Origin of the sequence: Pseudomonas sp. BR20 (assembly GCF_050780135.1) — a bacterium.
In the GTDB taxonomy this organism is placed as follows: domain Bacteria; phylum Pseudomonadota; class Gammaproteobacteria; order Pseudomonadales; family Pseudomonadaceae; genus Aquipseudomonas.
The window spans coordinates 4,424,413-4,480,443 of record NZ_CP172012.1 but is presented as its reverse complement, the minus strand read 5'-3'; the positions used below and the strand labels follow the sequence as shown (position 1 = coordinate 4,480,443).

The 56,031-nt window shown below is 62.5% G+C and carries 48 protein-coding genes and 3 pseudogenes (2 of these 51 cut by a window edge); 37 read left to right on the top strand and 14 right to left on the bottom strand.

Going from position 1 to position 56,031, the window contains the following annotated elements:
- The 3 genes in view from ACHPFG_RS20390 to ACHPFG_RS20380 are tightly spaced (at most 4 nt apart) and all read left to right on the top strand, a layout consistent with a single transcriptional unit that may run on beyond the window.
- Positions 1-269, top strand: partial view of a hypothetical protein gene (locus tag ACHPFG_RS20390; protein WP_431700290.1) — the 3' portion only. The gene continues 91 nt to the left of window position 1, outside the view; the window shows 269 of its 360 coding nt (coding positions 92-360); the start codon falls outside the window, past its left edge; its stop codon occupies positions 267-269.
- Between the two features lie 4 nt (positions 270-273).
- Positions 274-420 (top strand): hypothetical protein, encoded by a 147-nt coding sequence (locus ACHPFG_RS20385; protein WP_431700289.1) that lies wholly within the window; start codon positions 274-276, stop codon positions 418-420.
- Positions 417-569 carry a hypothetical protein gene (locus ACHPFG_RS20380; RefSeq protein WP_431700288.1) on the top strand — a complete coding sequence of 51 codons (153 nt, stop codon included), beginning with the start codon at positions 417-419 and terminating at the stop codon, positions 567-569. The genes ACHPFG_RS20385 and ACHPFG_RS20380 overlap by 4 nt, the downstream gene beginning before the upstream one ends.
- A 220-nt stretch (positions 570-789) precedes the next feature.
- Here the strand turns inward: ACHPFG_RS20380 and ACHPFG_RS20375 are convergent, their stop codons facing one another.
- Positions 790-1,062, bottom strand: coding sequence for a hypothetical protein (locus ACHPFG_RS20375; RefSeq protein ID WP_431700287.1), 273 nt, complete (start codon positions 1,060-1,062; stop codon positions 790-792).
- 358 nt (positions 1,063-1,420) lie between these two features.
- On the opposite strand from ACHPFG_RS20375, the pseudogene ACHPFG_RS20370 reads away from it, so the two are divergent.
- Positions 1,421-1,975, top strand: a pseudogene (locus ACHPFG_RS20370) (Tar ligand binding domain-containing protein); the annotation flags it as partial.
- A 459-nt stretch (positions 1,976-2,434) separates the two neighbouring features.
- Positions 2,435-3,079, top strand: a pseudogene (locus ACHPFG_RS20365) (methyl-accepting chemotaxis protein); the annotation flags it as partial.
- 95 nt (positions 3,080-3,174) lie between these two features.
- On the opposite strand, the gene ACHPFG_RS20360 reads toward ACHPFG_RS20365, so the two are convergent.
- Positions 3,175-4,731 (bottom strand): methyl-accepting chemotaxis protein, encoded by a 1,557-nt coding sequence (locus ACHPFG_RS20360; RefSeq protein WP_431700286.1) that lies wholly within the window; start codon positions 4,729-4,731, stop codon positions 3,175-3,177.
- Between the two features lie 893 nt (positions 4,732-5,624).
- On the opposite strand from ACHPFG_RS20360, the pseudogene ACHPFG_RS20355 reads away from it, so the two are divergent.
- A pseudogene (locus tag ACHPFG_RS20355) lies at positions 5,625-5,735 on the top strand (hypothetical protein); the annotation flags it as partial.
- 385 nt (positions 5,736-6,120) lie between these two features.
- Here the strand turns inward: ACHPFG_RS20355 and ACHPFG_RS20350 are convergent.
- Positions 6,121-6,978: a lipopolysaccharide biosynthesis protein gene (locus ACHPFG_RS20350; RefSeq protein WP_431700285.1), complete on the bottom strand. Its 858-nt coding sequence runs from the start codon at positions 6,976-6,978 to the stop codon at positions 6,121-6,123.
- Positions 6,979-7,425: 447 nt separating this feature from the next.
- On the opposite strand from ACHPFG_RS20350, the gene ACHPFG_RS20345 reads away from it, so the two are divergent.
- Positions 7,426-9,831 carry a TonB-dependent siderophore receptor gene (locus ACHPFG_RS20345; RefSeq protein ID WP_431700284.1) on the top strand — a complete coding sequence of 802 codons (2,406 nt, stop codon included), beginning with the start codon at positions 7,426-7,428 and terminating at the stop codon, positions 9,829-9,831.
- A 111-nt stretch (positions 9,832-9,942) separates the two neighbouring features.
- On the opposite strand, the gene ACHPFG_RS20340 is transcribed toward ACHPFG_RS20345, so the two are convergent.
- Genes ACHPFG_RS20340 through ACHPFG_RS20330 form a run of 3 tightly spaced genes read right to left on the bottom strand, consistent with a single transcriptional unit; the run spans position 9,943 to position 14,388 of the window.
- A complete protein-coding gene (locus ACHPFG_RS20340; RefSeq protein WP_431700283.1) occupies positions 9,943-10,875 on the bottom strand; it encodes a sulfonate ABC transporter substrate-binding protein in 933 nt (310 codons plus the stop codon).
- Positions 10,872-12,203: an LLM class flavin-dependent oxidoreductase gene (locus ACHPFG_RS20335; protein WP_431700282.1), complete on the bottom strand. Its 1,332-nt coding sequence runs from the start codon at positions 12,201-12,203 to the stop codon at positions 10,872-10,874. Before ACHPFG_RS20335 ends, ACHPFG_RS20340 begins: the two co-directional genes overlap by 4 nt.
- 1 nt (position 12,204) lies before the next feature.
- Positions 12,205-14,388: a TonB-dependent receptor gene (locus ACHPFG_RS20330; RefSeq protein ID WP_431700281.1), complete on the bottom strand. Its 2,184-nt coding sequence runs from the start codon at positions 14,386-14,388 to the stop codon at positions 12,205-12,207.
- A gap of 209 nt (positions 14,389-14,597) precedes the next feature.
- Here ACHPFG_RS20330 and ACHPFG_RS20325 point away from each other — a divergent pair, with 209 nt between their 5' ends.
- The gene (locus ACHPFG_RS20325) at positions 14,598-15,638 is read left to right on the top strand and encodes a LacI family DNA-binding transcriptional regulator (RefSeq protein ID WP_431700280.1); all 1,041 of its coding nucleotides are present in this window, start codon (positions 14,598-14,600) and stop codon (positions 15,636-15,638) included.
- A gap of 62 nt (positions 15,639-15,700) precedes the next feature.
- Positions 15,701-16,315, top strand: coding sequence for a TetR/AcrR family transcriptional regulator (locus ACHPFG_RS20320; RefSeq protein WP_431700279.1), 615 nt, complete (start codon positions 15,701-15,703; stop codon positions 16,313-16,315).
- A 49-nt stretch (positions 16,316-16,364) separates the two neighbouring features.
- Here the strand turns inward: ACHPFG_RS20320 and ACHPFG_RS20315 are convergent, their stop codons facing one another.
- Complete coding sequence (locus ACHPFG_RS20315; RefSeq protein ID WP_431700278.1) at positions 16,365-19,115, bottom strand: glycoside hydrolase family 3 C-terminal domain-containing protein; 2,751 nt, start codon at positions 19,113-19,115, stop codon at positions 16,365-16,367.
- Positions 19,116-19,621: 506 nt separating this feature from the next.
- Here ACHPFG_RS20315 and ACHPFG_RS20310 point away from each other — a divergent pair.
- The 12 genes from ACHPFG_RS20310 to gspD all read left to right on the top strand — a co-directional run bounded on the left by ACHPFG_RS20310 (position 19,622) and on the right by gspD (position 29,835).
- Positions 19,622-19,846, top strand: coding sequence for a hypothetical protein (locus tag ACHPFG_RS20310; protein ID WP_431700277.1), 225 nt, complete (start codon positions 19,622-19,624; stop codon positions 19,844-19,846).
- 93 nt (positions 19,847-19,939) lie between these two features.
- Complete coding sequence (gene gspE, locus ACHPFG_RS20305) at positions 19,940-21,670, top strand: type II secretion system ATPase GspE (RefSeq protein WP_184743040.1); 1,731 nt, start codon at positions 19,940-19,942, stop codon at positions 21,668-21,670.
- A complete protein-coding gene (gene gspF, locus ACHPFG_RS20300) occupies positions 21,667-22,869 on the top strand; it encodes a type II secretion system inner membrane protein GspF (protein WP_431700276.1) in 1,203 nt (400 codons plus the stop codon). Before gspE ends, gspF begins: the two co-directional genes overlap by 4 nt.
- Before the next feature lie 20 nt (positions 22,870-22,889).
- Entirely contained in the window at positions 22,890-23,315 is a 426-nt protein-coding gene (gene gspG, locus ACHPFG_RS20295; RefSeq protein WP_024076412.1) for a type II secretion system major pseudopilin GspG, read from the top strand.
- A 9-nt stretch (positions 23,316-23,324) separates the two neighbouring features.
- Positions 23,325-23,756 (top strand): pilus assembly FimT family protein, encoded by a 432-nt coding sequence (locus tag ACHPFG_RS20290; protein ID WP_431700275.1) that lies wholly within the window; start codon positions 23,325-23,327, stop codon positions 23,754-23,756.
- Positions 23,753-24,121, top strand: coding sequence for a type II secretion system protein (locus ACHPFG_RS20285; RefSeq protein ID WP_131698251.1), 369 nt, complete (start codon positions 23,753-23,755; stop codon positions 24,119-24,121). The genes ACHPFG_RS20290 and ACHPFG_RS20285 overlap by 4 nt, the downstream gene beginning before the upstream one ends.
- Positions 24,118-24,747 carry a prepilin-type N-terminal cleavage/methylation domain-containing protein gene (locus tag ACHPFG_RS20280; protein ID WP_131698250.1) on the top strand — a complete coding sequence of 210 codons (630 nt, stop codon included), beginning with the start codon at positions 24,118-24,120 and terminating at the stop codon, positions 24,745-24,747. The genes ACHPFG_RS20285 and ACHPFG_RS20280 overlap by 4 nt, the downstream gene beginning before the upstream one ends.
- A complete protein-coding gene (locus ACHPFG_RS20275) occupies positions 24,744-25,469 on the top strand; it encodes a general secretion pathway protein GspK (RefSeq protein WP_145336247.1) in 726 nt (241 codons plus the stop codon). The genes ACHPFG_RS20280 and ACHPFG_RS20275 overlap by 4 nt, the downstream gene beginning before the upstream one ends.
- On the top strand, positions 25,466-26,509 hold the full coding sequence (locus tag ACHPFG_RS20270) for a PilN domain-containing protein (RefSeq protein WP_281114078.1): 1,044 nt from the start codon (positions 25,466-25,468) through the stop codon (positions 26,507-26,509). Before ACHPFG_RS20275 ends, ACHPFG_RS20270 begins: the two co-directional genes overlap by 4 nt.
- On the top strand, positions 26,484-27,095 hold the full coding sequence (gene gspM / locus ACHPFG_RS20265; protein WP_431700274.1) for a type II secretion system protein GspM: 612 nt from the start codon (positions 26,484-26,486) through the stop codon (positions 27,093-27,095). Before ACHPFG_RS20270 ends, gspM begins: the two co-directional genes overlap by 26 nt.
- Positions 27,092-27,616 carry a general secretion pathway protein GspN gene (locus tag ACHPFG_RS20260; protein ID WP_167656339.1) on the top strand — a complete coding sequence of 175 codons (525 nt, stop codon included), beginning with the start codon at positions 27,092-27,094 and terminating at the stop codon, positions 27,614-27,616. The genes gspM and ACHPFG_RS20260 overlap by 4 nt, the downstream gene beginning before the upstream one ends.
- Entirely contained in the window at positions 27,613-29,835 is a 2,223-nt protein-coding gene (gspD, locus tag ACHPFG_RS20255; RefSeq protein ID WP_431700273.1) for a type II secretion system secretin GspD, read from the top strand. The genes ACHPFG_RS20260 and gspD overlap by 4 nt, the downstream gene beginning before the upstream one ends.
- A 287-nt stretch (positions 29,836-30,122) precedes the next feature.
- Here the strand turns inward: gspD and ACHPFG_RS20250 are convergent, their stop codons facing one another.
- The 4 genes from ACHPFG_RS20250 to ACHPFG_RS20235 all read right to left on the bottom strand — a co-directional run bounded on the left by ACHPFG_RS20250 (position 30,123) and on the right by ACHPFG_RS20235 (position 34,432).
- Positions 30,123-31,586 (bottom strand): aldehyde dehydrogenase family protein, encoded by a 1,464-nt coding sequence (locus ACHPFG_RS20250; protein WP_431700272.1) that lies wholly within the window; start codon positions 31,584-31,586, stop codon positions 30,123-30,125.
- A gap of 143 nt (positions 31,587-31,729) precedes the next feature.
- A complete protein-coding gene (locus tag ACHPFG_RS20245; RefSeq protein WP_431700271.1) occupies positions 31,730-32,902 on the bottom strand; it encodes an NAD(P)/FAD-dependent oxidoreductase in 1,173 nt (390 codons plus the stop codon).
- Complete coding sequence (locus ACHPFG_RS20240; protein WP_431700270.1) at positions 32,899-33,306, bottom strand: RidA family protein; 408 nt, start codon at positions 33,304-33,306, stop codon at positions 32,899-32,901. The genes ACHPFG_RS20245 and ACHPFG_RS20240 overlap by 4 nt, the downstream gene beginning before the upstream one ends.
- Positions 33,296-34,432: a DSD1 family PLP-dependent enzyme gene (locus tag ACHPFG_RS20235; protein WP_431700269.1), complete on the bottom strand. Its 1,137-nt coding sequence runs from the start codon at positions 34,430-34,432 to the stop codon at positions 33,296-33,298. The genes ACHPFG_RS20240 and ACHPFG_RS20235 overlap by 11 nt, the downstream gene beginning before the upstream one ends.
- 95 nt (positions 34,433-34,527) lie before the next feature.
- Between ACHPFG_RS20235 and ACHPFG_RS20230 the strand changes: the two genes are divergently transcribed.
- Positions 34,528-35,412 (top strand): LysR family transcriptional regulator, encoded by an 885-nt coding sequence (locus ACHPFG_RS20230; protein WP_339543197.1) that lies wholly within the window; start codon positions 34,528-34,530, stop codon positions 35,410-35,412.
- Position 35,413: 1 nt separating this feature from the next.
- On the opposite strand, the gene ACHPFG_RS20225 is transcribed toward ACHPFG_RS20230, so the two are convergent.
- The gene (locus ACHPFG_RS20225) at positions 35,414-36,127 is read right to left on the bottom strand and encodes a cupin domain-containing protein (RefSeq protein ID WP_431700268.1); all 714 of its coding nucleotides are present in this window, start codon (positions 36,125-36,127) and stop codon (positions 35,414-35,416) included.
- 22 nt (positions 36,128-36,149) lie between these two features.
- Positions 36,150-37,001, bottom strand: a complete 852-nt coding sequence (locus ACHPFG_RS20220; protein WP_431700267.1) for a GNAT family N-acetyltransferase — start codon at positions 36,999-37,001, stop codon at positions 36,150-36,152.
- A gap of 1,381 nt (positions 37,002-38,382) precedes the next feature.
- Here ACHPFG_RS20220 and ACHPFG_RS20215 point away from each other — a divergent pair.
- The 12 genes from ACHPFG_RS20215 (at position 38,383) to ACHPFG_RS20160 (ending at position 52,428) form a co-directional block, all read left to right on the top strand.
- The gene (locus ACHPFG_RS20215; RefSeq protein WP_065924408.1) at positions 38,383-39,051 is read left to right on the top strand and encodes a haloacid dehalogenase type II; all 669 of its coding nucleotides are present in this window, start codon (positions 38,383-38,385) and stop codon (positions 39,049-39,051) included.
- A gap of 23 nt (positions 39,052-39,074) precedes the next feature.
- Positions 39,075-40,349 (top strand): NAD(P)/FAD-dependent oxidoreductase, encoded by a 1,275-nt coding sequence (locus tag ACHPFG_RS20210; protein ID WP_431700266.1) that lies wholly within the window; start codon positions 39,075-39,077, stop codon positions 40,347-40,349.
- A gap of 95 nt (positions 40,350-40,444) precedes the next feature.
- Positions 40,445-42,082, top strand: a complete 1,638-nt coding sequence (locus ACHPFG_RS20205; RefSeq protein ID WP_131698236.1) for an ABC transporter substrate-binding protein — start codon at positions 40,445-40,447, stop codon at positions 42,080-42,082.
- Positions 42,083-42,095: 13 nt separating this feature from the next.
- Positions 42,096-43,052, top strand: coding sequence for an ABC transporter permease (locus ACHPFG_RS20200; protein ID WP_431700265.1), 957 nt, complete (start codon positions 42,096-42,098; stop codon positions 43,050-43,052).
- Entirely contained in the window at positions 43,049-43,924 is an 876-nt protein-coding gene (locus ACHPFG_RS20195) for an ABC transporter permease (RefSeq protein ID WP_431700264.1), read from the top strand. The genes ACHPFG_RS20200 and ACHPFG_RS20195 overlap by 4 nt, the downstream gene beginning before the upstream one ends.
- A gap of 1 nt (position 43,925) precedes the next feature.
- Complete coding sequence (locus ACHPFG_RS20190) at positions 43,926-45,767, top strand: ABC transporter ATP-binding protein (protein ID WP_431700263.1); 1,842 nt, start codon at positions 43,926-43,928, stop codon at positions 45,765-45,767.
- Positions 45,764-46,072, top strand: coding sequence for a (2Fe-2S)-binding protein (locus ACHPFG_RS20185; RefSeq protein WP_090406226.1), 309 nt, complete (start codon positions 45,764-45,766; stop codon positions 46,070-46,072). Before ACHPFG_RS20190 ends, ACHPFG_RS20185 begins: the two co-directional genes overlap by 4 nt.
- Complete coding sequence (locus ACHPFG_RS20180) at positions 46,054-47,433, top strand: FAD-dependent oxidoreductase (RefSeq protein ID WP_431700262.1); 1,380 nt, start codon at positions 46,054-46,056, stop codon at positions 47,431-47,433. The genes ACHPFG_RS20185 and ACHPFG_RS20180 overlap by 19 nt, the downstream gene beginning before the upstream one ends.
- Positions 47,430-48,584, top strand: coding sequence for an NAD(P)/FAD-dependent oxidoreductase (locus ACHPFG_RS20175; protein ID WP_259245033.1), 1,155 nt, complete (start codon positions 47,430-47,432; stop codon positions 48,582-48,584). The genes ACHPFG_RS20180 and ACHPFG_RS20175 overlap by 4 nt, the downstream gene beginning before the upstream one ends.
- A complete protein-coding gene (argE, locus tag ACHPFG_RS20170) occupies positions 48,581-49,738 on the top strand; it encodes an acetylornithine deacetylase (protein ID WP_431700261.1) in 1,158 nt (385 codons plus the stop codon). Before ACHPFG_RS20175 ends, argE begins: the two co-directional genes overlap by 4 nt.
- Before the next feature lie 117 nt (positions 49,739-49,855).
- A complete protein-coding gene (locus ACHPFG_RS20165; RefSeq protein WP_431700260.1) occupies positions 49,856-51,316 on the top strand; it encodes an NAD-dependent succinate-semialdehyde dehydrogenase in 1,461 nt (486 codons plus the stop codon).
- A 20-nt stretch (positions 51,317-51,336) separates the two neighbouring features.
- Positions 51,337-52,428: a tartrate dehydrogenase gene (locus tag ACHPFG_RS20160; protein WP_431700259.1), complete on the top strand. Its 1,092-nt coding sequence runs from the start codon at positions 51,337-51,339 to the stop codon at positions 52,426-52,428.
- A gap of 226 nt (positions 52,429-52,654) precedes the next feature.
- On the opposite strand, the gene ACHPFG_RS20155 is transcribed toward ACHPFG_RS20160, so the two are convergent.
- Positions 52,655-53,581, bottom strand: a complete 927-nt coding sequence (locus ACHPFG_RS20155; RefSeq protein WP_431703504.1) for a 2-hydroxyacid dehydrogenase — start codon at positions 53,579-53,581, stop codon at positions 52,655-52,657.
- Positions 53,582-53,774: 193 nt separating this feature from the next.
- Between ACHPFG_RS20155 and gabT the strand changes: the two genes are divergently transcribed.
- The 3 genes in view from gabT to ACHPFG_RS20140 are tightly spaced (at most 48 nt apart) and all read left to right on the top strand, a layout consistent with a single transcriptional unit that may run on beyond the window.
- Positions 53,775-55,067 carry a 4-aminobutyrate--2-oxoglutarate transaminase gene (gene gabT / locus ACHPFG_RS20150; RefSeq protein WP_431700258.1) on the top strand — a complete coding sequence of 431 codons (1,293 nt, stop codon included), beginning with the start codon at positions 53,775-53,777 and terminating at the stop codon, positions 55,065-55,067.
- Positions 55,068-55,115: 48 nt separating this feature from the next.
- Positions 55,116-55,760, top strand: a complete 645-nt coding sequence (locus ACHPFG_RS20145; RefSeq protein WP_131698227.1) for a 2-haloalkanoic acid dehalogenase — start codon at positions 55,116-55,118, stop codon at positions 55,758-55,760.
- A 45-nt stretch (positions 55,761-55,805) separates the two neighbouring features.
- A protein-coding gene (locus tag ACHPFG_RS20140) for an Lrp/AsnC family transcriptional regulator (RefSeq protein WP_010449292.1) crosses the window boundary here: on the top strand, positions 55,806-56,031 show its beginning. It continues 263 nt past the right edge of the window; the window shows 226 of its 489 coding nt (coding positions 1-226); the start codon lies at positions 55,806-55,808; the stop codon falls past the right edge of the window.

The following is a 56,031-nucleotide window of genomic DNA, read 5'->3' as shown; positions in this document are numbered from 1 at the left end:
CCGCCCGCGACGCAGACTGGGTTGTGTGCAACAGCGCCTTACATACCGCTGTGGCCCAGGCAGTCAGCGGCCGTGATGTCGACGTGCAGGCGCTATTCGATTTGGAATCCCCCGGCAAAGCGGCGGGTGCCATGGAGCACGTGAAGCGTCCACTGGCGCGGCGTATTGATCCAGAGGGCCAGGCCGACAGCCAGCGCGTGGACAGTGCGCCCAAGGCCCAACCGCAGGACGACTTTGAAGCCACCCGCCAGCAATTCGACGAGGGCTAAGGAAATGCTCGACCAACTCCCGGAGCAGGACCGGGCCGACGTGCTGGCCGCCCGCCGTGACGAAGCCGACGCCGCCCAGGCCGGCCGCGCCGAACAATACTCAAAGGCATACCGCGCCGCCGCCGTATGCGACATAAGAAACGGACAATGACGCCTTGCATCGACGCTGTACGGGCTGCCGCTGGCAATCTTGAAGACAGAGAAATTGCCGAGATCTTCGAACTGTTGCGTGGGAGGGCCAAGGACATGATGGCCAGGAAGGGCGCCTTGGGCATGGAGCAGGCCACGTTGCTTGGTTAACGTAAATTAGTTTAGGACCCCGGTTAGTGTTTATCGCTGCGCATATTCGTTCCGTCGTCCACCTCGTCCGAATAAATCAGTAATTTAACTTCCGCGTCATGGTACTTTAACGCTGTCATCATAAGCGCCTTCGCGCAAATCACATCTCTGTGTGTAAGACGGGCATCAGTTGTTCTGAAGGAGTCGATACCGAACCATAAGAAGGGGGGCTCTCTAAGGCTTAGATGAAGCTCCTGTCAGGGTATATAGGTTGTGTACTTATCACGTCTCGTAGCTCGGCTACAGCGATCTTTAGCTTTTCTGCCTGGAGCAAAATAGCCTCTCCTAGGCTTTCAAGACCGTTCTCTTTTAACACCCGACCTTTAAGGATCAAGCTTTCAGCCGCCTGTTCGAGTTTTCTTGCATATAATTCGACTTGGAAATCCGCTGAATGCCCCATGTCCGCTTCCCTCCAAGTAAGGTCATTTGGAACCGTGTGGTCCTGTTCAAGCATTGAATCTAAAGCTTCATTTGCTGTACTGCAATAACCTCTCTTTTCACGCGCTGCTGAAAGCTGATGTGCTCAACTTTTAAAGTGCGTTGTTTGGGTGGGCGCCCAAAGTTGGTGCGTTTTTCGTCTGGCCGATCTAAGTTTTCCCCTGAAATATTCATTTTCCTCTATAGCTGTATGCATCATAAAAGGTGCAGAATAGGAGTTTTTCCAAGTTGACATGTGGTTTTCCCATTCAGCCTATATTGCTAATATGGTTGTTTTTGGGCTAAAGATAGCTCATCGTTCGTCGACATAAGAGGTGTCACGTCTTCAGCGTGAAACGCTCCATTATCTAATGATGCTTCGCTAGGAGAAGGTCATGACCAACAGCATTCATCTGGTTCGTTCCGGCTTGACAGTTAAGTGGCGGTTGATGCTCTCCACTTTCGTTATCATTGCCGCGTTCTTTGGTTTGTCGGCTTATCTTATTTATCAGATAAAAGTGGCAACTGATAATACAGGGGCGTTGTTTAATCAGGACTTTGCTAATATGGAAAAAGTAGACGGTATTGATGGGTTGCTCACTAGGGCGGATATCAATATTCTACGAATGATTGCAATAGGTGATCCCATACAGATTCCTGAATGGAAAAAACAGAACGAAAGTTCATTTCTTCAGATTGATGGACTGGTTTCTTCTCTGGCAGCACGACCATCTGGCGCATCCTCAAATAATAATGATGCTGAAAAACTTCAAAGTGATTATGAAAAGATGCGTAACGGTATGCGCCATCAAACTGCTGTTATTGAGTCAGGCGATATTTCTGGTGCTGCGAAGGTTAACCGTGAGGAAGTCAAACCTTTTGCGGAGCGGGTTTTCCAGACGCTTCAAGCGATGCGCGAACTGGGTAAAAAACAAGCGGGTCAGAGGTATAAGGAGCAATTGGAAAGCGCTGATTTTACTCGCACAATGGCCTTGGCTACGACGCTGTTAATCGTGGTGCTTAGCGTTATTGTCACACTGTTGACCACTCGCAGTATTATTGGCTCAATCGGGGGTGAGCCTAGTATGGTCGCTGATTTCACTCGCAATATCGCTCAAGGGGATCTCACCAAATCAATCACAGTTTCAAAAGGTGATGAAACCAGTGTCGTATTTGCAGTGGGCGAAATGCAGCAACAGCTAAGACAAACGCTACAGCAAATCTTTAATTCGTCGGCACAACTCTCTGAAGCTGCCGAAAAATTGACGACTGTTACTGAAGTTAGTGCTAGCAGCATGAGGCGGCAAAATGATGAATTGGATATGGCTGCAACAGCTGTGAATGAAATGACCAGTGCCGTCGAAGAGGTTGCGCGTAACGCTGAGCATACTGCTCGTTCCTCGGGAAGCGCTACCGGCGCAGCAGAGGAGGGTATGGCACTAGTTAGGCAAACCTCCATTTCAGTTGACAATGTGGGAGGCGATATCGCGAAGACATCCAATTTGTTAGGGGACTTGGCGGAGCAGTCTCGTGATATAGGCAAGGTTCTAGATGTCATTCGGGGCCTTGCAGAACAAACAAATCTGCTGGCATTAAACGCTGCGATCGAAGCGGCGCGAGCGGGGGAAGCAGGCCGAGGCTTCGCGGTGGTAGCAGATGAGGTCCGCGCTCTTGCCCATCGCACACAACAGTCAACTACTGAGATAGAGCGCTTGGTAACTAATGTTCAGAATGGTACAGAGCTTGCTGTAGGTTCTATGCTCAGTAACACTGAACTTGTAACAAAAACGCTTGGTATTGCAGAAGGCGCCAACGAAGCACTGGGTAGAATTAACTCAGCTGTAAACGAAATCAACGATCTTAACCTTGTTATTGCCAGTGCATCGCAAGAGCAGGCGCATGTAGCACGAGAGGTCGATCGCAATTTGGTAAATATCCGCGATCTGTCCGCTCAATCAGCTCAAGGTGCTGCTCACACGACGGTAGCAAGTCAAGAACTATCGCGTTTGGCTACAGATCTTAGTGCAATTGTTAGCCGGTTCCGACTGAGTTAACCAGTTAGAAGGATTTATGGGGTTGCTCGTTGGAGACTATTCTTAAAGCTAATGGGTGAACGGCTACCGCAAACCGGCAGCCGCCCTTGCGCCCCTTAAACCTTAAACCGCTCCACCAACCGCTCCAATTCATGCCCCAACCGCGCCAGCTCGTTACTCGACGCTGCGGTTTCTTCGCAGGTGTTGGCCGTCTGGTCGGAGATGTTGCGAACGTTGATCACGCTGCGATTGATCTCCTCGGTGACGGCGCTTTGCTGTTCCGCTGCCGTGGCAATCTGCTGATTCATTGACTGAATGATTGAGACCTTGCCCGTGATGTTCTCCAGCGCACTGACCGCCCGATGGGTGCATTCCACGCTGCTTTCGCTCAGTACCCGGCTGCTTTCCATGGCTGAGGCCACGGCGTGGGTGCCGCTCTGTACCCCGGCGACCAGGCTTTCAATTTCTTCAGTGGAGCGCTGGGTACGCAGGGCGAGGCTGCGGACTTCATCTGCCACCACTGCGAAGCCACGGCCAGCCTCTCCGGCGCGGGCCGCTTCGATGGCCGCGTTCAGCGCCAGCAGGTTGGTTTGCTGGGCGACGGCTTTGATCACATCCAGTACGCCGCCGATCTTGTCACTTTGTTCCTGGAGATGGCGCACCGCTTCGGCCGACTGGTTGAGTTCTGCCGCCAGGCGTTGGATCTGCGCAATCGCCTCACCCACGATTTGCTCCCCCTCGCAGGCTTGTTGATCCGCGCTGGACGCGGCCGCAGAGGCTTCTTCGGCATTGCGTGCGACGTTATGAACGGTGGTGGTCATCTCGTTCATCGCGGTGGCCACATGATCCGTTTCGGCTTTTTGATTGCTGATGCCGGAATTCGTGTGCTCGGTGACTGCCGACAACTGCTCGGCCGCGCTGGCCACCTGGATAACACCGGAGCGAATACCGTCAATCAGTTCATGGAGGTTGTGCATCATCTGCGCAAGGCCTGATTGCAGTTGGCCCAACTCGTCACGCCGGTCGACCTTTACAGGCTCGGTCAAATCACCCTGGGCAATGCGGTTCACTGCCTGGAGCGTGTGTTGCAGTGGGTTCACGATTTGGCGGGTGATGACCCAGGCGGCGAGTGTACCCAGCAACAGTGCCAGGGCCGCGACGAGTCCCAGCAGCGTCTTGGCAGAGGCGGCATCGGCATCGCGTTTGGTATTTTGCGATTGAATGAGGGTTTGCGTGGTGTCGAGCAACAGGTCACCCAACTGCCCCATCCGTTTAAATAGCGCCGCCTGGTCAATGTCAGGCGTGGACAGGTCGTGCAGGCGTTTCCCGTACTCGTTGACCGCATCTTGCTGCTGCTGGATCAGGTCTTCATCCATCGGCTCGATAAACAGTCCCCGGATACTGTGCAGATGGGCTGCAAGTTGATCCAGGGTTTGTTGCAAGGGTTGATAGGCATCCGCTGGAGCGTTGGTACCGATGCGCAAACGGATGATTCGCAAGTCTTTGGTGTAGTTGCTGATCTGAGCAATTTTTTCAACCTTAAGCCCGCGCTCGGTCAGTGTCACAACGGCGTACCAGCCGGTCGCGGCCAGCAAGAGCGCAAGCCCCAGCACCAGGCCGAACCCCCAACTTAATTTAGCACTGACTCGGATATTACTGATCCAGCCAAACATACAGACTCCCGAAAATAACGCAGGTTGATTATTGATCCCCTGAGTGTCGACCAAGACCTCCAGTGCTTTAATTTTCAGCATGTTCCACACCTCAACTTGGACCTTGCGTGGAAAAATATCGCCAGGTGGTGTTCATGGGCTGTAGTGTTACTGAAAGGATACAGCCTTATGTTTTTCAGGCGTTGACGGGGATGGCGATTAGTAAACTAAGTTGGTTTTCTGAGACCCACAATGTTGTCTTGTGCTTTAGTCGAATATCCAGAAGGACCGAGTTCTGGCTGGCCAGAATGTTTGCAGCTAACTACCGAAAGGCAGGAGGCCGTCACCCGGTATTTAAAGGTTTATGGTTTTTTTTAGGTAGGAAAACAAATGGTCCTGGCAGGCCCTGTATTGGTTTTCCAGGTTCTCGACTTCCCACATGCGCGCGAGCCAGACGTCATCACAGGCTGCTTCCAAATGGTTGACGGTTGTCATCCAGGCCGTTTGGGCGTTAGCGGTTGCTTGTATTAAATGCAATAGCTCCTCATTAATCACAAGTGCATTCGGTGTGGGGGGCTTGAGGGACATTAAAAATACTCAAAACTATTTCAATAGGGGGGGGTAGGCGCCGCACTATAAGGCCCTGCTCGCGGGAGGCAGTATTCGACTAATGGCTAACGCGGTGAAACAGTAAGGTTCACAGCTTTTTTGTGCGGGTATTCACCCTGCTTATAATGTCGCGCACGAGTTGTAGTGTATTTCACGGATTAAATAGATGATTCGGTTCAGCCGATCAATTGAGTCTTAATTAAATCTGCGTTCAATAACCTGCCGCTGCGTTAGTACGGTCTTAGCTGTAAGTTAGATCAACGGCAGCGGCATTTTTCCAGTGCAGTATCAAACCACAGGCTGCCGCCGATCAGCAGACCCCGGAACCGGTGCCTTGCGACGGGGTCAGCGTTGGTGAAATCTTCATGCGCGGCAACACAGTAATGAAGGGCTACCTGAAGAATCCCGAAGCCACTCGTTGCCGAAAACCTCGACGGGCAAGATCCAGAAGTTCGTGCTGCGCGGCTGGGCCAAGGCGCTTTGAAAGGAGCCTGTTTGACCGATGAAACGTCTGTACGTCATCAAGGGTGTCGCCGTCATACAAACGTCATTTGGAGGCTCGGCACTGACCTGGTTTCACACGATTAAATCCCAGGCAAAGAAAAGCCCGCGATGGGGAGTGCGGGCTTAAAGGGATGTTCACCAGGAGCTGGGTTAACCCTAGACGCTCGACTGTGAAAGGTATGTGAAAGGGCGCCAGTCGCTAACGGCTCGCGTCAACCGTGGATAATTGACTGTAGCAATGTCGAGTTCGATTCCGGCGATACTCAAGGCAGCTCCTAATCATCAACCTCCCTTGCTTCATGGCTTTTGGAGCATCGCTTCCACTTGCGCAACGGTTACACGCGCAATGACGCTGTCCGGAATTTTCGAAATATCGGATAAGTTGTAAACCATGAAGTCATCCCCCATGACTTTCTTGGACATCAACTCAAACGACGGAAGTATGCGGGTGTCATAGTGCTGGTCGAGCCCGCAGGGAGAGTTTATGGAGTCTTTCGTTTCGTAAAACCTTCCCGAGTTTTCGTTCAGGTCGACTCCAACCAGAAAAACCTTGGAGAACCCGACGTGGAATGCCAGCTGTATCGCCAGGTAGGCCACGGTTCGAGCATCAAAAAAGCCCTGGCTCATGTCCTTGCTGAACCCGATCGGCCGTTTCCGAAAGGTGATCAAGGAGTGATCGGTTACCAACTCTTTTTGTCTCCCGAGCGCCACATCGAGCCACGACGGTTTTGTAGCCTTGGATAACGGGTAGAACTCCCCGGTTGGAGGAACGTGGGATGATCGCGCATGGTCTTCCCATAGCGCGACCCTTTGGCTGACCGCCATGGCGTAGTTGAATAAATCCGGCTGTTGTGTGGAAAAGCTTTTGTCCGTGCAGGCGTAAAAACTCGGTTTGATGTCGGTATTCATAAACATCGAAATCGCCCCATTCATGGTAATCATGGGGACGTGTGCAAATTTTTCGAGGGGAAATGATTTGGCTGACGGGCCGGAAGCAATAATAAAAACCGCACCTGACTCGGCATTCCGACAGGCAGCAAAATCGTGCAGGGTCAGTGAGGGTACGCTTGAACGCCACGGCGCTGACACGGGGGCAAACACAGCCAGCTTTTTGTCGGCAACAGGCTTGGCCTCGACGAAGGGCGTCTGTTTCATCCGATCTATCCGCGTAGTGAAAGGAAAATACATACATCAGCCGACCAAGGCTCGACAGCAGAGTTCCTTTATAAAAAAGAATACATAAACGCAGCTTCACCAGACGTCCGGTATTTGTGTAGGGCCTTTCCCAGAAGGGGGAAACGCATCAACACGACTCAACCTTCAAAACGTCTGCCCCCTGGAGAACTGAAACACTTGCTTGTCCGCGTTCTCCGGTGGTCGGCGAAAACAGCGCGCAAACCTTCATCTATTCGGCCGAGCCGTAACGGCGCAGTGGGCGCGCACCTTGAAAGACTGGAAAGCCTGTATCGCGGTATGGTGACCGGAGCAGGGCATGGCGCCGCCATTACCCCGCCATTTTGAAAAAAGTTGGTCGAAGCCTGTCCCCTTTTTTCACCTCGCCTGTCATTCCAGGCAAGTGAACAAAATCGAGAGCTTCTTCCAATGCCCGCAGTCCAACCCTTGCGCTTGCGCCCGTTGCTCAAACTGAGCCTGATGCTGAGCCTCAGCGCCAGCCCGTTGTTCGTCCCCGTCAGCTATGCCGAAGACAGCGCCGCGCGCCGCAGCTACCAAGTACCTGCCGGTAGCCTGAGTGCGGCGTTGACCCGTTTTGCCGGGCTATCGGGGGTCAACCTGTCGGTGGACCCGGCGCTGGTCAGCGGGCGAAGCAGCAGCGGTTTATCCGGCGAATACGGCGTGGAAGAGGGCTTTGCCCGCCTGTTGCAAGGCTCCGGCCTGCAGTTGCAGCCCATGGGGGAGCAGGCTTACATGCTGGTACCGGTGCCGGAGGGCGGCAGCCTGGAGCTGGCGCCCACGTCCATCCTCGGCACCACTGGTCTGTACGACGGCGACACCTACGCCGGTGGCCAGGTGGCGCGACGTGGTTCGCAAGGCCTGCTGGGCACCCGTGACTTCATGGAAACGCCGTTCAGCATGACCACCTACACCCAGGACGCGGTGAAAAACCAGCAGGCGCGCACCCTCGGCGACCTGATCGCCAGCGACCCGTCGGTACGCGCCACCAACCCGGCCGGCGGGCGTTATGAACAGTTCACCATTCGCGGTTTCAGCCTGTTCAACAGTGATGTGTCTTACAACGGCCTGTACGGCGTGCTGCCGACCTACACCATCGACATGGAAATGGCCGACCGCGTCGATATCTTCAAAGGTCCCACCCAGTTGATCAACGGCATCTCGCCGCGCGGCAGCGTGGGCGGCGGGATCAACGTGGTGCCCAAGCGTGCCACCGACAAGGACATCACCTCGTTCACTGGCACCTGGGCCTCCGACAGCCAGGCCGGTGGCGCGGTGGATGTGGGTCGGCGCTTTGGTGAGGACAACAAGTTCGGCCTGCGCTTCAACGGCGTGAAGCAGTCCGGCGATACCGAATGGGACCACCAGAGCGTCGACCGTGAGATGGCCGTGCTGGGCCTGGATTTTCGTGGCGAGCGCCTGCGCCTTTCCACCGATATCGGCCGCACCGAGCGCGACACCGATGCGCCGCAGGAGCGTGTGCAAGTCGCCGCTGCCGCGCCGGTGCCCAGCGCCAACGATGTACGCCGCAACTATGCGCAGTCCTGGAGCAAGGCCCGCACCAAGGACACCTTCGGTACGGTGAATGCCGAATATGACCTCAGCGATTCGGTGATGCTCTACGGCGGTGTCGGCGCGCGCAAAAGCAACCACGAGTTCCTGCGCCATGCTGTTTCGGTGACCAATGCGGCCGGTGATTTCATCGTGCAGCCACGGGATTTCACTCGGGATGAAAATGTACGCACCTACACCGCCGGTGTGCGCAACTGGTTCCATACCGGCCCGGTGAGCCATGAGGTCAACCTGGCCGCCAGTTACTTCTATATGGACTTCACCAACGGCGGTGCGCGTTATGCCAACGCATCGAGCAATCTCTATAACCCGGTGCAAACCCCGACGCCGTCTGTGGTCACGCGCCAGGATGCGAAGGTCTACACCGAGAATAAGTTCAGCGGCGTGGCCTTGTCCGACACCCTGGGCTTCTTCGATGACCGCCTGCTGTTGACCCTCGGCGCGCGTTGGCAGCGGGTCAAGGTGGACGACTGGAACAATGGGGTCAAAGGCCGCACCGGCTACGACGAAGAAAAGATCTCGCCTTCGGGTGGCCTGCTGTTCAAAGCCACCGACAAACTGTCGCTGTACGCCAACTACATGGAAGGGTTGAGCCAGGGCAAGATCGCACCGTCCACGTCGCGCAACGAAGACCAGATCTTCCCGCCGTTTATCAGCCGCCAGGTGGAAGTGGGCGCCAAGTACGATGCCGGTGCCTTCGCCGTCACCGCCGCGGTGTTCCGCATCAAGCAACCGGCCTACGAGACCAACGCCACGTCGCGGCTGTTCGGCCCCAATGGCAAGCGCCAGAACACCGGTGCGGAGCTGAGCGTGTTCGGCGAACCGCTCAAGGGCGTGCGTTTGCTCGGCGGTGTGATGTACATCGACAGCAAATTGAAGGACACCACCAATGGCGCCTGGGACGGCAACCGCGCGCCGGCCACGCCCAAGTACAACGTCAATCTCGGGGCCGAGTGGGATGTACCGACCCTCGAAGGCCTGACCCTGACCAGCCGAGGCATCCACTCCAGTTCCCAATACCTGGACCAGTCCAACGTCAAGGAAATCGACGCCTGGAACCGCATCGACGTGGGCGCCCGCTACGCCTTCAAGGTCGATGACAAGCACATCACCCTGCGGGCGAACGTGGAGAACGTCGCCGACAAGCGCTACTGGAGTTCGGCCGGCGCGTCGGATGACAGCGAGCCGGGGCTGACCCTGTCGACCCCTCGCACCTACCTGCTGTCTGCCACCGTCGACTTCTAGACGCGGATTAAAAATGTGGGAGGGGGCTTGCCCCCGATTGCGGCGGTTCAGTTGGAGCATCCTTGACTGACACACCGCTATCGGGAGCAAGCCCCCTCCCACATTAGGATCTCAGTTGGCTTCAGATTTCCACGCAGCCTTCTTGACCTCAATGGCCTTGGGCAACAACCGGTTCTGGAAAAACAGGTCCGCCGTCGCCTGCTGCGCCTGAATGATCCCCTCGTCAATCGGCAAAGTCGGCGAAGGCGGGCGGTTGTCCATATAGCGCGCAACCACCTCGGCGGGCAGGCCCATGAACTCGGTCAGCACCTTCAAACTGTCTTCGCGCTGGCTGCGGGTAAGGGCTTCGGCGGCGGTGAGTGCGTCGAGCAGATCATGGATAAAGGCACCGTTTTCCCGCGCATACTCGCGCCGCGCGGTGTACACCGGTCCCGACAACCCCAAGCCTTCACCATTGGCCAGCACATGGCTCGGGCTCTGGCTCAAGGCGAGTGACGAGTAGGGCTCCCAAATCGCCCAGGCATCGACGCTGCCTTGTTCGAACGCCGCTCGCGCATCGGCGGGCGGCAGGTACACCGGTTGGATGTCCTTGTAGCTCAGGCCGGCGTTGTTCAGCGCGCGCAGGATCAGGTTGTGGGAGCTGGAACCCTTTTGGAACGCAACTTTCTTGCCCTTGAGGTCCGCGACCGAATGCAGCGGGCTGTCGTTGCGCACCAGGATCGTCTCGGCGCTGGGCTTGGGCGGTTCGGCGCCGATGTAGACCAGGTCGGCCCCGGCGGCTTGGGCGAACAGCGGCGGGATGTCGCCGGTGGAACCCACATCCAGTGCCCCCACGTTCAGCGCTTCAAGCATCTGCGGGCCGGCGGGGAATTCGATCCACTTCACATCCGTCTTCGGGAAGCGCTTTTCCAGCAGGTCATGTTGCTTGGCAAGTACCAGGGCGATGGAACCCTTTTGGTAACCGATGCGCAGGGTGACGGGGTCGGCGGCCAGTGCGGTTTGCGTCACGGCCAGCAGGCCCAGGATCAGTGCGGGAATCTTCATGCTCCAGCTCCTGTAAAGTGATTGGCCGGGCGCGCCAGGCCGAGGTTTTCGCGCAAGGTGAAACCGCTGTATTCGGTGCGAAACAGGCCGCGCCGCTGCAGCTCGGGCACCACCCATTGCGCGACGTCTTCCAACCCACCCGGCAAGTGCGGCACCAGGATATTGAAGCCATCGGCCGCGCCATTTTCGAACCAGCGTTGCAGCTCATCGGCAATCTTTGCGGGCGTGCCGATCAGGCTGTAATGCCCACGGCCACCGGCAATTCGCCGACCCAATTGCGCGAGTGTCAGTTGCTCACGGTTGGCCAAATCACTCAGCAGTTGCTGACGACTGCGTTGCCCACTGTCGGTCAACGGCAGCGCCGGCAACGGCCCGTCCAGCGGGTAGCCGGACAGGTCGAAATTGCCCAGCATGCGCCCCAGCAACGCGACACCCACCTCAGGTTCGACGAGATCCTGGAATGCCGCGAATTTGGCCTGGGCCTCGGCCTCGGTCGCCCCGACCACCACAAACACACCGGGCATGATTTTCAGCGAATCCGGCTCGCGTCCGTACTGGCTCAAGCGTCCCTTGAGGTCGGCATAAAACGCCTGGGCATTGGCCAACGAGGTCTGTGCGGTGAACACCACCTCGGCGGTCTGTGCCGCCAGCTCACGGCCAGCTTCGGACGAGCCGGCCTGCACGATCACCGGCTGGCCCTGGGGCGAGCGCGCCACATTCAGCGGGCCCTTGACCCGGAAGTGTTCGCCCACATGGTCCAGCACATGCAGCTTCGCCGGGTCGTAATAGTTGCCGCTGGCCTTGTCGCGCACAAAGGCATCGTCTTCCCAACTGTCCCACAGCCCGGTCACCACCTGATGAAACTCCTTGGCGCGGCTGTAGCGTTCGCCATGGCCGAGGTGTTCGTCGCGGCCAAAATTCTGCGCTTCGGCGGCGTTGTCCGAGGTCACCAGGTTCCAGCCCGCGCGCCCACCGGACAGGTGATCCAGCGAGGCGAACTTGCGCGCCACATGGTAGGGCTCGTTGTAGCTGGTGGTCGCCGTGGCGATCAGGCCGATATGCTCGGTCACCGCACTCAGCGCCGAGAGCAGGGTGAGCGGTTCAAAATGGTCCGAGCGCGCCATATGGCTGGCGATCGCGCCGGTGGCGGCGGCGATGCTGTCGGCCACGAACAGCGCATCGAACTTCGCCGCTTCGGCCACCCGCGCCAGGTGTTTGTACTGGGCGAAGTCCAGCCCGGCATTCGCCGGTACGTCCGGGTGGCGCCAGGCGGCGACATGGTGCCCGGTGGCCATGAGAAAGGCGCCGAGTTTCAGTTGACGGCTCATGCTAGAAATCCTTGCGCAGTTGCACGCCGAAGTAACGCTCATCGTCACGGGGTACGGCGCGGTAGATGGAGTTGCCAGCGCTGGCCAGCAGCGGTGAGTAGGACTTGTCGGCGAGGTTCTTGGCCAGCAATGCCACGCGCCAGCCATTGCTGTAGTCGGCCAGGGCCACGCTGGCGTTCCAGATGCCGTAGGCGCCTTGCTTGGTGTCGACGTTCTGGCTGATGTCGTACTGCACTTCGCTTTGCCAGCTGTAGTCGGTGCCCAGTTCGATGTCCAGGCCGTTATCCAACGGGATCGTGTAGTCGGCGCGCACGTAGCTTTTCCAGTCCGGGCTGAAGGGCAGCGGCTTGCCATTCACGTTGCACGTAGCCGCGGCACCGGCCGGGCAGGCGAACTCATCGATGCGCGCACGGGTGTAAGCCAGGGCGCCGGAGAGCTTGAGTTGCTGGGTGGCCTGCAGGGCGTAATCCAGCTCGACGCCTTCGGTGCTGACGCTGCCGGCGTTGATCAGGCGGGTCACGACCTGGCCGGCGACGGTGTCGAAAAAGTTGGCCTGGTAGTTGTCGTAGTCGCTGTGGAATACCGCCAGGTTGGTGGTCAGGCGGTTGTTCCAGGCGGTGGCCTTGATCCCGGCTTCCCAGGTGTTGGAGGTTTCCGGCTTGAGCGCGTCGGTGTCGCGCGGCTGCATATTGAAGAACACGTTGTAGGCCGGGCCCTTGTAGCCGCGCGAGTAGGTGAGGTAGCTGGTGACGCTGTCGCTGAGGTCGTACTGCACCCCGAGGCGGCCGGACCAGCCGTCTTCGTCCACCGAACCGGAGTTGGAGGTGGCCGGTTGAATCCCGCTGACCGTGGTGGCTGAGGTGGAGACGCGGCGGTGATCGTATTTCAGCTCATCGTGGGTGTAGCGCAGGCCGGCGATGCCACGAAAGCGCGAGGTGAAGTTCAGCGTGGTCTCGCCGAACACCGCGTAGCTGTCGCTGGTGGTGCTGTAGTCGGCGATGCCACGGTCGGTGCGCGTGGTGGTGGTCAACGTGCGTTGATAGGTTTCCTCGTCTTTGCCGTGCATGTAGAACAGGCCGCCGACGTATTCCAGGAACTCACCCTTGGGCGAGGCCAGGCGCAGTTCCTGGGAGTATTGGTCGAAGGCCAACTCACCCTTGTCAGCGGTGCCGGGGAAGGCGGCAGTCACCGTGCCGAGGCGGTCGCCGTCCTGGTACTGGGTGTTGTCCCAGCCGCGCCAGGCGGTGATCGAGGTCAGGGTGTAGTCGCCCAGGTTCCAGTCCAACTGAGCGGACAAGCCTTTGTTGGTGTCCTCGACATGGCTGCGCGTATCGGTGTTGATGTCGCGGTTGTCGCGGGAGGCGCGCACTGGGCTCAAGGCGTTGGTGAAGGCCGGGCTCAGGGACTTGCTGACCACGCCATTCGGCGCGTCGTCGTGGGACTGCATGTAGTCGGCGATCAGGGTCAGCTTCACGTCATCGTTGGGGGTGAATTCCAGCTTGCCGCGGATGCCCTTGTGGTTGTAACCGTTGACCTCCTGACCGTTGTGCTGGTTGTCGACGTTGCCGTCGTAGCTGCCGAACAGCGTGCTGATCGAGCCCTTGAGCACATCCGGCACCAGGCTGCCGCCGATGCCGAAACGGGTGCGGCTTTCGTTGCCACTGTAGTACGCCTGGTCGATATACCCGTGGGGCTCGGCGGTGGGCGCCTTGCTGGTGATGTTGAGCACGCCGGCCGAGGCGTTCTTGCCGAACAAGGTGCCTTGCGGGCCGCGCAGCACTTCGATGCGTTCCAGGTCCAGCAGGTCGAGGGTGGCCTGGCCGGGGCGGGCATAGACCACGCCGTCGATCACCGTGGCCACCGTCGGTTCCACCCCAGGGGAGGTGGAAATGGTGCCCACGCCGCGCACGAACAGCGAGGTGTCCTTGTTCGAGGCCCCGGTGCGGAAGTTAAGCGACGGTACTTGCTGGGCGATGCTGGCCACGCCGTTGCGGTTGTCGCGCTCCAATTGTTCGCCGTCCAGCACCGAGACCGCCACCGGGACTTTTTGCAGTGATTCTTCACGCCGGGTGGCGGTGACCGTCACCGCTTTGAGCGTGGGTTCCTGCTCGTCAGCGGCAAAGGCGCCGGGCACGGGGAGGGCGGTCAAACCGGCGAGAAGGAATAAGTGCGTGTGCCTGTGCATGGTGTGTTCGCTCGAAAAAAAAGCCCTGGACCGCTGCGGTTTCTGCGACCGTCAGCGCCTGTAAGACTGTCGTGGGCATTCGCTTGAGCGAGTAGCAGACAGCGCGCTTTGTTAGCGCTAACATCGGCATTATTGGTAGGTCGGGTTTAGAGCGTCAAAGACTTAAAAATTATTCCTATATTCTTTTTTGTTGTTAGCAGGATGATCCCGTGAGCGAAGACAAACCGCGCAAACGCCGTGGCGCCGGGCGCGTCACCTTGAGCACCGTGGCCCGCCAGGCCGGGGTGTCGGCGATCACCGTGTCGCGCTATTTCAACCAGCCGGAGCAGGTCTCGCCCGAGCGTCGCGAGCGCATCGCCGAGGTGGTGGCCGAGCTGGGTTATGTGCCCAACCTGGTGGCCGGCGGGCTGGCGTCGGCGCGGGGGCGGATCGTGGCGATGGTGATCCCGAACATCTCGGGGCCGATCTTCGCCAACACGATCCAGGGCTTCAGCGACACTCTCAGTCGCCATGGGTATCAGCTGTTGCTGGCGTCCAGTTACTTCAGCGCCGAGCAGGAAGAAAGCGCGGTGCGCGCGTTCCTCGGCTGGTCGCCGGCAGCGCTGGTGCTGACCAGCCGCTTCCACAGCGAGGGCACCGAAAAGATGATCGCCGACGCCGATATCCCGGTGGTGGAAACCTGGGACTACGTGCCCGAACGCGCACCGTTGCAGATCGGTTTTTCCCACTACGCCGTCGGCGTCACGGCCGCGCGTTACCTGCATGGCAAGGGCTATCGGCGCATCGCCTTCGTGCAGAACAGCGCCACGGGCGACTTCAGCGCGCTGGAACGCGGTGATGGGTTTGCCGCGACCCTGATCGAACTGGGTGTACAACCCTGGGTCTTCGCCCCGGACGCCGACAGCGCGCCCTTCGAGGCCGGCAAGCAGGCGATGCAAGCCCTGATGAACCACGCCACCCCGCCCGACGCGATCTTCTTCGCCAATGACAACCTCGCCGCCGGTGGTTTGCTGGCCGGGCAGCGTGCCGGGCTGAAGATCCCGCAGGACTGCGCGATGCTCGGGTTTGGCGATTACCCGTTTGCCGAAATGCTGTTGCCGAGCCTCAGCACCATCAAGCCGCCCGCCTTGGAAATCGGTGTGCTGGCGGCCACGCGGGTGCTGGAAAGCCTCGGGGTCGTGCCGGTGGAGGACGAAGTACAGCGTTTGAACCTGTTGGACTGCCGCCTGATCGAACGGGAAAGCGCCTGAGCTTTATTTGCGTCCCAGGGGCAATTTGGATACGGTGCAAGCCTGCCCACAAGGATGTCCCCATGACCGAGCCCGCCCCCAAGACCCGCCGCGCCCCCAAAGGTGAAAAACGCCGCGAAGAGCTGCTGGACGCGGCCTTGCAGGTGTTTTCCCTGGAGGGCTACAGCGGCGCTTCAGTGGCAAAGGTGGCGGCCATCGTCGGTATTTCCGTGGCCGGTGTGCTGCATCACTTTCCCAGCAAAATTTCATTATTGATGGGCGTGCTGCAACGTCGCGATGAGGTCAATCAACGAATCGCCGATGAAGTGCGCGCCGAAAAGTCCCTGACCGGGTTGCTCGGCAGCCTGCGTGCGATCAATCGTTCGAATGCCACGGCACCGGGCGTGGTGCGCGCGTTTACCATCTTGAATGCCGAAAGCCTGCTGGACACCCATCCGGCCTGGGCCTGGTTCCAGGCGCGCTATGCGGCGATTCACCAGCGCATGCAGGGGCAGTTTGCCGACCTGGTCGCAGCGGGGGAGGTGCGCAGCGATGTGGACATCGCCGGGCTGGTGGAAGAAATCCTGGCCATGATGGACGGCCTGCAGATCCAGTGGCTGCGCTTTCCGGAGCAGGTGGACCTGGTGGCGCGGTTTGACAGCTACATCGCACGGGTCGAGGCAGCCATCAGAACCTGAGTCGAACACAGTCAACATGTGGGAGGGAGCAAACTCCCTCCCACAAGGATCAGTTGCCGGTGGCACTGCCCTGGCTGCTGTCATCGCTCATGTCATAGCCATCACCGTCGCTGGTGCCGCTATCCCCTTCATTTTGATGCAGTACACCGCCGGTCTTCACCGTCGATTCACGCAGTGTCGAGTTGAGTGCCGAGCGCGGCAGCGGGTTGCTGGTGGTGGTCGACAGTTCCTGGCGGAACGGGTTGACCAGCTTGGCGTTCAGGCGAATATCCTGGGACGACGCGCCCACCGACAGGTTGAAACTGTCGGCATCCACCACCCATTGCTTGCTCGCCACGTCGTAGTAGGCCAGCGAGCGATCGTTGAGCTCGATGGTCACGCGCTTGCTCTCGCCCGGCTTGAGGAACACCTTCTTGTAGCCCTTGAGTTCCTTGATCGCGCGTTCGACTTTCGGGTTGTTCTGACCCACGTACAACTCGGCCACTTCGGCGCCCGCGACCTTGCCGGTGTTGGCCAGGTCGAATGACACTTTGATCGGCGCACCGGCCACCGCCACCCCAGGGGTCACACTGATGTTGCTGTAGCCGAAGGTGGTGTACGACAAGCCGTAGCCGAACGGGTAGAGCGGCTTGATGCCCTTTTTCTCGTAGCCGCGATAGCCCAGGAACAGGTCGTCCTTGTAGCTCATCTCGGCCAGGGTTTCCTGGTTGTCGAACTTGGGGAAGGTCGCGTAGATCGGGTTGTCTTCGATGTTGCGCTCGATGCTGATCGGCAGCTTGGCCGACGGGTTGACCTTGCCCAGCAGGATCTCCGCCAAGGCCTGGCCGCCGTTTTGCCCAGGGTAGAACGCATGCAGCGCGGCCGGTACCTGGTCGATCCAGTCGCTCATCTTCAGGCCGGTGCCGCCGTGCAGGGTAACCACGGTATTCGGGTTGACCTTGGCGATGCTCTGGATCAGCAGGTTCTGGTACTCGGGCAGGTCGAAGCTGTGGTCGAAGCCTTCACCTTCGTATTCATTGCTGTTACCGGCCGCGACCAGTACCGCGTCGTACTTGGCCAGGTCCTGCGGTGCCACCAGCGAGGCCCAGCTCATCTGCACGCCGACCAGGCCGCCCATGGTCGAGAGGTAGCCGTTGCGGCGTGAATATTCCAGCTTGATGTCGACCGGTTTGCCGGCTTCCAGGTTGACCTTGGCAAACACCGGGATGGTCGGCGGAATGCTGTTGTTCGGCAGCGGCTTGCCGTCGCCGTTGTCGAGGACTTTCTTGCCGTTGACGTAGAGGCGCACGGCGCCGTCGGCACGTACCTTGAACACCTGCTCGCCGCTGACCGTCGGGGTGATCTGGCCGCTGTAGCGGATCGAAGTGGCGGCGGTATCGCCGTTCACCGGCAGGCTGTCGGTGGACCAGTCCAGGTCGACATGGGTGTCGGTGCGGCTGGCGGCCGGGTCGCCGGACCAGTTGGTGTTGCTGAAGAACTCGGTCTTCAAGCCTTTGACGCTGTTGCCATTGCTGTCGGCATGGGTCCAGGTCGAGGTGGCCGGGTCCAGGGACAGCCCGTCGATGAACTCGACCTTTGCCCCTGGCGCCAGTTGCTGCAAGCCGCTCAGCTCGCTGATGTAGTTGGCGGCCATGACGTTGGCGCTGCCAAAACCGGTAGGCGGCGCGTACTTGGCCAGGGTGCCGACCACGGCGATGCGCTTGACCTTGTTCGCGTCCAGCGGCAGCAGGCTGTTCTGGTTTTTCAGCAGCACGATGCCTTCGCGCGCGGCGTTCAAGGCCACGCGGTTGCTGGTGGCGCTGTTCATGTTGTGGCTGGTCAGCGGCGCCTTGCTGTCGAACTTGTACAGGTAGATCTGCTTGAGGATGCGGCGCACCTTGTCATCGATGGTCGCGCTGCTCAGCTCGCCGCTGTCCAGGTATGGCTTGAGGATGGTGCTGTTCATCTGGTAGCCCATCATGTCCAGGTCGGTACCCGCCTGTGCCGCCGGCAAGCCGTCGACCACCGCGTTGTAGTCGCTCTGCACGAAGCCCGGATAGCCCCATTCGGTCTTGAGGATATCGCGCATCAGGTGTTTGTTCTGGCACGCGAACTCGCCGTTCACCTTCTGGAACGCACACATCATCATCGCGACCTTGCTGTTCTTCGAGGCGGACTCGAACGGCGGCAGGGTCATCTCGCGCAGCACGCGCTCGCTGATGATTTCATCGAGGTGGAAGCGGTTGCTTTCCTGGTCGTTGGCGGCGAAATGCTTGGCGTTGGCCCACACGCCACGGGACTGAATGCCGTTGATCACCGCCGGCCCCAGGCTGGCGCCGAGGAACGGGTCTTCGCCGGACAGGTACTCGAACGCCCGGCCGCTGTATGGCATGCGGTACAGGTTCACCCCAGGGCCGGTGACGAACTGATAACCACCGCTGGCGGTGTCATAGCCCAGGGCGCGGCCCAGGTCGATGGCGCGCCGCGGGTTCCAGCTGGCGGCCAGGTTCGGCCCCGACGGGTAGACCACGCCCTGGGCGTTGCCTTCGCTGGTGTAGCGCACGCCCACGCCGCCATCGGCGCCGTGGATCTGCGGGATACCGTACTGGGTCAGTGGCTTGACGTCCCAGCCACCGGTGCCGCCGATGTAAGCGAGTTTTTCTTCCAGGGTCATCTTCGCCAGGGTCTTGTCCGCGGCTTTTTCCGCGCGGCTGACCCGGCCTTCATCCAGGGCCGGGCTGGTGGCTGCATGCACTTGGGACACGGCCAGTGCCAGCAGGGCGAATGCCGACTGTGCACCGATCATTTTGCGTTTATTCATGGGTCTCTCCGACAACAGTTCAGTAAACATGGCGCGCCGAGAAGTGCGTGTTGCACCGCACCTCGTCACTTTTTTTGGGCAATAGTTGCCCGTGATCGCAATTTTTAACCGATGGCTAATTGCAACTATTTGGCGAATTTCGCAGTTTTATTAGTGTAAAAATTGTATTAGTTATTGTTGTGGATAGTGTCTAAGCGATATCACGAGGTGGCATTTTGAACCGCGAAAACCGCATAATTAAGGCAATTCTTGCGCTTGGAAGTCAAACAAAAGCTAATTTTTGCGTGAAATAAGAAATAATTTCTTACGTTCAGGAACTAAGACTAAACCTACCAGTCGATTGGTTTAAGAAAATTTGTCGAGTCATGGCCAACTAGTGGCATTGCTCGGTAGTTCTAAAGTGCCATGTTTACACAAGCTGTCATACACAACGCTTTGGTGTAGGGTCTTGATCGAGTTCAAGGCGCCACTTGGGCTATCTGCTGTTTTTGATCTGGAGAAAGTTGATGAAGATTTCCCTGTTGGGTGCCGGTGTTGTTCTGGGTGTTGCGCTAAGTGGCGCGGCGATGGCGGCCGAGTCCATCGACGCCGATGCGAAATCCGGGGCTGCCGATTCCACGGTGTTGACCCAGGCTCACGATGCCAAGGCGGTTAAAAAGCAGAAGGCTGAAACCACCAAGGGCGGGCGGCCGCTGAGCAGCAGCCAGGCCGCGCCGAAGACCTCGAACTAACGGGGAAATGCGCTCCCCTGTGGGACGGGGCTTGCCCCCTCCCACAAGAGTTTCCCATAGCCCTTTAGAGCATCGCCCCTCAGATTTTTACCCATGCCCAGCCCTTCAACGCCCATCGATGCCTGCCAACTGCACATCCCGCACACCGAACAGGTCTGCGCGTGGCTGATGCAACACGCTGGGTTGAAAACCGTTGACCTGGAGCGTGCCCGGCGCCTGTCCCAGGAGGGCGGTGACACCGAATTACTGGGTCTGCTCACGCGCCTGGGGCTGGTTTCCGAAGTGGAACTGGCCCGTGCCTGGGCCGACCTGCTCGGCGCACCGCTGCTGTTGGCCGATGCTGCGCCGCCGCTGCTGGACCCATTGCCGGTATTGACCGAGCGTTTCATGCGCCACTATCAAGTGGTGCCCGTGGGCTGGAGCCAGGGCGGCCTGCGGGTGCTGGCGGCCAACCCGTCGCTGGTCTACCCGTTCCAGGCCATGGCCTATGCCTGCGGCGTGCCGGTGTGGCTGGCGGTAGGGCCGCGCAACGAAGTCGAAACCCTGATCGAGCGTTACTACGGCCAGGGCCGTTCGGCCATGGGCACCCTGATCGAAAACCTCGACGAACAGGGCGGCGCCCTCGAAGACATCGAACACCTCAAGGACATGGCCTCCGAAGCGCCGGTGATTCGCCTGGTCAACCTGATCCTGCAGCGAGCAGTCGAGAATCGCGCCTCGGACATTCATATCGAACCCTTCGAAAACCAGCTCAAGGTGCGCTACCGCATCGACGGCGTGCTGCACGAAGCCGAAGCCCCACCGTCCAGTTCTTCGGCGGCAGTGATTTCGCGGGTGAAGATCATGGCGCGCCTGGACATCGCCGAGCGGCGCCTGCCCCAGGACGGGCGCATCATGCTGCGTATCCAGGGCAAGGAGCTGGACTTGCGGGTGTCCACGGTGCCCACCAGTTTTGGCGAATCGGTGGTCATGCGTTTGCTCGACCGCCAGACCGTGCAGTTCGATTTCCAGAGCCTGGGCTTTGATGGCCAGCGCCTGGAAACCTTCCTCGAAGTGCTCGAACGGCCCCACGGCATCCTGCTGGTGACCGGGCCCACCGGCTCGGGCAAGACCACCACCCTGTACACCGCGCTGTCGCGGCTCAATACCGCCGAGCGCAAGATCATCACCGTCGAAGACCCGGTGGAATACCAGCTTGAGGGCATCAACCAGATCCAGGTCAAACCGGCCATCGGCCTGGACTTCGCCGGCGCGCTGCGCTCCATCGTGCGCCAGGACCCGGACGTGATCATGATCGGTGAAATCCGCGACCTGGAAACCTGCCGCATCGCGATCCAGTCGTCCCTCACCGGCCACCTGGTGCTCTCCACCCTGCACACCAACAGCGCGGCGGCGAGTATCACGCGCTTGCTGGACATGGGCGTCGAAAGCTACCTGATTGCCTCGACAGTCAACGGCATCCTCGCCCAGCGCCTGGTGCGGCGTCTGGACCCGGCCACCCGCGAAGCCTTCGAAGCCCCTGCGGAGTTGATTGCCGAACACGGCCTCGACCGGTTTACCGAGCAGCGCCCGATCATGCTTTATCGCCCCCGCGCCGATGCGCCGGGCGGTGGCTACCACGGCCGCAGTGCGATCACCGAACTGCTGGTGATGAACGACGAACTGCGCAGCCTGTTGATGCGCCAGGCCGACGCCGCCACCCTCGAACAGGCCGCCCGCCGTGGCGGCCTGCGCACTTTGCATGAAGAAGGCCTGCGCCAGGCCGTGGCCGGTGTCACCTCACTTGAAGAAGTGCTGCGCGTCACCCGGGGAGAGGGCGCATGAGCCTGTTCAAATACCGCGCCCTCGACAGCCAGGGCCAGGCGCAGAACGGCACCCTCGAAGCCAAGGACCAGGACGCCGCCGTCGCCGCGCTGCACAAGCGCGGCTTGTTGCTGTTGCAGATCGAAGTGGCGGGTGCCCAGGGCCTGCGCAAGGCCTTTGGCCGGGGCCAGTTGAACGGCGCGGCGCTGGTCAGTTTCACTCAACAGTTGGCCACGCTATTGGGGGCTGGCCAGCCGCTGGAGCGCTCCTTGGGCATCCTGCTCAAGCAGCCCGGCCAGCCGCAGACCCGTGTGTTGATCGAGCGCATCCGCGAACAGGTCAAGGCCGGCCAGCCGTTATCCAAGGCGCTGGAGGCGGAGGGCAGCCAGTTCTCGCCGCTGTACTTGAGCATGGTCCGCGCCGGCGAGGCGGGCGGCGCCCTCGAAGACACCCTGCGCCAGCTCAGCGACTACCTGGAGCGCAGCCAGTTGCTCAGGGGCGAAGTGATCAACGCGCTGATCTACCCGGCGTTCCTGGTGGTCGGCGTGCTCGGTTCGCTGGCCTTGCTGCTGGCCTACGTGGTGCCGCAGTTCGTGCCGATCTTCAAGGACCTGGGCGTGCCGATTCCGCTGATCACCGAGGTGATCCTGGGCCTCGGCCAATTCCTCGGGGCCTACGGCCTGGCGGTGCTGGCCGGGTTGATTGTCGGCGCATGGGCCCTGGCCGCGCGGTTGCGCGATCCCCAGCGCCGCGAACGCTATGACCGCCGCGTGCTGGGCATCCGCATCATCGGCCCGTTGCTGCAACGGGTCGAAGCCGCCCGTTTGGCCCGCACCCTCGGCACGCTGCTGAGCAACGGTGTGGCGCTGCTGCAGGCGCTGGTGATTGCCCGCCAGGTCTGCACCAACCGCGCCCTGCAAGCCCAGGTCGCCCAGGCCGCCGAGTCGGTCAAGGGCGGCGGCACCCTGGCCAGCGCCTTCGGCAGCGAGCCGCTGCTGCCTGATCTGGCGTTGCAAATGATTGAAGTCGGCGAACAGGCCGGCGAACTCGACAGCATGCTGCTCAAGGTCGCCGAGGTGTTCGACGTCGAAGCCAAACGCGGCATCGACCGCCTGCTCGCTGCGCTGGTGCCGTCCCTGACCGTGGTCATGGCGGTGCTGGTGGCGGTGATCATGCTGGCGATCATGCTGCCGCTGATGAGCCTGACCAGCAATATATGAACCCTTAAGGAAACACGCTGATGCGCCATACCCGATTCAAGCCCGCCCGCCGCCAGGGCGGTTTTACCTTGCTGGAAATGCTCGCCGTGATCGTGCTGCTGGGCATCGTCGCGACCATCGTGGTACGCCAGGTCGGCGGCAATGTGGACAAGGGCAAATACGGCGCGGGCAAGGCCCAGCTGGCCAGCCTGAGCATGAAGATTGAAAGCTACGGCCTGGACGTCGGCTCGCCGCCCAAGACCCTGCAGCAACTGGTCGACAAGCCGGGCAACAGCGCCGGTTGGGCCGGGCCGTATGCCAAACCGTCGGACCTCAAGGACCCGTTCGGCCATGCCTTCGGTTATCGCTTCCCCGGTGAGCACGGTGCGTTCGACCTGATTTTCTACGGCCAGGACGGCCAGCCCGGCGGCGAAGGCTACAGCGCCGACCTGGGCAACTGGGAATAACCCACGACCATGGCCAACGCCCAACGCGGCTTTACCCTGCTGGAAATGCTGGTGGTGATCGTCTTGATCAGCATCGCGGCCGGGTTGGTAGGGGTTGGCCTGCAACAAGGCCTGCGCGCCGCCAAAGAGCGCCAGGCCGTGGGGCAGGTGGTCGAGGCATTGCGCAGCACGCGGGCGCGGGCAATTGTCAGTGGCACCACCGAAAGCACCGTGTTCGATTTGCGCAACCTCAGCGTGCAGGCGCCGGGCCGTCCGAAAAAGTATTGGCCGGCCGGGCTGCAAGTGACCCTGCACACCGCCGAGCAAGCCGGCGCTGCGGTGGATTTCTACCCCGATGGCAGCTCCACCGGCGGCCACGTGTTGCTGGCCAACGGCAGTCGGCGTTGGCGTATCGACATTGGCTGGCTGACCGGCAGCGTGCAGTCCAAGGCCTTGCCATGAAGCGCCAGGCGGGTTTTACCCTGCTGGAAATGCTCGCCGCGCTGACGCTGATGGCGATCTGTAGCACGGTGCTGCTGGTCGCCTTCGGCCAGAGCGCACGCTCGTTGTTGCAGGTATCCCACAGCGACCGCCTGACCCATGCCGCCTTGAGTGTGATGGATCAGGAAGGCATGGGCCCGTTGGCCAGCGGCACACGCCAGGGCGAGTTGGACGGTATCGCCTGGCAACTGCGCATCGCCCAGCAGCCCAGCCGCGTCGGCCAGGCGCATCTGTTTCGCCTGGACCTGACCGTCAGCGAAGGCCCGCGCCAGGCCAGTTTCAGCACCTTGAAACTGCGCGCTGCCGGCGTCGGGGCCGGCTTGTGAAGGCGCGTCAGCAGGGCTTTACCTTGCTTGAGATCATGATCGTACTGAGCCTGCTCGGGGTGTTGCTGACCCTGGTCGGCGGCGCCTTGCTGGGGGCCAATCGCGCCGTGCTCAAGGCCCAGCGCTACACGGTCAGCCTGGATGAAATGCGTGCCGCGCAGCAGTTCTTGCGCACTGCGATCAGCGAGGCGTTACCGCTGGATGTGACCGAGGACGACAGCCAGACCGATGGCTTTTTTGCCGGTGGGCCGCAGCGTATGCAGTTTGTCGCGACCTTGCCGGGTGTGCTCGGCGGCGGTATCCAGCGCTTCACCTTGCAGTTGGTGGGGCCCGAATCGCAGCGCGACTTGCAGGTGGCGTTCGCGCGGTTTGAGTCTGAGGCACAGGTGAGTGTTCCGGCGGCGCGCAGTGAGCCGCAGGTGTTGTTGAAGGATGTCGAGGACCTGCAATTCAGCTATCGCGGCGTGTCGCCCAAGGGCCAGGCCACCGGCTGGATCAGTACGTGGCCGTGGACCAAGCGCCTGCCTTACACGGTGCGGATTGACGCACGGGTGAATGGCCCGGTGCCGTGGGTAACCCAGGTGGTTGCCTTGCGCCTGAACCTGTCCGGCGGGGCGCCCGAATGATCCGGCATCAACGCGGCGTGGCTCTGCTGCTGGTGCTGTGGGTGCTGGCCTTGCTCAGCCTGTTGCTCGGCGGCCTGGCCGGCTGGGTGCAACTGGAAACCCGCCAGGCCGCCTGGCACCGCCAGCATACCCAGGCGGTGCTGGCGGCCGAGGCCGGGGTGGCGTTGGCGATGCAGGCCGTGGCGGACCCGTTGCAGCGCAAGCAGTGGATTGCCGACGGGCGTGAAATTCCGCTGGTGTTCGACGATGCGCAGCTGCACGTCAGCCTGCACAGCGAGCGCGGCAAGTTGTATTTGAACAGCGCCGAGGTGGGTGATTTTGCCCGCCTGGCCCTGGCCTGCGGAGCGACCCAGGCCCAGGCCAACCAACTCGCCAGAGCCCTGGAGGTGCGGCGTAACCAGGGCCTGGCGCCGTTTCGGGTGGTGGAAGAGGTGCGCCAACTGCCGGGCATGACCCAGGCGCTGTACAGCGAACTGGTGCCCGAGATCAGCCTGTGGAGCGGCCTGGACCGGCCCGATCCGGCATTCGCCAGTGCCTTGATGCGCCGCGCACTGAACCTGCCGCACCAGAGCGCAGTGGGTGCCGATCCCGGCGACGTGCTGGTGGTCAGCAGCCGTGCCCAACGCCCCGGCGGTTACCACGCCCAGGTGCAAGCCACCGTGTTATTGAGCCCCGCGCAAGGCAGCGCACAACCTTATCGAGTCCTACGTTGGCAAGAATGAACGAACAGTTAACCGCACGGTTTCAGGCGCTGGCGCAGCCCATCATCCAGCGCTGGCGCGGCAGCCTGCTGCAACTGGGCTGGCGCCTGTGGCTCAAGGAGCTGCGTGGCTGCCTGCCGGCGTGGTTGTCGTTTGCCGATATCCCCGAGCATGTCTACGCCTGGCCGCTGACCGCGCCGGTCGAAAAGCTACCTGGCGAAGCGCGTCAGGTGCTGGTGCTGCCGCCTGAAACGGTGCTGGTGCAAACCCTGCAATTGCCCCCGGCGACGGCGCGAAACCTGTCGACGGTGGTCGGCTATGAACTGGACCGCTTCACGCCGTTCGAAGCCGCCCAGTTGTACTTCGTCGCGCGCCAGGAGCGCCGTACCCCCACGCACCTGCACGTCACGCTGGTGGCGATCCTGCGTGAGCGCCTCGACCAGATCCTCAATGACTGCGCGGCCCTCGGCTTGCAGCCCCATGCCGTGGATGTCGCTGATAGCGCAGGCAAACCCATGGGCATCGACTTGCTGCCTGCGCCGTTGCGTCCCCGCCAGCGTCCCCAGGGCAAGGGCCTGCAACGCAGCCTGCCGTGGTTGTGCGGCGCCTTGCTGATTGCGGCGATGCTACTGTGGCTCAACGACCGCCAGCGCGTACTCGATGCCATGCAACACAGCGTGCGCGAGCAGAAAGCCCAGGTCGCCGAGATCCAGGCCCTGCGCCAGCAACTGCTCAATACCCGTGGCGCCGCCCAGTACCTGATTCGCCGCAAGGCTGCCCAACCGCCGTTGGCGGCGCTGCTCAACGAGCTGACCGCGTGCCTGCCCTCGGACACCTGGCTCGACCAGTTGGAAGTCAATGACGGCGCCGACGTGTCCTTCTCTGGGCAGAGCGCCAAGGCCAGCGCCTTGATCACCCGGATCAAGGGCTGCCACAGCCTGGAAAACGCCCAGTTCGAAGGGGTGATCCAACCCGATGCGCAAACCGGCAAGGATCAATTTTCCTTGCGCGCCCACCTGCACCAGGAGGCCGCTGATGCGCCGACCACTGACACCCCGTGAACGCCGTGGCGCGGCCCTGATCGCCCTGGCCCTGGTGCTCGGCGCTGGTTACTGGCTGTTGATCGACAGCTGGTTCGCCGGCCCGTTGCGCACCATGGGCGAGCAAGCCGAGCAGCTGCGTGAACAGCAGCAACGCTACGCCGGTGTGTTGCGCCAGGGCGACAGCCTGCGTCAGCAGCTGGAGCAAGCGCGGCAGGACCCGGCCAGCAGCACCAGCCTGTTGCCCGGCGACGACCCGAGTGCGGTGGCGGCGGACCTGATGCAACGCATCGCCGACCTGATCAACAGCCGCGCCGGCCTCGGTGGCGGTTGCAGCCTGACCCAGCGCATGCCCATCACTCCGGAGCAGGACGACGCCGAGCCCTATCGCCAGGTCAAGGTCAGCCTGACCCTCAATTGCGCCATCGAACCCTTGACCGCGATCCTGCATGAGCTGGAGTACCAGCGGCCGTTTCTGTTCGTCGATGAGATGAGCATCCGCCGCCCACCGAACGCCCCCGCCAGCGGCGGCGCCGGGCAACTGGTGGTGCACCTGTTGGTGCGCGGTTACCTGCAACCGGCCGCCGCCCGGCAGGTGCAACGATGATCAATGCATTGCGTCCCCTAGAATGGCTGTTGCTCGGTGTGGCCGGGCTGTTGGGCCTGCTGATGGTCGGCATCCTCAGCAGCATCGGCGATGCGCCGCAGTGGTTGCCGGCGCCGGACCCCGATGCGCGCGCCAACACCGCTGCCAAGGTGCTGGTGGCGCCGAGCGCGACCCTCGAAAGCCTGGCCGGCACCTGGCAAGCGCCGCTGTTCAGCCCCGACCGCAGCCCCGACCGTGCGGTGGGCCAAGCCGCCGTCTCCAGCCTGTCGAGCCTGGTGCTGACCGGGATCGTCCTCGACGGCGACCTGCGTGTGGCGCTGCTCAAGCGTGCCGATGGCCCACCGCTCAAAGTCCACCAGGGCCAGACCCTGCCCAACGGCTGGCGCCTGGAACACCTGACGCCCCGCGATGCCCGCTTTGTACTCGACGGCCGTACTCAAACCCTGAGCCTGCGGGCCCTGCGTTTGCCGCCGCCGTCCACCACACCCCCGATTACCCTTCCTCACGAGTCCACCCCTTGATCGATACCTTCCCTGGCGCCTTGCGCACCACCGTGTTGTGCCTGGCCACCGCCGTTTCCCTCGGTGGCTGCGGCACATTTCCCGAGCATCTCGACCCGGACGAGGCCCTGCTGCATGAGGCGATGCAGGGCACCGGTTCGCAACGCCCACCCGTGGACCCGGCCAGCGAACAGGCACCGGTCGACAGCGGCCAACCCCAGGCGAAGACCCCGCCCCAGCGCCAGTTGATACGCGGCAATCAGCAGTTCGTGCGCCAACCGGCAGCGGTCTCGGCCGCCAAGGAGGAGGGCAGCGGCGACATCGTGTTCAACTTCGCCGACCAACCGATCGAAGCGGTGATCAACAGCGTGATGGGCGACCTGCTGCACGAGAACTACAGCATCGCCCAGGGCGTGAAGGGCAATGTCAGCTTTTCCACGTCCAAGCCGGTGAACAAGCAGCAGGCCTTGTCGATTCTGGAGACCCTGTTGTCGTGGACCGACAACGCCATGATCAAACAGGGCAATCGCTATGTGATCCTGCCGGCCAACCAGGCCGTGGCGGGCAAGCTGGTGCCGGAGATGCGCGTGTCGCAGCCGTCCAGCGGTTTATCGGCACGCCTGTTTCCGTTGCGTTATATCTCGGCCACCGAGATGCAGAAACTGCTCAAGCCGTTCGCCCGCGAGAATGCCTTCCTGCTGGTGGACCCGGCGCGCAATGTGCTGAGCCTGGCCGGCACCCCCGAAGAACTGGCCAATTACCAGGACACCATCGACACCTTCGACGTGGACTGGCTCAAGGGCATGTCGGTGGGCGTGTTCGGCCTGCAGCGCGCGTCGGTGGCGGAGCTGATGCCCGAACTGCAAAAAATGTTCGGCCCCGACAGCGGCATGCCCCTGGCGGGCATGGTGCGCTTCTTGCCCATCGAGCGGACCAACTCGGTGGTGGCGATCTCGTCGCAGCCGCAGTACCTCAGCGAAGTCGGCGACTGGATCCACACCATCGACGAAGGCGGCGGCAACGAGCCGCAGATGTACGTCTACGACGTGCGCAACATGAAGGCCACCGACCTCGCCAAGTACCTGCGCCAGATCTACGGCACGGGCGCGATCAAGGACGACACCCCGGCCAAGGTCGCCCCCGGTTTGCGCACCGCGACCTTGTCCTCGCCGGGCACCAACAGCACCTCCGGCAGCACGCCGGGTGGCCTGAGCAACAACCTCAATGGCAACCCACCCGCTGCTGAGGACGAGGAGCAGGAGCCCGACGCCGAGCAGGACACCGCCGAGCAGGGCGCGACCGAAGACGCCCCGGCCAAAAGCCTCGACGCCGGCACCCGCATCACCGCGCAAAAAAGCAGTAACCAACTGCTGGTCCGCACCCGCCCGGTGCAGTGGAAAGAGATCGAATCGGCGATCAAACGCCTCGACAACCCACCGCTGCAAGTGCAGATCGAAACGCGCATCCTCGAGGTCAAGCTCACCGGCGAACTGGACCTTGGCGTGCAGTGGTACCTGGGCCGCCTGGCAGGCAATTCCACCAGCACCACCGTGGGCAACACCGCCGGCAGCCAAGGCGCCTTGGGCGGCGGCGGGGCGGGGTTGGGCGCGACGGATTCGCTGTTCTACTCCTTCGTCAGCTCCAACCTGCAAGTGGCCCTGCACGCTCTGGAAACCAACGGCCGCACCCAGGTGCTGTCGGCGCCGTCGCTGGTGGTGATGAACAACCAACCGGCGCAGATCCAGGTGGGCGACAACATCCCGATCAGCCAGACCACGGTTAACACGGGCACCTCCGACACCACCTTGAGCAGTGTTGAATACGTGCAGACCGGGGTGATCCTCGACGTCGTGCCGCGCATCAATCCGGGTGGCTTGGTGTACATGGACATTCAGCAGCAGGTCAGCGATGCCCAGGACCAGCAGGCGTCCAGCAACGACACCCAGGCCAACCCGCGTATCTCCACGCGCTCGGTATCCACCCAGGTCGCGGTGCAGAGTGGGCAAACGGTGTTACTGGGCGGGTTGATCAAGCAGGACAACGCGGAGAGCGTCAGTGCGGTGCCTTACCTTGGGAAGATTCCGGGGTTGCGCTGGTTGTTTGGCAATACCAGCAAGTCCAAGGACCGCACGGAATTGATTGTGCTGATTACCCCGAGGGTGATTACCAGCAGCAGCCAGGCGCGGCAGGTGACGGATGACTATCGCCAGCAGATGCAGTTGTTGAAGCCGGCTAACTGAAATGTGGGAGGGGGCTTGCCCCCGATGGCGGCCTGACAGCTAACCAGGATGTTGGATCAGATCGAGTACATATCCGTTGCTTCGGTAACGGCGGCTAAACCGGCATCCCTGCCGGTTTACCCCCAAAATCACTATCGAATTCCGGCCAGCGTGGTTTAACGGGGCGCCCCTGATGAAGACGAATGCGGTGTATCAGGCACTCCTCTGTGCCTGGTTTTGGGGCTGCTACGCAGCCCCGCGCGGGCGGTGCGACGATTCGACAAGCCCGCTCGCCACAGGCCCATCACTCATTCACCAAACCCAATAATCGCCTTGGTTTCCAGATACTCCTCGAACCCCTGCACACCATACTCCCGGCCATTCCCTGAGCGCTTGTAGCCCCCAAACGGCGCCATCGGATTCCACGCCGGATGGTTCAAGTGCACCTGGCCCGCGCGGATACGCGAAGCCACCGCCCGCGCAAGATCAAGGTCCTGCCCCTGAACGTGGGCGCCCAGTCCGTAGACCGTATCGTTGGCGATGGCGACGGCTTCATCCACCATCTCATAGGCAATGATGCACAGCACCGGCCCAAATATTTCCTCCTGGGCAATGCGCATGGCGTTGTCCACTTCGGAGAAAACCGTCGGTCGTGTATAGAAACCCTTGTCAAAACCCGCCGCCCGTCCCAGCCCGCCGCACAGCAGTTTGGCGCCCTCGTCGAGGCCAGCCTGGATCATGGCCTGGACGCGATGGAACTGGGCTTCGTTGGCAATCGGGCCCAGCTGCGTTTCTTCCGACTGCGGGTCGCCGACGATCAGTGCGTTCGCGGTGGCCGCCGCCAGGGCTTCGACTTCGGCCAGGCGGCTTCTTGGCACGATCATGCGGGTCGGCGCGCTGCACGACTGGCCGACGTTGCGAAACGCCGACATCACGCCCAGCGGCACAACCTTGGCGAAGTCGGCGTCGGGCAGCAGCACATTCGGCGACTTGCCCCCCAACTCCTGGGTGACCCGCTTGACCGTCGGCGCGGCTGCCTGGGCAACCAACGCGCCTGCGCGGTTGGAGCCGGTGATGGAGATCATGTCGATATCCGCATGGGCCGCCATGGCCGCGCCGACTTCGGCACCGCTGCCGTTCACCAGGTTGAACACCCCAGGCGGCAGGCCGGCGTCATGCACCAGTTGGGCAAACAGCAGGGCGCTCAATGGCGACAGTTCGCTCGGTTTCAACACCACGGTGCAGCCGGCAGCGATGGCCGGGGCGACTTTCGCGGTGATTTGATACAGCGGCCAGTTCCACGGCGTGATCAGTCCGCACACGCCGATGGGCTCGCGCTCGATTGCGGTACCGCCTTCCACGGTCTGGAAGCGATAGCTGGACAGCAGGTCACGCGCGACCCGAACGTGTTCGGCTGCCAGCGGCACTTGCATCGCCCGCGCGAAGCCGATGGCCGCGCCCATTTCCAGGGACAGCGCCTGCGCCAGTTGCTCCTTGCGTTCAAGGATCAGTTCGTGGATTTTCCCCAGCACCTGCGCTCGCGCTTCAGCCGGGGTCGCAGACCAACCGGCAAACGCCCCGCGTGCTGCCGCGACGGCCCGGTCGACATCCTCGGCAGTCCCGCGCGCCACCTGGGCAACCACGGCTTCAGTGGCCGGGTTGACCACCGGCAGCGTTGCCGGGATCGCCGGGGACGTCCAACGACCGTTGATGTAAAACTGGTGAGCCGTTTGCGGATCAACGCTGTAGCTATTTGAAGAGTGGGTGGTCATCCAACTGGCTCCCTGGAGCGGTAATAGGCGCTGCGAACGGCACGGCCCGGTGTCTGGATACGCTAGCAAAAGCCTCCCGCGCAAAGATGCCGTTATTCAGCGCTGCAAGGGAGAATCTGCTGAATCTGGCAGGCAGGCGTGGCTCATATCAGTTTTCCTGTGGTGGGGGCATTTGCCAGCACCGTCGAAGGTTGGGTAAACCGTCGGATATCGAACGGGCTGATCAAGGTGCTGGTGCTGCCGGTGCTGATCAGTTCGGCCATCACATCCCCCACGCCAGGGCCGAGCTGGAAGCCGTGGCCGCAGAAACCGAAGGCATAAAACAGTCCGTCCACGCTGCCGCTGGGTCCCATCACCGGCAGGGAGTCGGGTGTGTAGCTTTCGATGCCGCTCCACACGCGGATGATGTTCAGCTTCTCGGCGCCCGGTAACAGCCGTTTCATCTGGCGCATCTGGTTGAGCAGGCTCTCGGGCTTGAAAAACGCGCGTCGGTTGAGCATGTCCGGCGTGCAGCGGGCGCCGCCACCGATGATGATGTTGCCGCGCGGGATCTGGCGGAAGTAGATCACCTCTTCCTTGATCTTGGTGAACACGCCGATCACGGTGGGCAGGGCGTAGGGCACCGGTTCCGTGACCGACATCTGTGGGCCGTTGGGCTCCAGTGGTACCGGTTCGCCGAAGCGCTCGGACAAGCGCGCGGCCCAGGCGCCAGCGGTAATCAACAGCTGCTCCGCGACAAACAACTGCCCGTCGGTGGTGGTGACATGGAACAGGCCATTGACCTTTTCAACATCGGCCACTTCGGTCTTTTCCTCGATTCGTGCACCGAGGCGCCGAGCTGCGCGAGCGAATGCCGGCGCGGCCAGACGGGGGTTGGCGTGGCCGTCGTGGGGCGCGTAGGAGCCGCCTTTCACCTCCGGGCCGAGGAAACCAAAACGCTGGCGCAACTCGGCACCGCGATAGATTTTCAGGTCCAGTTGCGCGGCTTCCGGCGCGGCGGCGTAGGCCTCCAGTTCAGCGATTTCATCTTCGCGATAGCACACGCGCATGTGGCCGCTGGGGATAAATTCCAGGTCGTCGTCGATCAACTCCGGCAGGCGTTTCCACAGTGCCCACGAACGGTTGGCCAGCTCCAGTTGCCCCAGGTAGCGGCCCTGACGGCGCACATTGCCGAAGTTCACACCGCTGGCGTACTGACCGATCTGGTCGCGTTCCAGCAGCGTGACCGAACAGCCGCGGCGGCGCAGGAAAAACGCCGACGATGCGCCCATGATGCCGCCGCCGATGATCACCACGTCGCTTTTTTGCGAGGTCATGCGGGCTGCTCCTGTGCGGTACGAGCCACGGCGTCGATTTCGATCAGGTAGCCATGGTGCAACACCGGCACGGGCACCACCGCGCGGGCCGGTTTATGTCCACCGAGGTAGCGCGCGTAAATCTGATCAAAGGCGGGCCAGTGTTCTATGCCGACGACGTACACCGTCACTTTGAGCAGGTCTCGGGGGCTCAGGCCCGCTTCACCCAGGATCGCCACCAGGTTATCCAGGGCAATCGAAGCTTGCACGGCGAACGGTTGCCCGGCGCTGTGCTCGCCATTGGCGCGTACCGGCAGTTGCCCCGACACATACAGCACGCCGCCGTGCGCCACCGCCTGGGAATAGTGCCCGCCCGGCGGTGCCGCGTGGGGGCTATGAATCGAGTGAATGCGATTACCAGCCATGCAGGCGACTCCAGGTGTGCACGCTGCCATCGGCATCCACCGCGTGATAATCCGGGAACTGCGCGCCGGTGGCACAGGCATGGTTGGGCAGGATGCGCAGCCGACTGCCGATGGGGAAGCGCGTGACAAGCGCGTCACTGTGGGCAGCGCCCAGGCTGACGATGCCATGTTCCTGGTTGGCAGCGGTGACCAGCGCGCCGTCGATCCAGTCGCCCGCTTCGCTGCACACTTGGCCATAACCGAAGTCCTGACGCTGGCGCTGGGTGCCACGGTCACGACTCATGGCCATCCAACCGGCGTCGGTGATGATCCAGCCTTTGTCCGGCTGATGGCCGATCACGGTGGTCAGTACGCTCAGCGCTAACTCATTGGCCTGGCACACGCCGATGTTGCGCATGACCAGGTCGAAGAACACATACACACCTGCGCGTACTTCGGTGACGCCGTCCAGGTTCAGCGCCGAGAGGGCCGTGGGGGTGGAACCGATACTGACCTCGGGGCACGCCAGCCCGGCTGCGCGGAGGGTGTCTGCGGCACTGACGCAGAGCGCACGTTCCTGTTCGGCCAGCGCTTGCAGGGGTTCGAGGCTGTCCAGCTCGTAGCTCGAGCCGGCGTGGGTCATCACGCCACGCAGGTGCAGGCCGCCCTCGTTGAGGAGGCGTGCGACGTCGATCAGTACAGGGTCCTGTGCGGCCAGGCCGGAGCGATGGCCGTCGCAATCGATTTCGATCCACACGTCGAAGCGTTCGTCATGCTGCTGTGCGAAAGCGACGATGGCCTCGGCGCCTTGGACGCTGTCGGTGAGCAGGCTCAGGTTGCAGCCTTTGCGCCGCAGGGCCAGGGCCTGGGGCAGTTTGCCCGGGGCGATGGCCACGGCGTAGAACACATCGCGGATACCGGCAGCGAAACAATGCTCGGCTTCCTTGAGGGTGGAAACCGTCACGCCGCTGGCCCCTGCGGCGATCTGGGCGTGGATCACCGGCAGGCACTTGCTGGTTTTGATATGCGGGCGCAAACGCACGCCCAGGCTGCTCATGCGTTGTTGCATACGCTGGATATTGCGCTGCATCTGTGGGATGTCGACGAGCGCGGCGGGCGTGTCGAGGGAAGCAATCGGCGTGGACATGGCGGAGCTCGCGTGGCTGGGTACAGGCTGCACTCTACTCAGCCGTTGTTAACGTGTGGTTCAATCAACGTTCATCAATCATTAAGTAAAATTGAATGATTTCCATCGAAGACCTGCGACTGGCCGTCACCCTGGCCCGCTCCGAATCGCTGAGCGCCGCCGCCCGAACACTGAATGTCTCGCCGCCGGCGCTGTCCATGCGCCTGCGCAAGTTGGAGACGCTGCTGGGGCTGACCCTGGCCAATCGCGACGCCCGGCGCCTTAGCCTGACGGCGGATGGCGAGCGGTTCTCGCGGGAAAGCGCGCTGTTGCTGGAACAGTTGGAAGCGCTGCCGGAGTCGTTCCGGCAACAGGACGAAACCCTGGTGGGCACCTTGAGGTTGGCGGCGCCGTTTGGCTATGGTCGCCAGCGCATCGCACCGTTGTTGGCGCGGTTTGCCAAACTGCACCCGCAGCTGCGCCTGCACCTGGATTTGCGCGAGACGCCCTGGCCCGATCGCCATGACAGCGATGCGGTGATTCACATCGGCCATCTCAATGACAGCCTGTGGACCGCGCGGCCACTGACGCCAAACGAGCGCTGGTTGTGCGCCAGCCCGGCCTATCTGCACGCCCACGGCGTGCCGTCTTCGCCGGACGAACTGGCGTCTCATCGCTGCATTTGCATTCGCGAAAATGATGAAGACGTCACCCTGTGGCACCTGCGCAAAGGCCAGGGCCGCAAGACGCTGCGCGTGGAACCTGCGTTGTTGAGCAACGATGGCAGCGTTGCCCGGCGTTGGGCCGAGCAAGGCTTGGGGCTGGTGCTGCGTTCGCAGTGGGATGTGAGTGACGCCGTAGCCAGCGGCAGCCTGGTGCGCGTGTTGGCGGACTGGAGCTTCGACAGCGCGCCGATCCTCCTGCTGGTGCCGTCGCGCAAACTGCGCAGCCCGCGTGTACAGGCGTTGGTGACGTTTCTGGAAGAGGCGTTGAAGGCCTGAGTTATTTCACCGCGTAGACCTTGCGCACGTACACCGTGCTGGTCCAGGCGCATGGCGCGCCCTTGGCCACGAACACCGTGTCCCCGGTTTTTACCGTGACCTCGCCACCCTCGTTGTCCTGCAGGGTGACGCTGCCTTCGAGCAGGTGCATCAACTCATGCAGTTTGTGCGGGCGGCCGTGGCGGGCGTAGGGCGTCGAGTCCCAGATGCCGACGCGCAGCTCGGTCACGGCCTCGTCGAACAGGTTGAATGCGCGGCACTGCGGGGTGGGGCCGATCAGTATCTGGGGTTCCGGCGCGGCGGAGGGGTTGAGCAGGGTGTGCGGGGCGAGCAGGGTCAGGCCGGGGCAGAGGGGGGAATCGGCCTGGTCGACCGCGCAGAACGCCCATTCGCTGCCTGCGCTCGCCTGTACCGTGAGGCGTGTGCCACGGCCGATCACGGCGCTGCTGCCGACGCCCAGTTCCAGTGTCTGTTCTGCGCTGCTGAGCACTACATGGCCTGCATGCACCACCAGCGTTTCGCTGTGGGGGAAGTCTTCGATCACGGTTTCGCCGCTGAACGGTACAAGCCCGGCGGACACCCCATCGTCGCCCATCCAGGCGACTTGGCGGCTGTCGCCGAACGGGTCCAGTGCGCTGAGTGCGCCGGTGTTGAAAGACGTGGCAACGCGGCTGCCGTCGGCACGCGCCAACAGCAGGATACGGGGAGATGACATGGGGAGTGCTCCGGGAGGAAAGTCAGCCGATCGCCTGGGTGATCAGGGCAAAGGGGTGGACGCCTTGGCTGGCCTGGGGCGGAGTGCCCAAGGCCATCTGCGCGACGGTGTCGATGTTCTTCAGGCCGGCCTGTTCGAGCCAGTCGCTGAGGCCGCAGGCGACGGGAATATCGATGCGCACAAAGGTGTCCGGCACCTGGGCCAGCAAGGTGGCGATCAGGTACTTGGCCTGCTCGATATTTTCCGCCACCACCGGGCCGATGCAGCGGCCCCGACCAAACGGCCGCAGCAGGGCGAAGCCGCGTAGCCGGCCGTCGCGCTCGATACCCACGGCGTGCTCCACCTGCAGGTCACGCAGGACCTCACGGCGGTCCAGGCCGCTGGCGGCCTTGGCCAGCGCGAGCAGGCTGGCGTGATCATCGGCGTTAAGCGCACGGCAGGTTTCGCCAGCGGCCAGCGCCGGCAAGGCAGGCACCAACGCCTGGCCCTGATGTTGCTGCACCCGCCCGAACTCGACGAACCCTTGGCTGGTGTACAGCGGCGCGCCGGCGAGGGTGGCGTTGAGGACCGGCGTGCGCGTGCCGCAAGCGGCGAGGGCCTTTTCCATCAAGCGCCGGCCGATGCCCTGGCCCTGGTAGTCATTGCTGACGATCACCAGGCCGATGGTGGCGTAGTCGCCCTGGGGGCAGGTGAACGCGCTGCCGATCAGCCGCTCGCCATCCATGACCACAAAGCCGTCGCTGACCCGTTGCAACATGGCCCAGTCTTCAAGGCGGTGAGGCCATTTGAGTTGCACCGACAAAGCGTGGGCGGCCGGCAGGTCGGCCACGGTCATGGGGCGGTAGGTGTAAGCGGGGTGTGGCAGGGCGGACATGGCAAGCCTCCGTAGAGCGTTGTTTTTTGTGGCGTCAGGGTGCTTGTATCCCACCTGGGTCGGGGGCTGGCAAGGGGGGCGGGAATATTCGGTAGATTCCTCGTAGTGTGTGGGGCGAGACCACAGTTACTACTTAATTGGGGTTGGGGGGCAGCAGCAAATGCCATGAGGTTGGCGTTGGAGCCAACTGGAGTAGGGCGGGTGTACTCGGTAAAAAATGTGGGAGGGGGCTTGCTCCCGATGAGGCCGTGTCAGTGGATACATCTGTAGCTGACCCACTGCCATCGGGGCATAAGTATCTACACATTTTTTTCAGCGGTCTGTGGCGAGGGCACTTGCTTCCGTGGCGGCCTTCGGGCCGACCGCTTTTTTTTGGGGGTGAGTACATATCCGTTCCTGTGGTAACGGCCACTTATGGTTCCGCCCTTACGGCGGCTCACTTGTGGAAAGGCCCAACACTCGGCACCTCGCCTAGGCTCGGTGTGCCCTCACTCCGGCTTTGGAGCGTGGGCCGCCGCGATGGGCAATCCATGGCCCAGCGCGGCTAACCCGGCGTCCTGCCGGGTTACCCACGCTCCAAAGCCTGCGTTCGGCCAGCGTGTTTGACGGGGCGATTTGAGATCAAAAGCCAAAGCGAGGCGGCCTTGAAGCCGACCTGATTATTGAAGCGTACGCGGTGTGGCTTCTACTTCCTTAACCGCTGACGAAGTCAGCAATCTTTTGATCTGCTCTGGCTCTGGCTCTGGCTCTGGCTCTGGCTTTTGATCTTGATCTCAGGCGCCCCGTTAACCACGCTGGCCGAACGTAGGGTTGAATCCGTGGGTAACCCGGCAGGACGCCGGGTTAGCCGTCCTGGGCCAAGGATGGCCCATGACGGCGGCCCACGGATTCAAGCCTTCGTTCGGGCATACCGAGCCTAGGCGAGGTACCGAGTGGTGGGGCAAGAGCCCTTTGGTTACTTTGGGGCTTTTCCAAAGTGACCCGCCGTAAGGGCGGAACCCATAGCGGCCGTGACCGCAGCAACGGATATGTACGCGCTCAAACCCAACGACATGGTCGGCCCAAAGGCCGCCACGGAACCAAGCCCCCACCCACACTTCAACCGGCCACACTTTCTGCCGCCCCCACCCCCGTGCTTAAGCCTCTTCACCCCTAAAAGCCCCCTAAAAGCGCACAAACACTGGCCCTGCCCAAGCCTGGCGCGCACCGCAAAGTCTGCTGAGCCCGGCCACCAAAACGGTGGTTTGTATTGAGCGCAGGTCGTTTTAGACGGCATATGCTGATTTCACAGTGGTGTAATGAACCTGTGCTGCAACGAGGCCGACGCGCCGCCAGGGCAGCGAACGCTTGTCACACTCAACGAACTCCAGGACCGCACTCAATGAGCTTTCTTCGTCCCAAATTCATTACGTTCGACTGCTACGGTACGCTGACCAATTTCCATATGGGCACCATGACCCGCGAGCTGTTCGCCGATCGCATCAAGCCTGAACAAATGGACCAGTTCGTCAAAGACTTCTCGGCTTATCGCCTCGACCAGGTCATGGGCGACTGGCGCCCCTACGATGAAATCCTCAAGACCGCCCTGGCCCGTACCTGCAAACGCTGGGGTATCGACTATCGCGAGGAAGGCCAGCTGTATTACGACGCCGTGCCGACCTGGGGGCCTCATGCCGACGTGCCGGCCGGGCTGTCGAAAATTGCCGACAAGATTCCCCTGGTGATCTTCTCCAATGCCAGCGACAGTCAGATCATGTCCAACGTCGACAAGCTCGGCGCGCCGTTCCATAAGGTGTTCACCGCCGAGCAGGCCCAGGCCTACAAGCCGCGTCTGGCCGCGTTTGAATTCATGCTCGACAACCTCGGTTGCGGCCCGGAAGACATCTTGCATGTGTCTTCCAGCTTCCGTTACGACCTGATGCCGGCCCATGACATGAAGATCAAAAACAAGGCCTTCGTCGCCCGTGGCCACGAAGTGCCGGGCAACGCGTTCTACGGTTACCAGCAGATCACCGATATCGGTGGGCTGCCGGCGCTGGTCGGTCTGTAAGCGCACACCTCTGAGGGTAAGACATGGGCAGTGAATCCTATTGGCTCGACACCGCACCGGCGTTTACCGGTGCCCAGCTGGGCGGCTTGCCCAAGCAGGTCGATGTGGCTGTGGTCGGCGGTGGGTTCACCGGCCTGGCGGCAGCGCGGGCGTTGGCGCTCAAGGGCGCCAGTGTGGTGGTGCTCGACGCCGGGCGGGTGATCGGTGAGGCCTCGGGGCGCAACGGTGGGCAGTGCAACACCGGGGTGGCCCAGGATTACGCCGGGTTGCACGCCAGCCTCGGTGCCGCCAAGGCGCGTGCCTATTACCAGGCCTATGAAAGTGCCGTGCAGACGGTGGTGTCACTGGTCGAGCAGGAAAGGATCACCTGCGACCTGATGCGCAACGGCAAGCTCAAGCTGGCGGCCAAGCCGATGCACTACGAAGGCCTGGCCCGTACCTGCGAGCTGATCCGCCAGGAGGTGGATGCCGATGTCGAGTTGCTCAGCGCCGAGCAGACCCGCGCGGAAGTCAATTCGGCGCAGTTTCATGGCGGCCTGCTGCAACGCAACGGCGTGCAGATGCATGTCGGCCGCTTCGGCGTCGGCTTGGCCGAAGCGGCGGCGCGGCGTGGTGCGATGATCTACGAGCACACCCAGGTCAAGGATTGGAAGGCCCAGGCCGGCGGCTACCAGGTCAACACCGCCAAGGGTTCACTGCACGCCGGGCAAGTCCTGCTGGCCACCGGTGCCTGTCAGCATGGCGACCTGGGTTGGTACCGCCGCAGGATTGTGCCGGTGGGCAGTTTTGTCATCGCTACCGAAGTCTTGCCCCAGACGCTGATCGACCAGTTGCTGCCGCAACATCGCGCCTATGTGACCAGCCGCATGATCGGCAACTACTTTCGCCTGACCCCGGACAACCGCCTGCTGTTTGGCGGGCGTGCGCGGTTTGCCATGTCCGACAGCGTCTCCGACGCCAAGAGCGGCAAGGTACTGCAAGCGGCGATGCTGAACATGTTCCCGCAGTTGGCGCACGTGAAGATCGACTACTGCTGGGGCGGCCTGGTGGACATGACGTCCGACCGCCTGCCCCGTGCCGGCCAGCATGGCGGCGTGTTCCACTCCATGGGCTACAGCGGCCATGGCGTGCAGATGTCGGTGCACATGGGCCAGGTGATGGCCGAGGTCATGGCCGGTAATACCGCGGCCAACCCCTGGCGCGAACTGGAATGGCCGGCGATCCCCGGGCATTTCGGCAAGCCGTGGTTCCTGCCGTTCGTGGGGGCTTACTACCGCTTCCAGGACTATTTGCACTGAGTTGCCGTTGTTGCGTCACCGTCGTTTGTGTTTCCAGGACGCTCCGGACATCCGTGAGCACTCGATTCTTCCGATTATCGACAGGTAGCCTTGCTATGACTGACAACAAAAACACCCCCGAACTCATCTCTGGCCAGGACAGCCTGCGGGTGTTCGAAAGTCTCAACCGTGGCATGTCGCGCCGCAACGCCCTGCAAATGCTGGGCGTGGCCGGTGTTGCCGCCGCCGGTGCCGGCAGCCTGTTCGGCGCCGCCGGCAAGCTGTTCGCCGACGAGGCCGCCGTGGCCGGCAAAGGCAAGCCAGGCGGCAAGATCCGCGTGGCCGGCATGTCCAGCTCCACCGCCGATACCCTCGACCCGGCCAAGGGCGCGCTGTCCACCGACTATGTGCGCCACTACATGTTCTACAACGGCCTGACCCGCTTCGATAAGCACCTGGTGCCGCAACTGGAACTGGCCGAGCGCATCGACAACACCGACGCCACCGTCTGGACCATTACCCTGCGCAAGGACGTGACCTTCCACAACGGCAAGGCCCTGACCGCCGCCGACGTGGTGTTCTCCCTGAACCGCCACAAAGACCCGCTGACCGGTTCCAAGGTCATGCCGTTGATGGAGCAGTTCGCCGAGATCAAGGCCAGCGGGCCGAACGAAGTGCAGATCCGCCTCAGCGCGGCCAACGCCGAGTTGCCGTCGATCCTCGCGGTGTCGCACCTGTTGATCGTCCCCGAGGGCACCAGCGACTTCAGTAAAGGCATCGGCACCGGGCCGTTCACCGTGGGCGAGTTCAAGCCAGGCGTGCGTTCGATTGCGGTGCGCAACAAAAACTACTGGAAACCGGGCCTGCCATACCTCGACGAGATCGAGTTCATCGCGATTGCCGACGAGCCGTCGCGGGTCAATGCGCTGCTGTCGGGCGATGTGCACATGATCAATGAGGTCAACCCGCGCTCCACCACGCGCATCAAGGCCAGCGCCAAGCACCGCGTCGTCGACGCGCCGTCGGGCAACTACACTGACTTGATCATTCGCCAAGACCAACTGCCCGGCAAAAGCCCGGAATTCACCCAGGCCATGAAACTGCTGCTCGACCGTGAACAGGTCAAGTCCGCGGTATTCCGTGGCTTTGCGGTGGTGGGCAACGACCATCCGATCGCGCCGGGTTCGCGCTACTTCAACACCGACTTGCCGCAGACGGTCTACGACCCGGAAAAAGCCAAGTTCCTGCTGAAGAAAGCCGGCATGGAAAGCATCACCATGCCCGTGATGGCCTCGCCGGCCGCCACCGGTTCGGTGGACATCGCCGTGCTGTTGCAGCAATCGGCCAAACAGGCCGGGCTCAAGCTCGACGTGAACCGCCTGCCGAGCGACGGCTACTGGTCCAACCACTGGATGAAGCACCCGCTGAGCTTCGGCAACATCAACCCACGGCCGAATGCCGACGTGATGTTCTCGCAGTTCTTCCAGTCCAAGGCGCCGTGGAACGAGTCCGGCTGGCAGAACGAGCAGTTCGACCAGTTGCTGATGCTGGCCCGTGGCGAAACCGACGACGCCAAGCGCGCCAAGATGTATGGCGACATGCAGACCCTCGTGCACGACCACTGCGGCATCGGCGTGCCGGTGTTCATCAGCAATATCGACGGCGTCGACCAACGCATCAAAGGCTACGACAGCAACCCACTGGGCGGTTTCATGGGCTACATGTTTGCCGAGCAGGTGTGGTTGGACGCTTGAGGAGGGTCGTGGGATGAATAGCAATACACTGTGGTTGATCGGCCGGCGCTTCGGTGCCGGGGCCTTGACCTTGTTGATCGTGTCCATGGTCGTGTTCGCGATCACGGCGGTACTGCCGGGGGACGCGGCGCAACAATCCCTGGGCCAGTTCGCGACCCCTGAACAGGTGGCGGCCCTGCGCCTGAAACTGGGGTTGGACCAGCCCGGTGTGTTGCGTTACCTGCACTGGTTGATGAGCCTGCTCACTGGCGACATGGGCGTGTCGGTCTCCAACGCCATGCCGGTCGGTGAGCTGATGGCGGGTCGGGTGCCCAACACCCTGATGCTGGCCGGCGCCACAGCGCTGGTCTCGGTGCCGGTGGCGCTGGTACTCGGTATCGGCTCGGCGATGGGCCGGGGCGGGCGCATCGACAGCTGCCTGAGCTTCGTCACCCTGGCGATGGTCGCGGTGCCGGAATTCCTGGTGGCGACCCTGGCGGTGCTGATTTTCGCGGTCAACCTCGGTTGGTTGTCGGCCCTCTCGTATGCCAGCGACGTCAGCTCACCGCTGCAATTTCTGCGCACCTATGCCTTGCCGGTGATGACGCTGTGCTGCGTGATCGTGGCGCAAATGGCGCGCATGACCCGCGCCGCCGTGATCGACCAGCTCGACAGCCCCTACGTGGAAATGGCCCGGCTCAAGGGCGTCAGCCCGATTCGCATCGTGCTGCGCCATGCCTTGCCCAATGCGATCGGGCCGATTGCCAACGCCATCGCCCTGAGCCTGTCGTACCTGTTGGGCGGGGTGGTGATCGTCGAAACCATCTTCAACTACCCCGGCATTGCCAGCTTGATGGTCGATGCCGTGACCAACCGCGACATGGCGCTGGTGCAGGCGTGCACCATGTTGTTTTGCGCGGCCTACCTGGGCCTGGTGCTGCTCGCCGACCTGTGCGCGATCCTGTCCAATCCGAGGCTGAGAAACCAATGAACAACCTCATTGCGAAATCCAAGCCTGTTTCCTCCGCCCTGGCACTCGCCAAGGTGTCCAGCGGCCCGTCGTGGCTGGGGCTGCTGGGCGGCGTAGTGTGCGTCGCCTGGCTGCTGGTGGCGCTGCTCGGCCCGTGGCTGGCGCCTCATCCGGTGGGGGAGGTGGTGTCCGATAACATCTTCGAAGGCTTCAGCCTCGCGCATCCATTCGGCACCGATTACCTGGGCCGCGACATGCTCAGCCGGGTGCTGGTGGGCGCGCGATTCACCGTCGGGCTGGCGCTGGTGGCGGCGTTACTGGCCAGCATCTTCGGCACCGGGTGTGCGCTGTTGTCGGTGGTCTCGCCCAAGTGGCTGGACGAGATCATCAGCCGCATCATGGACGCCTTTATTTCGATCCCGAGCAAAATGCTTGCGCTGATCATGGTCTCGGCCTTTGGCTCATCGGTGACGTTGCTGATCTGTACGGCCGTGATCAGCTATATCCCCGGCTCCTTCCGCGTCGCCCGCAGCATGGCGGTCAATATCGAAGCCCTGGAGTACGTGCAGGTCGCGCGTACCCGTGGCGAGCGCCGGTTGTACGTGGCGTGCATGGAGATCCTGCCGAACATGCTCAACCCGGTCCTGACCGACCTGGGCCTGCGTTTCGGCTACATCGTGCTGTTGCTCAGCGGCATGAGTTTTCTTGGCCTGGGCGTGCAACCGCCGGATGCCGACCTCGGCTCGCTGGTGCGGGAAAACATCGGCGGCCTTAACCAGGGCGCGCTGGCCATCATCATTCCGGCGCTGGCCATCGGCACGCTGACCATCGGCGTGAATCTGCTGATCGACTATCTGTCGTCGCGACGTAGTCGACGCTCGGGAGGCCATTGAAATGACTGAATTGATTCGCGTCGAAGACCTGCGCGTGGTCGCCTGTGGCGAGCGCGGCGAGGTGGAAATCGTCAAGGGCGTGAGCTTTGCCCTGAAAAAAGGTGAAGTGCTGGCGTTGATCGGTGAGTCCGGCTCGGGCAAGACCACCATCGCCCTGGCCTTGCTGGGGTATGCACGGCGTGGCTGTCGTTTGTCCGGCGGGGTGGTGCAGGTCGGCGAGCACGACATGCTTGCCCTGAGCGAACACCAACTGCAAGGCCTGCGCGGCAACCGCGTGTCCTATATCGCGCAAAGCGCCGCTGCAGCGTTCAACCCGGCCAAACGGCTCATCGACCAGGTTGTGGAGGGCGCGTTGATCCATGGCCTGGGCACTCGGGCCGAGCTGCACGCCAAGGCCATCGGACTGTTCCGCGACCTGGCGTTGCCGGGCCCGGAGCGCATCGGCCAGCGCTACCCGCACCAGGTCTCCGGCGGGCAACTGCAACGGGTGATGGCGGCGATGGCGCTGATCAGCGACCCGCTGCTGGTGGTGCTCGACGAGCCGACTACCGCACTGGATGTGACCACCCAGATCGACGTGCTGCGCGCCTTCAAACGCGTGGTGCGCGAGCGCGGGGCCACGGCGGTTTACGTGTCCCACGACCTGGCGGTGGTGGCGCAAATGGCCGACCAGATCGTGGTGCTCAACGGTGGTCAGATCCTCGAGCAAAGCGCCACCGCACCGTTGCTCAACGCCCCGACCCACGCCTACACCCGCAGCCTGCTGGCCGCCGCACGGCCTGACACCACCATTCGCCCGCCCTGCGGTGTCGCCGGGGAGGTTCCGCTGCTGACCATCACCGGCCTCACCGCTGGCTACGGCAACAAGAACCTGCACGGCATGCCGTCGATTCGGGTGCTTGAAGACATCGACCTCACCGTGCGCCGTGGCCAGGCCATCGGCGTGATCGGCGAGTCGGGCTCGGGTAAATCCACCCTGGCCCGGGTGGTGGCGGGGTTGTTGACCCCGGCCCTCGGCGGCCTGGCCTTCGACGGGCAACCCCTGGGCGGCAGCCTCGCCGAGCGCACCCCGGAGCAATTCCGTCGGATCCAGATGGTGTTCCAGAACGCCGACACCGCGCTCAACCCCATGCACAGCGTGGCGGCCATCATCGGTCGGCCGTTGAAAATGTATTTCGGCCTCAAAGGCGCGGCGCTGCAAACCCGCATCGGCGAACTGCTCGACCTGGTGCGCCTGCCCCGCGACCTCGCCGAACGGCGCCCGAATGAGTTGTCTGGCGGGCAAAAGCAGCGGGTCAACCTGGCCCGCGCGCTGGCGGCCAAACCCGACCTGATCCTCTGCGACGAAGTGACCTCGGCCCTCGACACCGTGGTGGGCGCGGCGATCCTCGAACTGCTGCGCGACCTGCGCCAGCAACTGGGGGTGTCGTACCTGTTTATCAGCCACGACATCTCCACCGTGCGTGCGCTGTGCGATGACATTGTGGTGATGTACAGCGGCCGCAAGGTCCAGGCCGGCAGCCGCGAGTCGTTTGCCGAGCCGCCGTTCCACCCCTACACCGACCTGTTGATTCACTCGGTGCCCGAGTTGCGCCAGGGCTGGCTGGAAAGCTGCGGCACCACGTCCGAGGCGCTGCCAGCGATTGGCGAGCGGGCCAACGTGCCGGAACTGTGCACCTTCCTCAATCGCTGCCCGGTGCGCGTCGACGGCCTGTGCAACCGCACCGCGCCGAGCCGCCGCAGCCTGGACAACGGCGGTGAAATCCTTTGCCACCACGACAGCGCCCACTTGCTGAATACCCAGCAGGGCGTGACCACCATGACCTTGGGAGCCTATGCATGAACGGGCGTTTTGTGAGGTTGGCCGAACAGGGCCGGCCGACGGTCAGCCTGACCGTGGATGGCGCCGCCGTCGAAGCCCTGCAGGGCGACACCTTGATGGTCGCGCTGCTGACCCAGGGCAATGCGCTGCGCCAGTCGGAATTCGACAGCGGCCGCCGTGCCGGTTTCTGCCTGATGGGCGCATGCCAGGATTGCTGGGTGTGGACCCGCAGCGGCGAACGCCTGCGCGCCTGCTCCAATGAAGTCCGTGACGGGCTGGACATCGTTACCACACAACCGGAGGCGACATGGCCACTGCACGGGTAGTTATTGTGGGCGCCGGACCGGCCGGGGTGCGCTGCGCCGAAACCCTGCTGGCGGCCGGGATCAAACCGATCCTGATCGATGAGAACCGCCGCGACGGGGGCCAGATCTACCGGCGTCAGCCAGAAGGCTTCACTCGCAACTACGCGACCCTGTACGGCAGCGAAGCCGGCAAGGCCCAGGCCCTGCACCAGAGTTTCGACCGCCTGCGCGACGCCATCGACTACCGCCCCGACACCCTGGTGTGGAACCTCACGCCAGGGCAACTGTGCTGCGTGAGCCAGGGCCGCCACACCACGGTGGATTACGACGCACTGATCCTCTGCACCGGCGCCACCGACCGCCTGATGCCCATCGAGGGCTGGCAACTGGCGGGCACCTACAGCCTGGGCGGGGCGCAGATCGCCTTGAAAAACCAGGCTGTGTCCATCGGCCATCGCGTGGTGTTCATGGGCAGCGGGCCGTTGCTGTACCTGGTCGCCAGCCAATACGTAAAGGCCGGCGCCGAAGTGGCGGCGGTGCTCGACACCTCAGCCTTGAGCCTGCGTCTGAAAGCCTTGCCCAAACTGCTGGCGCGGCCTGGCGTGCTGTTCACCGGGATCAAGCTATTGGCGCAACTGTACCGCGCCAAGGTGGCGGTGCACCTGGGGGTCAGGCCGCTGCAAGTGATGGGCGACGCGGCCAATGGCGTGAGCGGTGTGCGTTTCACCACCGGCAACGGGCAGACCGTCACGGTGCAGGCCGATGCCGTTGCGCTGGGTTACCACCTGCGTCCGGAAACCCAGCTGGGTGACCTGGCCGGTTGTCGCATGGCGTTCGATGCTGCATCGAGCCAATGGTGGCTGGCCACGGATGACGCCGGACGCACCTCGGTGAAGGGCGTGTACGCGGCCGGTGACGGAGCGAAAATTCGCGGCGCCGATGCCGCCGAGCACGCCGGGCGCCTGGTGGCGCTGGCGCTGCTGGAAGACCTGCAACACCCGGTCGACGCCGGCCTGCGGGATGAACAACAGCAGGCCCTGGCGGTGATGGATCAATTCCGCCTGGGCCTGGCCCAGGCGTTCCCCTGGCCGAGCGAACAGGCCAAGGCGTTGCCGGACAGCGCCATCGTGTGCCGCTGCGAGATGATCAGCGCTGGCGAGCTGCGCCGCACGGTGAAAGAGAAGGGCGCCTGCGAAGTCAACCGCGCCAAGGCGTTCAGCCGCGTGGGCATGGGCCGTTGCCAGGGGCGTTACTGCTCCCAGGCCGGGGCCGAAGTGATCGCCGCCGCTGCCGGCGTGCCGGTGCAGGAGGTCGGGCGCCAACGCGGCCAGGCGCCGGTCAAACCGTTATCGATGTTGATCACTGAGGAGGTCTCGTCATGAGCGTGCAAAAAGCCGATGTGGTGATTGTCGGCGGGGGTGTGATGGGCTCGGCGACCGCGTTTTTTCTGCGTAGTCGTGGGCAGTCGGTGATCCTGCTGGAGCGCGACCAGATCGGTCAGTACGCCAGTGGTGTGAACTTCGGCAATGTGCGCCGGCAAGGGCGCTTCCTCGGCCAGTTGGCCCTGGCCAACCGCTCGTGGGCGCTGTGGAAACGCCTGCCGGAACTGATCGACGACGACCTGGAATTCATCCCCAGCGGGCATATGCGTGTGTGTTACCGCGAAGATGAAATCGCCGAGCTTGAGGCCTACGCGGCCGCACCGGAAGCGGAACAACTGGACCTGAAGATTTATCGTGGCGCCGAACTGCATCAACGCTTCGGCTTCCTCGGCCCGGACGTCAAGGGCGGCTCCTACGCGCCCCACGATGGCCATGCCAACCCGCGCCTGGCCGCGCCGGCGTTTGCCCGTGCCGCCCGGCGCCTGGGCGCGCAGATCGAAGAGCGCACCGAAGTGGCCGAGGTGCAGAAAGTCGGCGCCGACTTCCAGGTCACTACCACCGACGGCCGCCAGTTCCACGCCGCGCAACTGTTGATCACCGCCGGCGCCTGGGGCCAGAAGCTCTCGGCGCAGTTCGGCGAACCGGTACCGCTGGACACCCACGGCCCGCAAATGGCCGTGACCGAGCCGGTGCCTTATGCCTTGCCCACCGTGATCGGCGTGTACACCAAGGTGCCCGAAGAGGTGATCTACTTCCGCCAGATTCCCCGGGGCAATATCGTCATCGGCGGCGGCTACCGCAGCAAGCCGGATATGCTCAACCGCCGCGCCTACGTGGAACCGCGCAGCATCCTCAACCAGGTCAGCCAGATGCGCCGCCTGCTGCCGGGCGTCGGCAACCTGAACATCATCCGCGTGTGGAGCGGCATCGAAGGCTACCTGCCGGACTCGTTGCCGGTGATGGGCCCCAGCGGTACCGTCGACGGGCTGTTCTATGCCTTCGGGTTTTGCGGCCACGGTTTCCAGCTTGGCCCGGGCGTCGGCGATGTGATGGCCGAACTGCTTGCCACCGGCAGCACCAGTACCCCGATCGAGCCATTCTCCATCACCCGGTTCGCCCTACCTGCCGAGCAACGGAGCCAGGCCTCATGAAACCCCGCGTATTGGAGATTCTGAAACAACTGATGGCCTTCGACACCGTGTCATCGGAGTCGAACATGGCCTTGATTGACTATGTGCGCGACCTGCTGCTGACCAAGGGCATCGAGTCGCTGATCGTCAAGGACCCAAGCGGCAAGAAAGCCAACCTGTTCGCCAGCACCGGGCCCAAGGAACAGCCCGGCGTGCTGCTGTCCGGGCACACCGACGTGGTGCCGGCGGCGGGGCAGGCCTGGACCTTTCCCGCCTTCGCCGCCACCGTGCAGGACGGGCGCATTTATGGGCGTGGCAGCTGCGACATGAAGGGCTTTATCGCCCTGGCCATCGACGCCATGCTGGACGCCGCCGACCACAGCCTGAACCGCCCGCTGCAACTGGCCCTGTCCCATGACGAAGAGATCGGCTGCGTTGGCGTGCGGCGCTTGCTCGACGTGCTGCACCTGGCGCCGGTGCGGCCGTTTCTGTGTGTGATCGGTGAGCCGACCAACATGCAGTTTGTACTCGGCCATAAGGGCAAGGGGTCCTACCGCACGTACTGCCGAGGCCTGGAGGCGCATTCATCCCTGGCGCCGCGCTCGGTCAACGCCATCCACGTGGCCTGTGACTTTATCGCCGCCCTGCGTGACAGCCAGCAACAGTTGCAGCGCCATGGTGCCCAGGACAACGACTATGACGTGCCCTACAGCACCGTGCATGTCGGCCAGATTGTCGGCGGCAAGGCGCTGAATATCGTGCCCAACCTGTGCACCCTGGATTTCGAAGTGCGCAACCTGCCGGCGGACGATCTGGACGCGTTCCTGGAGCAGATGCGCGAGCGCGCCGAGGTGATCGTGCGGGAGGCGCAGAAGCTGTCCAGCGTGGCGGCCATCGAGATCGAAACGATCAACGTCTATCCCGGTCTCGATACCCATCCCAGCGTCGAGGCGGTGCGCTTCCTCAAGCAATTCGCCGCGCCGGGCACCGGCACGTCCAAGGTCTCGTTCGGCACCGAAGGCGGCCTGTTCAAGCAGCGCCTGGACGTGCCAGTAGTGGTGTGCGGGCCGGGTTCCATCGAGCAGGCGCACAAGCCCGACGAGTTTATCGAGATCAGCCAGATGGACGCCGGCGAGCGCTTTTTGCAAGGCTTGCTCGGTTCGCTGACGGCCTAGCAGAGCCTGCCGTCCTGGGGTGAATTTCAGCACGGCACGCTGCTTTAACCGCGCTTTCGGCATCCTCGTTTGCGGCACCTCCCTAGACTGGAGCGTGTCTCGGATCAGGACTCGACCATGCTCAAGAATCGCTTGCAAGACCCCAGCCTGCTGGCTGAACTCGCCTACGTAGATGGCCAGTGGATCGCTGCCGACAGCGGCGCCACCCTGGACATCCGCGACCCCGCCACCGGCCACTTGATTGCCCAGGTGCCGGCCATGGACGCGGTGGACACCCGCCGCGCCATCGAAGCCGCCGAGCGTGCCTGGCCCGCCTGGCGCGCCCGCCCGGCCGCCGAACGCGCGACGCTGCTGGAGCGCTGGTATCAGGCGATGATCGACAACCTCGATGACCTGGCGCTGATCATGACCTGCGAACAGGGCAAGCCGCTGAACGAAGCCCGTGGCGAAGTGCGCTACGGTGCCGGTTTCGTCAAATGGTTCGCCGAGGAAGCGCGCCGGGTCTACGGCGAAACCATGCCCGCACCCAGTGGTGATCGCCGTTTGCTGACCCTCAAGCAACCGGTGGGCGTATGTGCCGCCATCACCCCGTGGAATTTCCCCAACGCGATGATCACGCGCAAATGCGCACCGGCGCTGGCCGCCGGTTGCCCTATCATCGTCAAACCCTCGGACCTCACGCCGCTGTCGGCCCTGGCCCTGGCGGTGCTGGCCGAGCGCGTCGGCATTCCGGCCGGGGTGTTCAATGTGATCACCGGCTTGCCCGCCGGCATTGGCGAAGAGCTGACCGGCAACCCGGCGGTGCGCAAGATTTCCTTTACCGGCTCCACTGCCGTCGGCCGCCTGTTGATGCGCCAGAGCGCCGAGCACATCAAACGCTTGAGCCTGGAACTGGGCGGCAATGCGCCGTTTATCGTGTTCGATGACGCCGACCTCGAACAGGCGGTGGCCGGGGTGATGCTCAGCAAATTTCGCAACGCCGGGCAAACCTGCGTGTGCGCCAACCGCATCCTGGTGCAGGACGGTATCTACGCGCGTTTCGCGGCGCGGCTGGTGGAAGAGGTGGGCAAGCTCAAGGTCGGCAACGGTCTGGAAGACGGCGTGACCATCGGCCCGTTGATCAACCCCGCAGCGGTGAACAAAGTCGCGCGGCATATCGACGACGCCCTGAGCCAGGGCGCCCAGTTGCTGTGCGGCGCCGTCCCCAGCGGCGACAGCCAGTTCGTGCAGCCCACGGTACTCGGCGACACCCACGCCGGGATGTTGCTGGCCAATGAAGAAACCTTCGGTCCGGTGGCACCGCTGATGCGCTTTACCGACGAAGCCCAGGCCCTCGCCCTGGCCAACGCCACCCCGTACGGCCTGGGCGCCTACTATTTCACCCAGGACCTGCAGCGCTCGTGGCGCTTTGGTGAGGCCCTGGAGTTCGGCATGGTCGGGCTCAACACCGGGATCATCTCGATGGAGGTCGCGCCGTTCGGCGGCATCAAGCAATCGGGCCTGGGACGCGAGGGCAGCAAGTACGGCCTGGACGAATACCTTGAAGTCAAAGCCTTCCATATCGGCGGCTTGAACTGAATTTTTGCGAGGCACGCACCATGAGCAAGGCATTCAGAATCGCCGCGATAGCCGGCGATGGTATCGGCAAGGAAGTGCTGCCCGAAGGGCTGCGGGTACTGGAACAGGCCGCCAGGATCTGGGACCTGAACCTGAGCATCGAAGTGCTCGACTGGGCTCACTGTGATTACTACCTGGAACACGGGCAGATGATGCCCGAGGACTGGTTCGAGCAGCTCAAGGGCTTTGACGCGATCTACTTCGGCGCCGTGGGATGGCCGGACAAAGTCCCGGACCATATCTCCCTGTGGGGCTCGCTGCTCAAGTTTCGCCGCGACTTCGACCAGTACGTGAACATCCGCCCGGTGCGGCTGTTTCCCGGCGTGCCGTGCCCACTGGCTGGGCGCAAGCCGGGGGACATCGACTTTGTGGTGATTCGCGAAAACACCGAGGGAGAATACTCCTCGGTGGGCGGCAAGATGTTCGAAGGCACCGAGCATGAGTTTGTACTGCAGGAGTCGGTGTTCACTCGACGTGGGGTTGATCGCATTCTCAAGTTTGCCTTCGACCTGGCCCAGACTCGTCCGCGTAAGAAGCTGACGGCGGCGACCAAGTCCAATGGGATTTCCATCAGCATGCCTTACTGGGATGAGCGCACGGCATTGATGGCGGCGAACTATCCCGAGGTAACGTGGGACAAGCAGCACATCGATATTTTGTGCGCGCGGTTTGTGTTGCAGCCTGATCGGTTTGACGTGGTGGTGGCGTCGAATCTGTTTGGCGACATTCTGTCGGACCTGGGGCCGGCGTGTGCGGGGACCATTGGGATAGCGCCGTCGGCGAACCTGGATCCTGAGCGGCGGTTTCCGTCGTTGTTCGAGCCGGTGCATGGGTCGGCGCCGGATATCTATGGGCAGAACATTGCCAATCCGATTGCGATGATCTGGTCGGGGGCGTTGATGCTGGACTTCTTGGGCAATGGGGATGGGCGGTATCGGGCGGCGCATGATGGGATATTGCGGGCGATTGAGGCGGTGATTGCAGAAGGGGTGGTTACGCCGGATTTGGGGGGCCGGGGATCGACTCAGGATGTGGGATTGGCAATTGCGACCCGGTTGACTGAGACGAATTGATCAAAGCGCGGCGGCCTTGTAGCCGACCGGCGTTCTGCCTGATGTACTGGGTTAAAAATGTGGGAGGGGGCTTGCTCCCGATGAGGCAGTGTCAGTGGATGCATCTGGTACTGACCCACCGCCATCGGGAGCAAGCCCCCTCTCACATTATGATCTGCATACATCAGGTAAACCTTGGCCTGCTCTTGCGGGCTTGGAACCGACGGCCTTGGAACCGAATAGGTACTCAATACCCCCGCAACCGATCCACCTCACCCACCATCTCCTCCCCCCGCTCAAACCGCCGAATATTCTCCAACAACACCCCAAACGCACTTTCCGGCTGCGTCATCGCCGCAATATGCGGTGTCAACAACACCTGCGGATGCTCCCAGAACGGATGCGCCGGCGCCGCCGGCTCTTCCCGCAGCACATCCAGCACCGCCCCACTCAACTGCCCACTCTCCAGCGCCTCGAGCAAATCCTCTTCAACCAGGTGCCCCCCACGGCCCATATTCACTAACCCCGCCCCCCGTGGCAGTTGCGCAAACAAGCGCCGGTCCAGAATTCCCTGGGTCTGCTCCGTCAACGGCAACACGCACAGCAAAATATCGCACTGGCTAAGAAACGCCGGCAGTTGCGCTTCCCCCGCATAACACTCCACCCCCGGCACCTGGTGCGCACTGCGCGCCCAGCCGGACAGGGCAAAGCCCAGGGGGGCGAAGGTCGCCAGGATCTGCTGGGCCTGGGCACCCAACCCCATTACCCCCACACGCCGGTTCGCAGCCGGCTGCAACAGGTGCGCCTGCCAACAGCGCGCAACCTGCTGCTGACGGTAGCGCAGCATGTCGCGGTGCAGGCTGAGCACCGCCCAACTGGCGTATTCGCACATGCCGCGGGTGATGCCCGGATCCAGCAGGCGCACCACCGGCAGGCCGGCAGGCAGACAGTCCAGATCCAGTTGATCGACACCGGCCGACAACGCAAACAACACCTTCAGGTTGGGCAGCACGTGCGCCACATCTTCCGGCGCCTGCCAGGCGGCCAGGTAGTCGACCTCGGAGGGGTTGCCGATGTCGGGCCAGGCGCGCCATTCGATATCCGGCGCGTGTTGGGCAAAGAGTGCCTGCCAGTGTTGGCCGCGCACCGGGTCAGCTTTGTAGAGCAAGGCCATGGGCATTTCCTGCTGGATGAAGGTAGCGATCATCATCCCCCAAGCCCGGCGCAGGATCTGTTGAAACGCGGGGCGAAAACAGTTGATCCGAATTTCTCACGGGGCAAGTTCGGCGTAGTTCGTTGCCCGCAGGTCGTACTCTGGTCAGCATCGCAACCACCTTCCGGTTGCCGGACTCACGATGGGAAATGCCATGAATAGCAAAGTCGACGAAACCCCTCATTTGCTCCGTCAGCGCGAGCAGTTCGTGCCCCGTGGCCTGGTGACCGCGCACCCGCTGGTGATCGACCGTGCCCAGGGCGCCGAGTTGTGGGACGTGGATGGCAAGCGTTACCTGGACTTCGTCGGCGGTATCGGCGTGCTCAACATCGGTCATAACCACCCCAAGGTGGTCGCCGCTGTGCAGGCCCAGTTGCAGAAGGTCTCCCATGCCTGCTTCCAGGTGGTTGCCTATCAGCCTTACCTCGACCTGGCCCAGCGCCTGTGTGAAATGATTGGCGGCCAGGAAGCGTACAAAGCGGCGTTCTTCACCTCCGGCGCCGAGGCGGTGGAAAATGCGGTGAAGATCGCCCGCGCCCATACCAATCGCTCGGCGGTGATCGCCTTCCGTGGCGGTTTTCACGGGCGCACGTTGCTGGGCACCACGCTCACCGGCATGAGCCAGCCCTACAAGCAGAACTTCGGGCCGTTTGCGCCGGAGGTGTTCCACACCCCGTACCCGAATGCTTATCGCGGCGTGACCAGCGACATCGCGATCAAGGCCTTGGATGAGTTGCTGGCGACCCAGGTAGCGCCGGAGCGGGTGGCTGCAATCATCATCGAACCGGTGCAGGGCGACGGCGGTTTCCTCACCGCGCCACCTGAGTTTCTCCAGGCGCTGCGAGCGTTGGCCGACAAGCATGGCATCGTGTTGATCCTCGACGAAATCCAGACTGGCTTCGGTCGCACCGGCACCTGGTTCGGTTTCCAGCATGCGGGTATCCAGCCCGACCTGGTGACCGTGGCCAAGAGCCTGGCCGGCGGCTTGCCGTTGTCCGGCGTAGTCGGCAAGGCGCACATCATGGATGCACCATTGCCCGGCGGGCTGGGCGGCACCTACGGCGGTAATGCGCTGGCCTGTGCGGCGGCGCTGGCGGTGATCGATGCGTTCGAGCAGGAGCAGTTGCTGGCGCGCAGCCAAGTACTGGGCGAGCGCCTGCGCCAGGGTTTGCTCGATTTGCAGGCGCGCTACTCGCGCATCGGCGATGTGCGCGGCACCGGCTTTATGTTGGCGATGGAATTGATCAAGGATGACCCGGCCCGAACCCCGGATGCCGACCTCAACCAACGGCTGATCGATGAAGCCCGGACCGGTGGTTTGCTGGTGATCAAATGCGGGGTGCATCGCAATGTGCTGCGCTTCCTCGCGCCGTTGGTGACCACTGAAGCTCAGGTCGACGAAGCGCTGAAAATCCTCGACGGTGCCTTGGCACGGGTCTTGAACTGAGGCTGTGCCCACTATGGGCCAACTGCAGCATTGGAGGCTTGACCCCACATGGGACTGACAGATTATCGAGCGTTGCTGATCGATTGCGATGAAGTGCTGGTGGATCGCGATTCCGGGGTGTGGGCGGCGTTGCAACCGCTGCTCGACAGCCGTGGCGGGCAGCCGGCCAAGGACCAGGTGCTGGCCGAATTCAATGCGCAGGTTGCCCAGCTCTATCCGCGTTTCGCCGAGCTGGGCTTCAGTGGCGTGTTGTGTTTTGCCCATCGCCAACTGGCAGAGGCGTGGGGATTGCACGCCAGTTGGGAGGAGGGCATGAGCTTTGCCCGTTCGGCGGGCAATTGGTCGTTGTTCGAGGATGCCCCGGGGGCGATGCTGTACCTGCGCAAGTTCTACCGATTGCTGGTGCGTGGCGACCGTGATGCCGAGGATCGCGGGGTGTTGTGCGAGCGATTGGGGATTGCACCGGAAGATTTCATTTCCCTGGCCGAAGACCCGCAATGGCTCACGGACCAGGGCGAGCAGTTGCAACCGGTGCTGCATGTGACGCGACCGTCAGTCGGCGCACACGCGGCCCTGGACCGCTGTTTGATCGGCCGCCACCGGGCGCGGCAGCCTTCGCCTTGCGCGGCGGACTACTGCATCAACAGCATGGCGGATCTGGTGGCGCAGCATCAGCTGTCTTTACGGCGCTGATTTTGCTAGAAGATTGTCTTACAAACGGCAGTCAAGAGGTACGCAATGGAAGGGCAAGTCAAGCTGGACCGGATCGACATCAGTATTCTGGTTGAATTGCAAAAAGACGGCCGGATGACCAATGTCAGCCTCGCCGACGCCGTGGGCCTGTCCGCCAGCCCGTGCCTGCAACGGGTCAAGCGGCTGGAGTCGGCCGGGTATATTTCCAGCTACAAGGCGCACTTGAACCTGGCCAAGATAACCGATTCGGTCACGGTGTTTACCGAGATCA

Excerpts from the sequence above, each read along its gene's own strand:
- ACHPFG_RS20385 (WP_431700289.1), top strand. The coding sequence starts at position 274 with ATGCTCGACCAACTCCCGGAGCAGGACCGGGCCGACGTGCTGGCCGCC.
- ACHPFG_RS20380 (WP_431700288.1), top strand. The coding sequence starts at position 417 with ATGACGCCTTGCATCGACGCTGTACGGGCTGCCGCTGGCAATCTTGAA.
- ACHPFG_RS20375 (WP_431700287.1), bottom strand. The coding sequence starts at position 1,062 with ATGCTTGAACAGGACCACACGGTTCCAAATGACCTTACTTGGAGGGAA.
- ACHPFG_RS20360 (WP_431700286.1), bottom strand. The coding sequence starts at position 4,731 with ATGTTTGGCTGGATCAGTAATATCCGAGTCAGTGCTAAATTAAGTTGG.
- ACHPFG_RS20350 (WP_431700285.1), bottom strand. The coding sequence starts at position 6,978 with ATGAAACAGACGCCCTTCGTCGAGGCCAAGCCTGTTGCCGACAAAAAG.
- ACHPFG_RS20345 (WP_431700284.1), top strand. The coding sequence starts at position 7,426 with ATGCCCGCAGTCCAACCCTTGCGCTTGCGCCCGTTGCTCAAACTGAGC.
- ACHPFG_RS20340 (WP_431700283.1), bottom strand. The coding sequence starts at position 10,875 with ATGAAGATTCCCGCACTGATCCTGGGCCTGCTGGCCGTGACGCAAACC.
- ACHPFG_RS20335 (WP_431700282.1), bottom strand. The coding sequence starts at position 12,203 with ATGAGCCGTCAACTGAAACTCGGCGCCTTTCTCATGGCCACCGGGCAC.
- ACHPFG_RS20330 (WP_431700281.1), bottom strand. The coding sequence starts at position 14,388 with ATGCACAGGCACACGCACTTATTCCTTCTCGCCGGTTTGACCGCCCTC.
- ACHPFG_RS20320 (WP_431700279.1), top strand. The coding sequence starts at position 15,701 with ATGACCGAGCCCGCCCCCAAGACCCGCCGCGCCCCCAAAGGTGAAAAA.
- ACHPFG_RS20315 (WP_431700278.1), bottom strand. The coding sequence starts at position 19,115 with ATGAATAAACGCAAAATGATCGGTGCACAGTCGGCATTCGCCCTGCTG.
- ACHPFG_RS20310 (WP_431700277.1), top strand. The coding sequence starts at position 19,622 with ATGAAGATTTCCCTGTTGGGTGCCGGTGTTGTTCTGGGTGTTGCGCTA.
- gspE (WP_184743040.1), top strand. The coding sequence starts at position 19,940 with ATGCCCAGCCCTTCAACGCCCATCGATGCCTGCCAACTGCACATCCCG.
- gspF (WP_431700276.1), top strand. The coding sequence starts at position 21,667 with ATGAGCCTGTTCAAATACCGCGCCCTCGACAGCCAGGGCCAGGCGCAG.
- gspG (WP_024076412.1), top strand. The coding sequence starts at position 22,890 with ATGCGCCATACCCGATTCAAGCCCGCCCGCCGCCAGGGCGGTTTTACC.
- ACHPFG_RS20290 (WP_431700275.1), top strand. The coding sequence starts at position 23,325 with ATGGCCAACGCCCAACGCGGCTTTACCCTGCTGGAAATGCTGGTGGTG.
- ACHPFG_RS20285 (WP_131698251.1), top strand. The coding sequence starts at position 23,753 with ATGAAGCGCCAGGCGGGTTTTACCCTGCTGGAAATGCTCGCCGCGCTG.
- ACHPFG_RS20275 (WP_145336247.1), top strand. The coding sequence starts at position 24,744 with ATGATCCGGCATCAACGCGGCGTGGCTCTGCTGCTGGTGCTGTGGGTG.
- ACHPFG_RS20270 (WP_281114078.1), top strand. The coding sequence starts at position 25,466 with ATGAACGAACAGTTAACCGCACGGTTTCAGGCGCTGGCGCAGCCCATC.
- gspM (WP_431700274.1), top strand. The coding sequence starts at position 26,484 with ATGCGCCGACCACTGACACCCCGTGAACGCCGTGGCGCGGCCCTGATC.
- ACHPFG_RS20260 (WP_167656339.1), top strand. The coding sequence starts at position 27,092 with ATGATCAATGCATTGCGTCCCCTAGAATGGCTGTTGCTCGGTGTGGCC.
- ACHPFG_RS20250 (WP_431700272.1), bottom strand. The coding sequence starts at position 31,586 with ATGACCACCCACTCTTCAAATAGCTACAGCGTTGATCCGCAAACGGCT.
- ACHPFG_RS20245 (WP_431700271.1), bottom strand. The coding sequence starts at position 32,902 with ATGACCTCGCAAAAAAGCGACGTGGTGATCATCGGCGGCGGCATCATG.
- ACHPFG_RS20240 (WP_431700270.1), bottom strand. The coding sequence starts at position 33,306 with ATGGCTGGTAATCGCATTCACTCGATTCATAGCCCCCACGCGGCACCG.
- ACHPFG_RS20235 (WP_431700269.1), bottom strand. The coding sequence starts at position 34,432 with ATGTCCACGCCGATTGCTTCCCTCGACACGCCCGCCGCGCTCGTCGAC.
- ACHPFG_RS20230 (WP_339543197.1), top strand. The coding sequence starts at position 34,528 with ATGATTTCCATCGAAGACCTGCGACTGGCCGTCACCCTGGCCCGCTCC.
- ACHPFG_RS20225 (WP_431700268.1), bottom strand. The coding sequence starts at position 36,127 with ATGTCATCTCCCCGTATCCTGCTGTTGGCGCGTGCCGACGGCAGCCGC.
- ACHPFG_RS20220 (WP_431700267.1), bottom strand. The coding sequence starts at position 37,001 with ATGTCCGCCCTGCCACACCCCGCTTACACCTACCGCCCCATGACCGTG.
- ACHPFG_RS20215 (WP_065924408.1), top strand. The coding sequence starts at position 38,383 with ATGAGCTTTCTTCGTCCCAAATTCATTACGTTCGACTGCTACGGTACG.
- ACHPFG_RS20210 (WP_431700266.1), top strand. The coding sequence starts at position 39,075 with ATGGGCAGTGAATCCTATTGGCTCGACACCGCACCGGCGTTTACCGGT.
- ACHPFG_RS20205 (WP_131698236.1), top strand. The coding sequence starts at position 40,445 with ATGACTGACAACAAAAACACCCCCGAACTCATCTCTGGCCAGGACAGC.
- ACHPFG_RS20200 (WP_431700265.1), top strand. The coding sequence starts at position 42,096 with ATGAATAGCAATACACTGTGGTTGATCGGCCGGCGCTTCGGTGCCGGG.
- ACHPFG_RS20195 (WP_431700264.1), top strand. The coding sequence starts at position 43,049 with ATGAACAACCTCATTGCGAAATCCAAGCCTGTTTCCTCCGCCCTGGCA.
- ACHPFG_RS20190 (WP_431700263.1), top strand. The coding sequence starts at position 43,926 with ATGACTGAATTGATTCGCGTCGAAGACCTGCGCGTGGTCGCCTGTGGC.
- ACHPFG_RS20185 (WP_090406226.1), top strand. The coding sequence starts at position 45,764 with ATGAACGGGCGTTTTGTGAGGTTGGCCGAACAGGGCCGGCCGACGGTC.
- ACHPFG_RS20180 (WP_431700262.1), top strand. The coding sequence starts at position 46,054 with ATGGCCACTGCACGGGTAGTTATTGTGGGCGCCGGACCGGCCGGGGTG.
- ACHPFG_RS20175 (WP_259245033.1), top strand. The coding sequence starts at position 47,430 with ATGAGCGTGCAAAAAGCCGATGTGGTGATTGTCGGCGGGGGTGTGATG.
- argE (WP_431700261.1), top strand. The coding sequence starts at position 48,581 with ATGAAACCCCGCGTATTGGAGATTCTGAAACAACTGATGGCCTTCGAC.
- ACHPFG_RS20165 (WP_431700260.1), top strand. The coding sequence starts at position 49,856 with ATGCTCAAGAATCGCTTGCAAGACCCCAGCCTGCTGGCTGAACTCGCC.
- ACHPFG_RS20160 (WP_431700259.1), top strand. The coding sequence starts at position 51,337 with ATGAGCAAGGCATTCAGAATCGCCGCGATAGCCGGCGATGGTATCGGC.
- ACHPFG_RS20155 (WP_431703504.1), bottom strand. The coding sequence starts at position 53,581 with ATGGCCTTGCTCTACAAAGCTGACCCGGTGCGCGGCCAACACTGGCAG.
- gabT (WP_431700258.1), top strand. The coding sequence starts at position 53,775 with ATGAATAGCAAAGTCGACGAAACCCCTCATTTGCTCCGTCAGCGCGAG.
- ACHPFG_RS20145 (WP_131698227.1), top strand. The coding sequence starts at position 55,116 with ATGGGACTGACAGATTATCGAGCGTTGCTGATCGATTGCGATGAAGTG.